The sequence below is a fragment of the Microbulbifer elongatus genome, from assembly GCF_021165935.1.
Lineage (GTDB): Bacteria > Pseudomonadota > Gammaproteobacteria > Pseudomonadales > Cellvibrionaceae > Microbulbifer > Microbulbifer elongatus.
On record NZ_CP088953.1, the window covers coordinates 4089214 to 4146884 of the forward strand.

Genomic DNA, 57671 nt, shown 5'->3' on the forward strand with positions numbered 1-57671 from the left:
GGAACCTTCACCGGAAATGCAGTACACAGACTCCAGGTGGTTCTGGTAATGCAGGTGCAGATCCGCGCCTTCATAGATGGTGGTGATATGGAATGAAAAACCCATATTGTCGTTTTTCAGCAGCAGGCGGGTACTTTCCCAGCCTTCCGACACAATACGACGGTCTGTTTTTTCGGCTTCTTGCAGTTTTCTGACGATCATTACTAACTCTTACTGATTCTTTCTGGATTCGGTCTTAAATTCGAGGTGTGAAAACGGCCTGCGCAAACTGGCGGGCAGGCCGTTATTCAGCGAAGCAGGTGCGGATCAGGCAGCGCCGGCGAGGGTGCTGTCCTGCTCGTCTGCTTCATCGGCAAAGAAATCGTGTTCTACGGGTACGTCTTCGCCTTTCAGAACCTTGGCCACTGCCGCTTCTACAATATCCAACGCCTTGGTCAGGTTCTCGTCGCTGATGGTCAGCGGGCACAGGGTTTTTACCACGTGGTCGTCGGCACCACTGGTCTCGATGACCAGGCCGTTGCGGAAGGCTTCGGTGGTGATCTTGTCGGCCAGCTCACCACTGACGCAGTTCAGACCACGGAACATACCGCGACCGCGGGTGGTCATGTTGCCGTCACCGTATTTGTCGACGATGGTCTGCAGACGCTTCTCGATGTACTCGCCCTTGCGCAGTACTTCCTTGGCAAATTTATCGTCGCTCCAGAAGTGTTTGATGGCCGCAGTCGCGGTCACAAACGCCAGGTTGTTACCACGGAAGGTGCCGTTGTGCTCACCGGGCTTCCACTGGTCCAGCTCCGGCTTCATCAGCACTACCGCGAACGGCAGGCCGTAACCACTCAGAGATTTGGACAGGGTCACGATATCCGGAACGATGCCCGCTTCCTCGAAGCTGAAGTAGCTACCGGTACGGCCACAGCCCGCCTGAATGTCATCGACGATCAGCAGTACGTCGTGCTTTTTACAGACGTCCTGGAGATTGCGCAGCCATTCAACGCTGGCCGCATTGATACCGCCCTCACCCTGTACGGTTTCCACCAGTACCGCAGCCGGATGGTCAATACCACTGGAGGAGTCACTCAGCACCTTGTCCAGATAGGCGGTGGTGTCGATGTCATCACCCAGGTAACCGTCGTACGGCATACGCGCAACACTGCTCATGCTCACACCAGAGGCACCGCGGTGGTGGGAGTTACCGGTGGCGGCCAGGGCGCCCAGGCTGCAGCCGTGGAAACCGTTGGTGAAAGAAATGATGTTTTCGCGACCTTTGTATTTACGTGCGATCTTCAGCGCCGCTTCCACCGCGTTGGTACCGGTAGGGCCGGTGAACTGCATTACGTAGCTCATGTCACGGGGCTTCAGGATGTTCTCGTAAAAGGCTTCCAGGAATTCACGCTTGGCCTTGGTGTGCAGATCCAGACCGTGGGTGATGCCGTCCTGCTGAATGTACTCCAGCAGCGCTTCCTTGAAGATCGGGTTGTTGTGCCCGTAGTTCAGGGTGCCGGCGCCGGCGAGAAAGTCCAGGTACTGATTACCTTCTTCGTCGTACAGGTACTCGCCCTGTGCCTTGTTGAAAACCCGCGGGAAAGCGCGGGCATAGCTCATTACTTCAGATTCAATCTCGTCAAATACTTTCATTGTGCAACCCTTGTTCAGTGGCTGAAAAAATCAAAAACAAAAAATGGAAATTGGGAAACTTCGTTCATTGACCCGTGCGTACAGAGCGGCAACCGCTCAACGGGCCACACCCGCCTGCACCGCTGACACATCAAACGGACCGATACGCAACAGCATTTCGCTGTCGTGCTGGCCTCTGAAGTGGCGGTCGCGATCAAACATCACCGTTTCGGCGAGACCGGCGTCGAGCTTGCGCGCCAGACTGCGGAACAGCGCCCAGGAGGCGTCGTTGTCCGGAGTAATGGTGGTCTCCAGGTGTGTGACCTGGCTGCAGGCGGGGCGCGCAAGAATCTCGCGCAGCATACGGCCGGCCAGGCCCATCCCACGGCCGTTCGCCGCCACCGCAACCTGCCAGATGAACAGGGTCTCGGGACGTTCGGGGATGATGTAGCCGGAGATAAAACCTACCAGCTCGCCATTCAGCTCAGCGGCCACGCTGGTGGCGGCAAAGTGGCTGGCCTGCAGCAGGTTGCAATAGAGGGAATTGGTATCCAGGGGCGGGCAGTTCCCGATCAGCTGATGCACATCGGCACCATCTTCGCTGACCGGGCGGCGCAGCTGAACCTGGGCACTCCGGTCGACTGTAGAGCCAGCTTTCGGAGCGTCCGCCGGCTGCGCCAGCTGTACCTTGTCGTCGATCGAGTCGTCTTCTTTCTGTTCGCTTGTCGCGCTCAAACCAATACCTTTCGCTTAATTCTTTAGTCATCAAATTGTTAGAACAATATCAAATTTCCTTAACGGCACTGACAGATGGATGTCAGAAAGCAGAACGCCGTTTTAACAACCATGTTCCGCTTGAAATTTGACCTTTTTCTCAAAAAGTTATTTACTGCTCTAAACAATTAAATCCATAGTACTCTAAATATTAGCGAGGGCGCAAGGCCAAGCCTTATGCAACTTGATCAGAACTCAGCCAATTCCGGCGCCAGCGGTGAGCACCAGAATCAGGCGAAACCCGCGCAGGCAAAGGGCCCGCGCACCATAGGCGGGCATGAAATTCCCTCTCCGGACCCCCGGGTAAAGGTGTCGCCAGACTCCACGCGAAAACCGACCAATGATTCAAAATCCGATTTCCAGCAGGGTTTCGACGGCGCGACAATTGACAAACCCGCCGCAGAACCCAAAATCGGCCGCGGGCAAATGAGCCGCCACGCCTGCCATCCCGATTTCGAGAGCCTGCTGCTGATGGACAAGATTGAAGAAGTACTGATTACCCTGCGTCGCCTGATTCGCGCCACCGACCTGCACTCCAAGCAACTGGTCAAAACCGCCGGGCTTACCGCCCCGCAATTGCTACTACTGCAGGCGATCCGCGAGCAGGGCCAGGTCACCATTGGCGCTCTCGCCAAAGAGATCAGCCTCAGCCAGGCCACCGTAACCACTATTCTCGACCGCCTGGAAAAGCGCGGCCTGGTCTACCGGGAGCGCTCTTCGGAAGACAAACGCAAGGTCCATGCGTACCTCACCGACAAGGGCGCGGACATCATCCGCGATGCACCGACACCACTGCAGGAACATTTCGTCAAACAATTCCGCGACCTGCGTGAGTGGGAGCAGTCGATGATTATCTCCTCGCTGCAGCGAGTGGCACTGATGATGGATGCGGAGCATATCGACGCTTCGCCGGTACTGGATGTGGGCGACCTGGACCGCAAAGATGGTCGCAATCTACCCACCCAGGACGCCGCCAAAACCGCGAAAAGCCACCACGAAAACTGAACGCCCGGCGCAAAAATCACACGTAGATTTCCGCGCCAGTGCAAGGTTTGTTCTATTTCGTAACAATTCTCATCCAATCATTGCAATCACGCGGCAGTTGGGTATAAATGGGGCAACAACACGCGGTGCCCTCTCGCCGGCTATTCGACACGTATTCTGGTCGGCCAGCGGTAAGTGGACACCAACTCAAGACAGCGGCGCACTGCGCTGTCGCGGCAGACAAAAACGGCTCAGAAAACGCCCGATCCAATGATGGGTGGACGCATGAACCCGGAGCACCTTGCTCACGGGTCGGATGCCTACCCCCACACCCGCGACCGCGCCCCGGCGAAAACGACCGGCAAGAATCCGGTGAGAGTGCTATTCGCCCTCTCTTCCTCCGAGCACATGGCCGTGCTCGGCAAAAAGCGACTCCGGCCGCCCTGTCTTGCAACTTCTGTTTGGAATCCAGCCCCCAACGCCGAGCCCGGCCGGGGCCGTCACCGGATATCCACTCAGCTTTTTGGGGAAAGGACTGAACATGGCCTGCTTGCAACATCCTGACCGCGATCAACCGGTCTACCTGATGGCGCACCACACTGTTGGCCGCCGCCAGGGAGTCGCCGACACGCGCATCACGTTGCCGGAAATTTCTGGCATTCACGCTGCCATCCAGTGGACCGGCAGCCATTGGATTATTCGCTACCTCAGCCGCAACGGTACCTGGGTCAACGGCCAGCAACTGATCCCCGCCAAAAATCAGCAGCTACACCTGAGCGACAAACTCACCTTTGGCCGCGCCAACAATCCGGAGTGGGTGGTGGAAAACCTCGATCCGCCGGAAAACCTGCTGATCGACATGGAGACCGGTGAAGGTATTCCCCTGGAGTCCTACCACCTGTTGCCGGACGAGCACGACCCCATCGCCAGCCTGCACTTCAACCCCGTCAATGGCGTATGGATCTACGACATCCTCGATTGCGCAGAAAATCGCGACAGTGCGCGAGTGGTCACCCACGGCGCCCGCATCGATTGCGCCCGCAGCAGCTGGCAACTGTTCCTCGGGAACAGCCAAAGCACCACCACCGAGCTGTCATTCAAGAATCTGTGCATCTCCGATTTCCGCCTGCGTTACACCGTTAGCCACCACGAAGAACACGTACAGCTTCAGCTCACCAAAGATGAAATGAAGCTGGACCTGGCGGCGCGCTCGCACAATTACCTGCTGCTGTACCTGGCCCGTGCACGCATCCGCGATATTCAGCGCGGTGTCGATGAAGCAGATCAGGGCTGGGTCGCCATCGACCTGGCCACTCGTGAACTGGGCATTACCGTCAATCACCTGAACACCCAGATTTTCCGCGCCCGCAAACAGATTGCCGACAGCCTGCCAGATGCCATCGACACCTCGCGCCTGGTTGAGCGCCGCTCCTATGAAATGCGCCTGGGTTGTACGCAGCTGGATATTTTCAAAGGGTCACAAAAAGAAGAACTGGAAGCATCCACCGGTGAATATCCGGTGAGTGCAGTGAGCGAGACGGAGCCGGCCTGATACCGGCCCCCAGGCAAGGAGCAGGACTGAATCCACGGACGGCGGTTCTCCCGTAGATTTATTTACCGCAGTCATCAACATGCAGTCAGAGCAGTTACCATTTTACATCGGCCGTTATCACGCCACCGCCAGACTGGGTTCCGGCGGTATGGGCGTGGTCTACCTTGCCACCGATGAGCGACTCAATCGCCAGGTCGCGATCAAAAAACTGCTGCGCAATCCCAACAGCGGCAACGCCGACGAACGCATCCGCCGCGAGGCTATGCTGCTCGCGCAACTCAACCACAACAACATCGTGCAACTTTACGATGTGGTGGACGAGGACAGCGGCATTGCACTGGTGATGGAGTACGTGGACGGCTGCAACCTCGACCGCTGGAACAGAGAACGCTCCCCCAACCTGCAGCAGAAACTGCAACTGCTCAAACAGATCTGTACCGGACTCACCCGCGCCCATAGCGCCGGCATCATTCACCGGGACCTGAAAGCGGAAAATATCCTGGTGGACAGTAACGCCACCATCAAGATTACCGATTTCGGCATTGCCAAGAACTGGCAGGAAGACAGCGACCTTACCCGCGAGCAGCATGTGGCAGGCAGCTGGGGCACCATGTCGCCGGAACAGGCCCAGGGCAAACCCCTCGATAACCGCAGCGACCTGTTCTCCCTCGGTGTTCTGGCGTACCGCCTGCTGTGTGGACAAAACCCGTTTGGGGACAACAACAGCCCCTACGTCATCGTCGATCGCATCGTAAAAAGCCCGCACCCGCCAGCCTCCAGATTGGCCCCAGAGCTGCCGGCGGCCCTGAGCGACCTCCTGGACCGGCTACTGGCAAAGCAGCCGGAGCGGCGCCCGCTGAACGCCGCGGAAGTAGCCATGGAGCTGGAGTCCCTGTTGCAGCAATGCCGCGGCAGCGGCAGCTTTACCCGCACGCACAGCATTACCGCCACGGTTACCGCCGAGCGGTACTTTCATCGTCCGCACAAGCCCCGTCATTTACTCGCCCGAGTGGCAATGGGCGCGCTGGCGACCTGTGTCATCGGCGTGACCACCGTGGTGGGCATCTCCCTTTATTCTGCTCCGGCGGAATCCCAGAAAGGGCGCTATATCGCCGTACTCGACCCCGCCGACCAAGGCTCGGAAGCCACCGCACCCAATCAGCGGTTGCTGATCAGCAATGTACATAGCGCGCTCAAACAGGGGCTCTCTGACCGCAACGGCCTGCACCTGATTTCTTTTTCCGAGTCCCGCAAACATGCGGGGCAACCCCTCGCGACCCAGGCAAAGTCGCTCAACGCCGATCTGATGCTGGTACCCGATGTGGAATGTGAGGAGCACAGCTGCGAGCTCTCACTGGAGCTATTGGACAGCGACACCCTCGCCGTCATCGGCAGCGAAAGCACCCGCCTGGTGATTGATGAAGGACTGGAAAGCCGCGCGCGCACCCTGCACCAGCTCGACAAACTGCTTATTGACTACCCGGCCCAGACCGCCGACGCGGCCTCGCAGATCAGCGACGAGGATTACCTCACCTACCTCAGCATCTACGCCCAGCGCAACAACTACCGGGTGCTCGAATCCCTGCTCGACCAACTGGATGCGTTGCAGGAAAGAGCACCGGGATTTACCCCGCTGTATGAACTCTATACGGAAACAGCGCTCGACCACGACTTCAACTCCCGCGCAGCAGAAGCCGGCGACCGCCTGGAGCGGCTGCTGAAGAAGGCACCGACCTGGCTGAGAGAAACACCGGAGTTCACCGTCAGTGCGTTCCGCCTGGCGGTAATGCGCAATGACACCAGCCGCGCCGAAGCGCTTCTGGAAAAACTGAAGCTGAACCTGCCGGACAAAGCCAGCTACTACCAGGTGGTATCCATGTACCACCAGCTGCGCGGTGACTATGACAAGGCGCTGGAAAGTATCAACCGCTCACTGGAACTCCGCACCAGTTACGACTACCTGGACCAGAAAGCGCTGATCCTGACCCTCGCCGGGAATATGCCTGCCGCCAACAAGGTGCTGAAACAGGCGATCGCCCTCAACAGCGAGCTCGTCGATGCCACCTCCCTGCTCGCCAGCAATATGCTCGACCAGGGGCAGCCCCAGGAAACTATCCGCCTGCTCACCGAGGCCGGCCTCGATCGCATCAGCATCACCGATATATACAACCTGTGCCAGGCCTACTATATCGAGCGGCAGTACGATCAGTCCCTGCAGTGTTTCCAGCGGGTCTCCGAGCTTGCCCCCAAAGACTCCGCCCCGCTGCTGTACCGTGCAGAAATTGCCCGGGAGCTCGACAAACCACAAAAGGCCCGGGAATATGCGCAACAGGCCCTCGAGTTGACACAGCACCGGGACGACTGGGAAGGCCTGCTGCTACAGGCTCGCGCCTACGCCGAACTGGGCGAGGCCGAGAAGGCGGTGGAAAATCTGCTCAATATCCGCCGCGAGGCTCCGGACGACCTCTACACCAACTACACCCGCGCCCAGGTATATATCTCCACCGGTGACCTGCTCTCCGCCAAGGCGCATATCCGCAAGACCCTCCAGCAGGGCATCTCGCCGATCTGGTATTGCACCCCGCGGTTTGTCAAAATCTGCAATCTGACCGCCTTCGACGACCTCCGGCTGCAATACCCTGGTCTCTGCGGCGGCGAACACAAGAACAAGCCGGACGGCGATTCCCAGATCGCCGCCAGTGGCGAAGCCAGCACGAAGCTTTGATCGCACAACCGATTCACTCTTCAACGCTCCGGCGCGCCCGTTTTTAGTGTTCGTGTTCCTATGTGGGCCCAGCGGTAACGGGTCCGGGCTCAATCACAACAAGAACACACGCAGATGGACATTGCCGACTCCGAGGTTGCACCGCAATCTCCCGCAACCGATGCACCGCAGCTGAGCGACCGCTACCAGATCCAGAGCACTCTCGGTGCCGGGGGCATGGGCGTGGTCTACCTGGCGGAAGACCTCAAGCTGCAGCGACGGGTGGCGATCAAGCGGCTCAAGGCCGACGCCGCCAGTGACAATGCCCACCAGCGCATCCAGCAGGAAGCGCGCCTGCTCGCCCAGCTCAATCACCCCAATATTGTCGCCTTGCACGATGTGCTGGAAGACACCCTGGACAATGGCGGCCGCAGCGTTGCCCTGGTGATGGAATATATCGAGGGCACAACCCTGCGCGCCTGGATGCGCGAGCGCACACCCAACCTGCAACAGAAACTCAGCCTGCTGATGCAGATCTGCCAGGGCCTGCAGCAGGCCCACGACCTCGGCATCATTCACCGGGACCTGAAGTCCGACAATATCCTGATTGCGGAAAACGCCAAAGGCGAACCGGTGGCCAAGATCACCGACTTCGGCATCGCCAAATCCCAGCAACTGGACGAACAGACCCTGACTGCGGAAAACCAGCTGGCCGGCACCATCACCGCCATGTCGCCGGAACAGATCCTCGGCAAAGCCCTGGATGCCCGCAGCGACCTGTTCAGCCTTGGCACCATCGCCTACGAGCTGCTCACCGGCAGCCGCCCCTTCGGCAAAAACGACACCGGCGCCCTGGCAATGGCCCACCGCGTCACCAACGACCCGCACACCCCACCGCAACAGGCCTGGGCCGGTATCCCCGAGCCCCTGGCAATCCTGCTGGACAAACTCCTCGCCAAAGATCCGTCCCAGCGCCCGCAGAGTGCGCAGATTGTGTATCAGGGCTTTGCCCTGCTGCATAAACAGGGGCTGGAGGCCGAAAGCGAAGACTACACCGCGACCCTCACCGACCTGTTTACCCACCACAAAATCAAATCCCGCCGCCGCTGGCAGCGGGCGCTGGCGATTGTTGCCGCCGCATTGGTTTTGAGTATCGGGGGTTACTGGGGCTGGAAGGAATTCACCCGGCTGGAGCCGCAGTATATTGCGGTGATGCCGGTGGAGATTAATGGGGAGATTCGCGGGGAGCAGAATGCCAAGGCGCTGACGCGGACCATGGTGCGACAGGCGTTGATGAATTCGGTTTCGCAGTTGAAGGCGAGTGCGTTGGTGAGTTTTGAGCCTAAGGTGGGGCAAGACTTTGAAGCCCAGTTGCAAAAATTACGAGATAAAGGTGTAACCGATGCGCTGTTTGCGCGACTAGAATGCGCGGAGGTTCGGTGTGAAATCGAAATTCAACGCTTGGCACCACAAGACAGCCGCATTAAACAACAGGAAAGCTTTACTTTCCTAACGGATAAGGTTCAAGAAGCGCAGTATCGCACCAGTAACAGTACTGCCAATCTGTTCGCGCTGCCGTACCAGCGAGGTGACCTCTCTCTGGCAACAATGTCAGATGGCGACTACAAGCGGTATCTAGATGTCCTGAGTCGAATGGAGGCCAAGGAGCTTAGTGAGAATGATCTCAGTGAACTGTTCACACTGAGCAATCGCTACCCTCGCAATATATATATCTACCAGAGTTTCACCGATGTAGCAGCGCGCCTGTTTGTTCTTGACGGTAATACGACGCACTTGGAGTCCGCACTGCAATCTATCGAAAAAGCAAATAAATTTGGAATCCCCAAATCACTGACAAGCCGACTAAAACTATTCATTTACGGTTTAGGTGACTATTCTGATCAATACGAACAGTTAATCTCAGATCTTGAGACAACGGACGTCCCACTCGCAGAACTACTCAGCGAGCGCGCCCGCTACCACTACCGAGCTGGGAACTACGAATCAGGCCTAAAATATGCAACAGAAGCCGCTGAACTCAATCCATCCGCAGACAACCTTCACCTGACTGCCCTGAACCAGATAGCAAGCGGCAACTACGATGAAGGACGTATAACTCTTAATGAGACGATTAAAGTCTTTCCGGAGCACTGGTCTTCATATTCCGCCCTGGGCGTAATCGAGCTGGAAAACGGAAATCTTGAAACGGCCGAACAGGCAATTACCTCAATCCCAGAAAACCTTCGGGGCTGGCGCACTAAATCCAACCTCGGAGTCATTTATTTCTTACAAAAAAAGTACTCAGAAGCGCTTTTGATTCAACAAGAAATTCTCAACTCCAACCCGGATAGCATTGAAACCATGGAAGAAATTGCTTCAAGCCATTTAATGCTTGGGGAGAACGAAATGGCAATGAATCAATACAGGAAAATATTAGAAATCACTGACGATGAAGAAGATTTCGAAGAGTCTAGGTATAAAGCCATCGCATTGGCAAACCTTGGAGAACTAAATGACGCGATTGCTATTAGCAACCGATTGCTGAAGAAAGCGGCTGATGATACCTATATACAATATAATGCAGGGCAAGTTTACGCTCTAGCAGAAGAGTGGAGTTCTGCCAATTATTATATTGAGCGTCTATTGGAGCAAGGCATGAGCGCAGAATGGTTTAGTCTCCCAGCATTTCAGCGAATCTGCACCCAGCCTCAAGCCTCAAGAAATGTAAAAAACGCTATTTGCAGATAATTAAAGCGGCTCGAGCTTTGCCCTTGGGTCACCAGAGACAAAATGCATACCGCCATCAACGGCTTCACACAACCACAGGAACTTGAAGTTATCCGGCTTATTCTCTTTATCCTTGATAACGATTTTTAGCTCGGTATAGCGCCCATTCACCCGCTTGGCAGTCGTTTTGAACTGGTGTTTGAAGTCCGGACTGAGCGCCAGGATACCATCCAGTTTACGGTTGGTGCTCAGAGCAAACTCCAGATCACGCCCCGGCACGGCGGAGAGATCGAGGGTAAGGTTGATCACCAACTTGCCCCCGCGACCGCCAAATTTAAAGTCCATATTGCCAAACAGTTCGTTCGGATTGCACTTCTCATAAAAAGGCCAGTACTGTGCGGTACCGTTTTCGGGCTCTACCGGGCGCAGCATCATATCGATCTCTATGCCTTCCGCCGGCACATCAACCACCAGCTCCGGCAAGGAGTCGCAATAATTATCCACTTCTGCTTTGTTCATGTTGTCATCCCTATAATTGTAATCAGCGAGCGATTGCTCACCTGCCCTGCAAACCACCCAGGGGATCAATGGTCTTGGAAAATATCTCAATCAGACGCAGACTCAGGACGAGAACTGCGTCACATAGCTTACTGCAACCGGTTGGCGGGTTTCCAGAACACTTTGATTAAAAAAAACCGGCAGTAAGCAAGCTTACTGCCGGTGATAATCAGATGGTCCCAGCCATCTACGGTTACAACAACACTATCAAGAGCGAAATGAGGCATCCGTGCCTCTGTCAGGCCCTTCCACGATCCCGGCTTCCTAGGCTCTGTGGTTACCGGGCCGGCCTGACGGTTCGGCTTGCGCCGAAGTCTTCCTGATCTGGTTACCTGCCGCCTAGGCTCTGCGGAGACAGATAACTACCAATCCTTTGGTGAGGGCTTGCTCACACTAAATTCAACAATCCCGTCCCTGCGGTTACCCCCCACTGGGCGGCTATCGAATTTAGTGTGAGCAAGCCCGGCTGAAGATCGCGTTGCTGCTGCCGGTGTGGAAAGCAAATTCCATCGCTTTCCTTGTTCCACCTTCCGTGATGGGCACCGGTACCAGGGTGTCTGCAATCCACCGCGCCGCGGCTCCTGTGACGGCCGGGCATCGCGTCCCCTTCAACCTTGAGGTGAAATTTACGGATTTCGCCATTACAGGTCGATCACACGCCATTACACGCAATTACACGGGTGGGGGTTTATTCCTCAGTCTGATGTTTTTTCCGCCACCAGGGCATCGTCATCTCGGCACAGGAGCGTCATGCCGGACTTGATCCAGTACCGGATCCAGAGAGCGGAGTGCTTGGTTGGTTCCATGCTGGATGCCGGATCAAGTCCGGCATGACGGGGAAGTGGTTCTGCGCTGGATGCCGAATCAAGTCCGGTATGACCGGGACGTGGTTCTGCGCTGGCTGCTCGATCGAGTCCGCCCTGCCGTTGAAGGCGCAACGCTTTGCGGAGGTTTCACTACACTGTGAAGTCGACACCCTGTGTGCGAGACAGGTTTGTGCCTTTCGGGACGATTGCTTGTTGGTGCGCAGCGGATCCCGTAAGATCGGCGGTCTTTTCGCCCATAAATTAAACAGCGCTGACTTATCCACACGCACGAGTCCACAATGACGAGAATGTTTTCGCGCCAGAATTACCGCGCTATTTTCCACGCTTTTGTGGCTGTTACCGCGCTGCTCCTGTATGCATCCGTCGCCAAGGCCCAGAGTTACGAGCAGCTGTACAGCGACTACCGCGGCAGTCTGTATCAGATTCGCCTGATCGAGCACTCCTCCAACTCCAAGGCGGGGCTGGGTTCCGGCTTCCAGATTTCCAAAGACGGCCTGATCGCCACCAATTACCACGTGGTCTCCGAGGCGGTGCACGATGCCGACAAGTACGTCCTCAAATACCTGTCGGTGGACGGCAAGGAAGGCGAGCTGGAGCTGCTGGATGTGGACGTGGTGAACGATCTGGCAATCCTGCGCCAGAAAGGTACGCCCGGCCCGGATTTCCTGCAGCTGGCCAGCCAGGCGCCGAGTAAGGGTGAGACCATTGTCTCCATGGGTAACCCGCTGGATCTGGGAATGACCATCGTTCCCGGCACCTACAACGGCATCGCCGGTGGCAGCTTTTACGACCGCATTCATTTCTCCGGCTCCATTAATCCCGGTATGAGCGGAGGCCCGGTAATCAATCGCAATGGCCAGGTGGTGGGTATCAACGTGGCCACTGCAGGCAACCAGATCAGCTTCCTGGTGCCGGTGGACAAGCTGGTGGCCCTACTGCAGGACTATAAAAAAGACGCCGGCGAAAACAACGGCGCCCTGGAACTGCAGCCGATCATCAGCCGTCAGTTGCATCAGAACCAGCAGCGCATCATCGACCAGATCCTCGACGCCAAATGGCAGCTGCGTCCCCTGGGCGATGCCATGGTGGTGGGGGAAATCGTGCCCTCGATCCAGTGCTGGGGTAACACCAGCGACGACGAAGACGAATTGATCAAGCAGGTGGCCAAAGGGTGTACCGGGCAGGACGTGGTATTCCTGTCGGAAACCTTTGATACCGGGCGGGTGGAATACGAGTTTTTCTGGCTGGAATCCGAAGACGATTTTCTGTCTTCGCGTTTCTACGCGGCCTATGAGGAAAATATGAGCGGCTTCTTTCCCGGCAACAGCGCCGGTGAGGACGATGTGACCGACTTTAACTGCAAGCAGCAGTTCACCACCCACCCGCGTAACGGCCAGGCGCAGAGTGGTGATAACGCGGAAAAGCGTGAAAATGGTGCAGATGCCACCGACGAAGAGGCGCAAACGCCGCCCAAGGCCAACGGCAGCCGCGAGCCAGTGATTGCACGCACTTCCTATTGCGTGCGCCGCTACAAGGATTACCCGGAGCTGTACGACGTCTTCTATGTGAGCCTCACGGTAGATCACGACAACCGTGCGCTGGTGAGCCACTTCACCCTGTCCGGGTTCACCCAGGAATCCGCCACCGCCTTTACCCAGAAGTTTGCGAGCGAAGTTCAATGGCACTGATTATCGAAGAAATCAATCGTGCCCACCGGGTGTGCAACCGCTTCCGCATGAACGGCGAGCGCGCCACACTGGGCCGCTGCTACAGCAGCGATGTAATGCTGGAAGACCCCCATGTGGACCCACTGCACGCAGAAGTGGTGCAGGACGAAGACGGCTGCTATGTGCTGCGCGATCTGAACAGCCTCAACGGCATGCGCCTGATGCGCAATTTCCGCGATAAGTCGGTCAAACAGGCCGATGTCCGCGAGCGCCAGATACAGTGCGGAGACGAGGTGCAGATCGGCAAAAGCCGGGTGCGCTTTATCAATGCGGAAATGAGCGTGGCACCGGCCATTCCTCTGCACTCGGCGGAGAATATTTTTGACCGGCTGGCAACGCCACTTGTCGCCGTCACCCTGTGCCTGCTGGTGGCGGGACTCAGCCTGTGGCTGGCTTACCTCGGCAGTACCATGGAGTTTGAGTGGACCGGCGCGGTGGAAGTACTCACTGACGCGGTGATCGGCCTGTTGATTTACGCGGCGGCCTGGGCCTTTATCGGCAAAGTGGTCAAGCACGAGGCGCACTTCCTCGCGCACCTTTCCATTGCTGCCACCGCGGCGCTGGTCTATGCCGGCTGGCAGTGGTTTGGCTCCCTGCTCAATTTCAACTTCAATCTGCACTATGCCCTGCCGCTGCTGAATATCCTGGCGCTGGCGGTGATCCTGCCAGTGATGCTGTGGTGCGCGGCCTACCTTGCACTGAATATTGCCCCCCACTGGCGCCTGGTGGCCTCGGTGCTGCTGCCCTGGTGCTTCCTCGGGTTCGCGGCAGCGGTGGAGATCGGCAAGATGGACGAGTTCAGCGATTCCCCGCAAGTCTCCAAAGAGCTGAAGTCCAAGGGTCTGCTGTGGCGCAAGCCGGTACCGCTGGAGGAGTTTCTGGCTGCCACGCCGGCGCTGTTCGATATCCCACTGGACCAGGAGTCTGGCAAGAAAACAACCGCCAGCAAGGCGACGGAATCGGATCTGGACGTGCGCGGCGAGTAAATGCCCACTTAAACTGGCACAACCGTCGAACTCTGTGCCGTGAACGCATAAAATCTCCGCGCGCCGCTGCCTTCTGGCGCGCACAAGGAGTGAATGTCATGACCGAGTCCAACAACGATCACAGCCCATTCTGGAGCCCCGCGGTAGCGAAGCTGCAGCCGTATGTCCCCGGCGAGCAGCCCAAGACCACCGCGCGCCTGATCAAGCTGAACACCAACGAGAGCCCTTACCCGCCCTCTCCCAAAGCGCAGGCGGTGCTGCAGGAAGAAGGCCTGGCGGCCCACCTGCGCCTCTACCCGGACCCGGAATCCACCCAGCTGCGCGAGACCATCGCCGCCCAGTTCAATCTGTCACCGGAGCAGGTGTTTGTGGGCAACGGTTCCGACGAGGTACTGGCGCACGCCTTCTACAGCTTCTTCCAGCGCCCGGAGCCGTTGCTGTACCCAGACATCACTTACAGCTTTTATCCCGTGTACTGCCAGTTTTACGGCATCGAGTCACAAAAGCTGCCCCTGCGGGACGACTTCTCCATCGCGGTAGAAGACTTTGCCATCGATAACGCCGGCGGCGTGATTATCCCCAACCCGAACGCGCCAACCGGACGCTATTTGCCGCTGGCGGAAATCGAGAAGCTGCTGCAGTTGCACCCGGAGCGGGTGGTGGTGATCGACGAGGCCTATATCGATTTTGGGGGCGACAGTGCGGTCGCCCTGATCGACTGCTACCCGAACCTGCTGGTGATTCACACCCTGTCCAAGTCCCACGCCCTCGCCGGTTTGCGCCTGGGTTATGCGATGGGCCAGGCACACCTGATCGAGGGGCTGAACCGGGCGAAGAACTCCTTCAACTCCTACCCTATCGACGGTATTGCCCAGAAGGTGGCAACGGCGGCAATTGCCGACCGGGAGTGGCTGGCGGACAACTGTGCCAAGGTGATCGCGACCCGCGAATGGACCTGCTCTGAGCTTTCGGGCCTGGGCTTCGATATCGTCCCTTCCACCGCAAATTTTATTTTCGCCAAACCCCCAAAGATTTCTGCCGAGTCACTGTTCCTGGCCCTGCGCGAGCGCAATATCATCGTTCGCTATTTCAACAAGCCGCGGATTAGTGAGTACTTGCGTATCAGCATTGGAACCGATGAGGAAATGCAGGCGCTGGTGGCGGCTTGTCGGGAAGTTTTATAGAAGCCTGACGTGAAGGCTCTGATACCGGGAAACCCTTCGCGAGACCGTCTGCGGCCTGGATGGCCGCAGCCGAGCCCCCATGGATGGGTTTACGGCGTGTCTCGCGAAGGGTTTACCGGTAGCAGGGCCGCCCCATAACCTGAAAATAGAATACCCACGAAAGCGGATGCTTCCACAGAACTAGCGGACGGAACCTCTATAATTTCTCGACCACTAAACCCTAAATCGACGTACCCGCAGTAACCATGTCGCCTCAGATCAAGAAAGCCCTTCAAATCCTATCCGCCGCCACACTGGCTGTGCTGGCAAGTACTACTTTCGCCAAAAACCCCTGGGAAGCGGTGAAGAAACCGTCGAACCAGCTGCCCGAAAGCATCGGCAGCTACAGCAACGGCTGTCTGAGCGGCGCGGAGCAGATGCCACTGCGAGGCGAAGGCTTCCAGCTGGTGCGCACCGGGCGCGACCGTCACTACGGCAACCCCTATCTGGTGGAGTTTCTCAAGGATTTTTCCAACGCCGTGGAAGAAAATAACCTCGGTCGGCTGCAGATCGGTGATATGTCCATGGCCCGTGGCGGGCCATTTAGCAGCGGGCACAAGAGCCACCAACAAGGGCTGGATGCGGACATCTGGTTTTCCCAGGATAAGCGGGCCGCCGAGCGCCCGCTGACAGCCTGGGAGCGGGACAATATCTCCGCCATACCCATGGCCGATGAACGCAAGCATGTACTGCTGGAGGAAAACTGGGATCCGCGTATTCCCGATATCCTGCGTATCGCGTCTGAAGACCCTCGCGTCGCGCGAATCTTCGTGCATCCCACCATCAAGCGGAAAATGTGCAATATTGCAGGGAGCGATAACGAATGGCTGCGCAAGGTGCGCCCCTGGTGGGGCCACAATTACCACTTTCATGTTCGCCTGAATTGTCCGCCAGGGGATAAGCACTGCAAGCCGCAATCCAAGGTGCGCGGTAACCCTTGCGGCGGTGGGCTGGACTGGTGGTTTAGCGACGAGTTTTACGCCATTCTTAACGGTACCGCGCCCACCAAACCCAAGCCGGAAAAGCCGCCGAAAAAGCCGGACATGCCGGCCCAGTGTGCCCAGGTACTGACGGCACCGGCAGCGCCGAAGAACTGATGAGAGCCAAATGAATAAACAGGCCCCCAATAGCAACCCATCACAGACCATTCACGTTTTACTGATCTGCGGCGGTGGCGGCAGTGAGCACGATGTTTCCCTGCGCACCGCGGATTTTATCCAGCGGGAACTGGCGAAATCGCCGACGGTCCAGCTAACCCGGGTCACCATGGACGGCGATGGCCGCTTTGTTGATGAGAATGACCAGGTACGGGAGTTACGCTCAGACAAGCTGTTATACAGCGCTTCTGGTGGCAATTCGGGCAGCGCGCAGCCGGTGGATTATGTTATTCCGGCGATTCACGGTTACCCCGGGGAAACCGGCGATCTGCAATCTCAGCTGGAAATTCTCGGACTGCCCTATTTCGGCTGTGGGCCTGAGGCAAGCAAGGTGTGCTTCAACAAGATCACCACCAAGCTGTGGCTGACGGCGCTTGGGATCGACAATACCCCGTATCAGTTTCTGTGTGCGGACAACGCAGACGAGGCGGCGAAGGCGCAGGATGCATTGAAGCAATGGGGTTCGGTGTTTGTGAAGGCGTCGAACCAGGGGTCTTCGGTGGGTTGTTACAAGGTGAGCGATCCGGAGGCTTTGGATGGGGCTTTGCGGGAAGCGTTCAAGCTGTCGCCTTACGTGCTGGTGGAGAAGTGCCTGAAAGTGCGGGAGCTGGAGGTGGCGGCTTACCTCTATGACGGTGAATTGGTTGTGACGCCGCCCGGTGAGGTGTGTGCGCCGGAGGATACTTTTTACAGTTACGAGGAAAAGTACGCGGAGGCCAGCCGGGCGCGGACTCATGTGGTGGCGGAGGGTTTGTCGGATGCGCAGTTGGGATGGATTCGCGAGGCGTCGAAGCGGGCGTTTGTGGGTTTACAGTTGAAGGATCTTTCGCGGATTGATTTCTTTCTGACGGATGATGGGGAGATTTATCTGAATGAGGTAAATACCTTTCCGGGGATGACGTCTATTTCGATGTTCCCGAAAATGCTGCAAAACCAGGGGCATGACTTTTCTTCTTACCTCGGTGCTCTGATCCACGCTGCGGTCGCTTGATTCCAATCCGGTGGCGGTACCGCTACCAGGTGTAGCTTTACGAGACACGCCGTGAACCCATCCATGGGGGCTCTTCTGCGAGGTCCCTCTCGCAGAAGGTCTCGTAAAGCTACACCTGGCATCGGAACCTTATCTTCGACTTCTGTGAATTTTTCGGCTGTACTAACTTACCTGCGGCAGCACTTCTGACAGCCACCCTTCCTGCCTTTTTCTCGAAAACTGCCCCCGTAAAAACTCCATCTGATCTCCACGAATGCGCGCGCTGTTGGTAAGTGCCAGGTATTCCGCCGCATTGGGCACAAATGGCAGCGCCAGTAGTTCCATGTCGATATTTTCCAGTAGCCGGTTGCCCTTGTGCTGGTTGCAGCGCCGGCAGGCGGTGACGACGTTTTCCCAGGTATCGCGGCCGCCTTTGGAGACCGGGTGAATATGGTCGCGGGTGAGCTCGCGGATGGGGAAGCGGTTGCCGCAATACAGGCAGAGGTGCTGGTCGCGGGCGAACAGGGCGCGATTGGTGAGGGGCGGCCGGGTACGGGGGCGCGCCATGCGGTCGCCGCCGCAGGCGATGATGGCGGCGAGGTCGAGGGTGGAGCGTTCGCCGAAGCGGTTGATGCCACCGTGTACGGTCTGCACTACGCCACCGAGTGTCCAGGTGACCAGTTCCCGCACGTACAGGCAGGCGGCCTCTTCCCAGGTCAGCCATTCAAGGGGTTGACCAGCGAGGTTTAACCTCAGGATTTGCGCTTGCACGAGTTCACCTCCCGTATTTGCGAGCTCAACAGACAATAAAGCCCCGCAGGCAGGCCAGCGGGGCTCAGGGATATAGACGAAATATCAGAGAAAGTGTGGGCGGAAGTCTTGGGGAGAAAAGCGGGGAATTCAGGAGAATGCGATACGCGGGAGGACTGCGGCGAATTCTGGAGCCGATGGAGGCTCGACCACCAGTGATGAGCGGGTGGTTGCGATACGAACGGGTACAGCATTTGATTACTGAATTCGTTATCCTCCTCATACCCACCGGTCATAAAAATTCACCGGCTTGCTCTGATTAAAGCGAAGGTTTGTGACGATTTCCAGACAGTGGGGGCAATCTGCTGCAAAAATTTACCGGGTGGTGGTGGCAGCGCCTGTATAGACAAGATACGCGCGGTGAAATAAATAACCTAATGCTGCGCGGTATGGGACAAGAAAGGTAGCAGGAAGAGAATTTGCAGGCCCAGAATGTAAAACACCGCTTGAGCAATCCGGCCCAAGCGGTGCGTCTCACAGGATGGTGCCCAAATCCTTTCGGGCTGGCAGCGCGGTCTCCAATCCTTGGTGACCTGTCCTTGCCGCCGTTGCAATCCGTTCTCCGTCCTTGCAAATACATTATGGTCGAATGGGAAATTTAGGGTAGTGGGAAAGTGCTGAACTTGTTGTAAGAGATGTCTTACAAGCGAGTGACGGTCGTCACATTAAACCTGGTCAGGTCCGAGGGAGGTACGTGGCGCGTATCACAACTGGTACGTTGGTGCGACATTCAGCGGCTTACTATAGTTACTTCTGTTACGAGATCAAGACAACAGTGAGATCTACGTCGAAAAAAGCGCTAGTTTTTTATCTTTTCGTCGCAATTGGCGCCATTGGGGTATTGGCGCTGGTTTTTGCCCTGTCACGGGGGTGGATTCCCGGGGTGAACGTGCCCTGGGGGCAACTTCTGGGAGCCAGCACCAGTGAGGAGACGGTGCAGCACCAGATCAAGGTGGCCGAGGGCTTTCAGGTGACGCTGTTTGATGATCAGGTGCCAAATGCGCGCTTTATGGCTGTCACCCGCAATGGCGACCTGCTGGTGTCACAGCCAAAACTTGGCCAGGTGAGCCTGCTGCTGAAAGACCGCAATGCGGATGGCGGAGCCGACGGCCAGCGAGTGCTGATCGACGGCCTCAAGCGCCCCCACGGCCTGGCGCTGTTCGAGGACTGGCTGTACATCGCAGAAAGCGACGGTGTTGGCCGTGTGCCTTTCGATCACTCCGACGGCCGTATTGCCGGCAGTTACCAGAAGGTGGTGACAGGGCTCGCGGATAGCGGCAACCACTGGACCAAGACCATCGGCATGGGGCCAGATGGCTGGATGTATCTCACCAGCGGCTCGACCTGCAATGTGTGCGAAGAGAAGGACCCACACCGCGCAACCATGATGCGCTTTCGGCCGGACGGCAGCAATTTCCAGATTTATGCGACGGGCCTGCGCAACAGCGTGGGATTCGACTGGTCTCCCAAAGACGGCGCCCTCTACGCCACCGACAATGGGCGCGACTGGCTCGGAAATGACTTCCCCCCCTGCGAACTGAACCGGGTGGAGAAAAATGCATTCTACGGCTGGCCCTACGCCAATGGCGACCGCATTCCAGACCCAGACCTGGGGATTCAAGGCGGAGCACGCATTCAACAGTTGATTAAAACGTCAATTCCACCGGTATTCGAGTTCCGCGCGCACAACGCACCGCTGGGCATACGTTTCCTGCGCAGCTCCGAGCAACCCGATGATTACAGGGAATCCGCACTGGTGGCATTGCACGGCTCCTGGAACCGGGATGAAAAAGACGGCTACAAGGTTGTCGCCCTGCACTGGAACGATGACGGCGAGATTCGCGCGGAAGATTTTCTGTGGGGCTTTTTATCCACCGACCGCGAGACCGTTTACGGCCGGCCGGTGGATATTGCCGAAGATGTGCGCGGCAATATTTATATTTCCGACGATTACGCCGGCGCCATCTACCGGGTACAGGCCGGCTCCGTCAGCCAGAACAACGCGGAGGCGCCGGTGAGCAATCGCCCGCCCATCAGCGCACCGAAAAAACCTCTCGCCATTGATGGCAATGCGGCCCGCCAGGGGGCGCAGATTTTTGAACGCCGCAATTGTATTCGCTGCCACCAGCAGCTGCCCTTAAAAGATCTGAGCCGGCGTTACACCCTGAAGCAGCTCGCAGATTACTTCGACACCCCTACCCCGCCGATGCCGGTCTACGGCTTCAGTAACAGTCAGAAACGGGCGCTGGCGCATTACTTGATGGAGCGGGAGATTCAGGGGACGGGACGGCAGTTGGAAAACTTCTTACCCTAAACCCAGGTCATCCGGGTCACCAGCCCGGTTCTGGATACCGGCTTTCGCCGGTATGACGGAAGCGAAAAATACAGGTTCCTATCGTCATCTAGGCACTCGCCGGTAAGGCGGGAGTTACTGACCTTTGGGGCGCTTCTGTAACTTTCGCTGCAGGGTCCGCCGATGCATCCCCAGCGCACGGGCAGTGGCGGAAATATTGCCGTCATTCTCCGCCAGCACCCGCTGTATATGCTCCCAGGCCAGGCGGTTGACCGAGGGCGGAGCCTTGGCAATCTCCGGCAGCTCGGGATCGCTGCTGGCACTGCCCGGCTCGTCCAGCAGCGCCGCTTCCAGCTGGTCACCGCCGGCCGGCTTGCACAGGTAATCATCCGCCCCCAGTTTGATCGCCGCCACTGCGGTGGGAATACTGGAATAACCGGTGAGCAGAATAATCCGCGCGCGGGGGTTCGCCGAACGCAGTGGCGCGATCAGCTCCAGCCCGCTGTCGTGGTGAATCTTGAGATCCAGCAGCGCACAGTCAAACCTTTCCCGCGCGATCAGCCCCTGGGCCTCATCCACCGATTCAGCCACCCGGGTGTCGAAGCCACGGCGGGACATGGCCCGATCCAGCATGCTGCGGGTGCCGCTCTCATCGTCCACGATCAACAGGCGCTTGCCAGAACTATTCACACAACTTCCTCACGCTCGGTGGCCAGGGGCAATTCTATGGTGGCGACGGTGCCCGGCTCGCCACTTCTCGGGGTCAGGGTCAGGTTGCCCCCCAGCTGCGCCAGCGCGGTCTTACTCAGAATCAGACCGATACCAAAGCCGCCGGACCCGGTGTTACTGGCCTGCATGCCTTTCCCACTATCGGCAATTTCGATCTTCAGATGTGTTTCGCTCCAGATCACCTGGATAAACACCGGTTGCTGACTGCCCACAGCAAGAGAGGCATCCAGTGCATTGTTCAGCACGTTGATCAGAGTCTGCTCGAGGGTCAGCGGAAGGCGGGCCGACAGCCCCTCCGCGCCCTGCTGCTGCAACTCAAAACGTGCTTCCGGTCGCAGCAACTGCCAGCGCTCCAGACTGCGGTCGATAAATTCCGCAATCGACTGAAACTCTTCATTGCCCGCCGGGTCCCGCGCCCGGCTTTTCAGCTGTTCCAGTGCCTGTTTGCACAGATTGACCTGCTGTTGCAGCAGTGCCAGGTCCTCCGCCACCGGCTCGGAAAAGCCCGCTTGCGTCTGCAACTCCTCCACCAGCAAGCCCATGGTCTGCAGCGGTGATGCCAGCTCGTGAGCGGTTCCGGCGGCGAGGGTGCCGAGGGACAGTACCTGGTCCCGTCGCGCCTGCTCCTGCCGCAGTTTATGCAGATGGCGATCGCGGCTGCGCAGGGCTTCCGCCATGCTGTTGACGAAACCGGCGATCAACAGTGCGGAAAAGGTGAAGGTGGCCCACATGCCGATCAGGTGCTGATAAAAATCACTGCTCTCGGCGCCGTGCCTCATATCGTGCCCGGTATGGGCACCGTGCCCTCCATCCACGCCGGGGAAAAACACCATCAGCCCGGTGTAGATGGCGATACTGATGGCCGCCATCAGCCAGGCAAACAGCCGCGGTTGTGTGGCGGCGGCAATGGTGAGGGGTACCAGCAGATAGGTCACAAACGGATTGGCGGCCCCGCCACTGAGGGCCAGTAGCGGTGGCAGCCACAGCCAGTCCATCAACAGGTGCGCAAAGAATTCCTTGCGCCCCACCGGTACGCTGCCGCGGGCGCGCCAGCCGCTGATCAGGGTGGTGACCACTCCCAGCAGGACAAACGCGAGGGCGCCGCCACTGAGGGAATCCGCCAGCCACAGACTGACGCCGATATAGGCGGAAAGGGCAATGGCCCGCAGCGCCGTAAGGCGCCGCAGGTTGGTAATGATGGTTTTGTCTCCACCCATGGGTGGCACGGACGCTGGCACGGGCAATCTACTCGGTAAAACGTGTATCGCCTATTGTATCGGCTATTGTGTCGCGGGGGCGGGCATTGGACCAGTGGCCGCGGTTTGCGGTTTGCGCGCCCGCTTCTTGCGCCGCCCCGCCAGCATCACCCCGCCCACCACACTGCTTGCCAGTAATAGCAACAGGGTGAACACGATCATGCCATCGCGCAGCTGACGGCCGGTCAGCGGGGTCAGGTGGCTCCACTTGTGCAGCAGGGAGAAAGACAGTCGCTCGGCGCGGTCGATACCCCGGGACTGATCCACCAGCACCCCGGTGACCGGATCCACAAACAGCATGGTTTTATCATCATTGGCCACATCGATCTGCCACACCGGCAGGCGTTTGTTGCGGAAGTCATAGCCCGGGCCGTAGCGGGTGACCAGCGACAGACCGGCAATATCCTGGGGCTGAATACCCGCAAGGCGCGCGGCCAGCAGCTGGGCCTGCTCGCGGTCGCCGAACCCGGACAGCACCTGACCACTGCGCGCATCCACGAATAAGGCCCCGGCTTCCGACGGGCGACCGTCAAAGCGCTGGTTGCGGCTGCCCGGAGCGGAATCTTTCGCCGGTGCCAAACCGACGCGGTACAGGGGAGCGCCATCGGCACCACGGATCAGCGACAGGCTGTTGATCGCGCGGCCATTCAGGGCGTTCACCCAGGCGAAATCGGAATTAAGATTTCGGTACTCCCCGGCCTCCCCCAGGCGCAGCCCCTGCACCGGCGCCACCAGGGACGATTGCAGCAGGTGGTAGAAGCCACTGGCGGACCACCCCAGCAGAGGCAGCCACAATACATAGCCAAGCAGGCGGTGGTAACGGCGTTTCCCGTCTTTGATTTTCCGGTGCTTCAGGGCAAATAACAGTGCGAGACCGGTGGCGGCAAATGCAAACAGGGTCAGCATCAACAGGCCGATCAGGATCAGGCGGCCGTACTCCAGATCGTCCAGCCAGGCAAAGGTGTGCAGCTGGCGGAATACACCCTGCAGCAAGGTTTTACCGTTGTCGGTCATGGACGCCAGGGCGGCGGTTTCCGTGTGGACAAACAGGGTCAGGCCATCGTCCCCGGCGAACCGGACCCGGTACACCGGCAGCAGGCGATTGACCGAGGGGTAGGCATTGTCGAAGCCGGTCTGAATCTGGATATCGGCAATCTGGTCCGCGGGGCGACCGCTGTAGTAGGCCGCCAGCCAACGGGCCTGCTGCAGATCGCCGTCAATGACTTCCGTGCCGCTGTCGAGGCGATAATAGCGGCGCGGGTCCGTCTCGGAATGGGTCACCTGTAACAGCGGTGCCCCCTCGCCCGGTACCAGCTTGACCACCCGCGCCCCGCGGACTTTCTCTTCGTCCGCCAGCAGCGCCGGCAGATTGCCCAGCTCCGGGGCTTCGAGGCTTACCGAAGGCGGGAAAAACTTGGCCGCGGAAGGGCCGAACCAGGCCATCATCGGGTGACTGATGCCGGAGACCACCCAGATCAGGATCCCCGCCAGTGCCCACCAGCCGAGTTTGTTATGCCATTCCAACCACTGCTTTTTCAGATTCATGCTCGATGCCCTCAGAAGCGGTAGCGCACGCCGGCAAACAGGGAGCGCGGCAGCCCCGGGCGGTAGCTCAGGTCTGCGTCACCCACCTGGTTGGAGGTGTAGGTGGAGTAGCGCTCGTCGGTGATATTCGACAGGCGCGCGTATACGGAAAGGTCTTCCGCGAAGTGGTGGGTGGCACGCAGGTTGAACAGCTCGTGACCGGCGTATTGCTGAGTGTTGGTCTGGTCGGTGTAGTAGTCCCCCATATGGGACCACTCCAGCTCCATGCGCAGGCCGTTCAGCCATTGCGGGGTGTACGCCAGGGTGACATTGGCGAGGGACTCGGGCGCACGGCTGATCTCATTGCCGGCGAAATTCAGGTTTTCACTGACCATGCAATAACAGCTCGGATCAAACCGGCTGAATACGTAGGAAAAATCCTCGTACTGCTGGCGCATGGCCGCATAGGAAACGCCAAGTTCCCAGGCCTGCCCCACGGGCGCCTGTACCGAGACTTCCACCCCTTTGTGGCTGGTCTCACCGGCGTTGGTGGTCTTGCGGTCGTTGCCTTCGATGTAGCTGACGATGTCGTTCTCGGTGGTCATGTCGTACACCGCCACCTCGTAATTCACCCGCTCGGCGACAATACCGCGCAGGCCGATTTCCTGGCTGACGCTGGTCACCGGTTCCAGCTCGGTGGTGCCCTCGGATGAACCCGGGCGGAACAGTGTGCCTACGGTGGGCGCGCGGAAGGCGTGGCGGTAGCTGGCGTAGAGCTGGTGGTTATCGTTGAGCTTGTACACCGCACCCAGTTTCGGGCTCAGGTTATCGTAGTCGCGGGACTGGGAAGCCGGGCGGAAGTGGGACGGGTCGGTGTTGGGTGTGCCCAGCTGGTCCTCATAGTCCACCTCGAACACGTCGTAGCGCAGACCCGCACTCAAGCGCCAGTTCTCGCTGGGGGCGAATTCTCCGTGTATGTAGGGGGAGACGGAGGTCTGCTCGGCGTCAAAGTGATAGGTCAGCTCGCCGGTGCGCGCGTAATCCACAAAGTACTCGCCGTCCCGAGTGACCGTGATGCGCTCTTCGCGGTATTCGGACGGGGTGTAGTCCGCATCCACCCCGATAATCATCTCACCGCGCTCGAAGTCGCGGCGATATTTCAGCAGCAGGCCATAGGAGCTGAATTCGGTATCGCGGATATTCGGGTCGTAGGTCACCATCCAGCTCGGCATCATCGCCATACTGTTGTGACGGATAAACGGGGTGGCGGTAATCAGGCTGCTAGCGCTCGGCGTGTAGGCCAGCTCGGAAGAAAGGCGCAGGGCTTCCACTTCCCGGTAGCCAATATCCCCGTGGTACAGGTTCTTCTGAACATTATTGCGGTAATCGTCTTCCTCCAGACCGGATACACCGCTCTGGTCGATGGTGGAGTAGGACAATACCGTCTTGCTGTCCCAGCCCTCCGCAAACTGGCTGTCCAGGCGGCCACTCAGGGAGGTGCGGGTATAGTCCGCCTCCTCCCGGAAGCCCTCACTGGCGGTGCGGTTCAGGTCCAGCCGGTAGGCGCTGCTCGCCCCCAGACTGTTGCCGCCGGAAATCAGCGCGCGCTGCCAGCCGTCGGCCCCGACCTCCCCGTTCAGGGAGACTTCCGCAGCCACCGGTGCCGCTTTGGTGACCGCATTGATCACCCCGCCGATGGCATCACTGCCATAGAGCGCCGACGCCGGGCCCTTGGTCACTTCCAGCTGTGCGCTTTGCGGCACGTTGATCTCGTACAGACCGTTGTGGTTGAAAAAGCCGGTGGGACGGGTGGGGATGCCGTCTTCGAGAAACAAATAGACCCCGGCGGTAGAGATGGGCTGGCGGATAGAGGTCATATGCCCCTCCCCGCCCAGATTGTTCACATGTACCCCGGCCACCCGATTGAGGGCATCGGCAGGATGCGCCGGGGCGATATGCTCCAGGGCCTCCTCACTGATCACGCCCACAGATTCCGCCAGTTCCGAGCGGGTTTTGGCCTCGCGGGTGGCGGTGACGATAACCTGTTCGAGGGCGTTGTCCCTGTGGAGGCTCGACCCGGCCGCGTCCGGGGCAGGCAGTGACAGGGCAATGGCCGCAGGAGCGAGGATGAAAATAGCAGCTGGGCGCACAGCATCTTCCTTGTTTGGCAATTATTTTCGATAGGTAAATGCTATCGGAAAAGGCACCCGCGCAAGTGCGCCATATTGTCGCAGGCAGTGCGACATTGACCCCTTTTCCGCTAGCCGCTAAGGTTGCCCGCACTTGCAAGTCCCATCAGAGATTTTCCCCATGGCAGCAAAGAAGAAAGCCGCAACCTTCGAGAGCGCACTGGAAGAACTGGAGCAGCTGGTAGAGCGGCTGGAAAGTGGCGAACTGCCCCTCGATGAAGCCCTCGCGGACTTCGAGCGCGGAGTGAAACTCACCCGCGAATGCCAGCAGAAGCTGGCCAGCGCCGAACAGAAAGTGAAGGTGCTGATGGAGGAAAACGGCCAGGTGCAGGAACTGCCCTTCGACGCCGCCGACGAATTCTCCGGAGACGTGGAATAAGTGAGCAGCTCCTCCCCGACGGCTGCCCCCGTCCCCGCCAAGCTGAAGGCTTTCCTGCAATCTTCCAGCCAGCAGGTGGAACAGACCCTGAAGCGTGCGCTCGACACGCACAGCGACGCCGAAGCCCTGTTCGCCGCCATGCAATACGCCGCCCTCGGCCCCGGTAAGCGCCTGCGCCCCGCGCTGGTCTACGCATGCGCTCTGGCCCTGGCCGGTGACACCGCTGCAACGCAGTGCCATCAAGCCGCCGCCGCGCTGGAGTGCATACACGCATACTCTCTGGTACACGATGACCTACCGGCAATGGACGACGATGATCTCCGCCGCGGGCGACCCACCTGCCATATCCAGTTCGACGAGGCCACTGCGATCCTCGCCGGGGATGCGCTGCAGTGTCAGGCGTTTGAGCTGCTGGTACAGTCGGATCTGGCACCGCCGTTGAAAGTACAGGTGATTGGCGAACTGGCCAACGCGGCCGGAGCGCGCGGAATGGTGGCCGGACAGGCCATCGATCTCGCCGCCGTCGACCACACCCTGACGCTGACTCAGCTGGAAAAAATGCACCGTCTGAAAACCGGAGCACTGATCGTCGCCAGTGCGCGCATTGGTGCCCTGATCGGCGGTGCTGAAGCCGCTCAATTGTCGGCGATTACCCGCTACGCCGAGGCGATCGGCCTGGCTTTTCAGGTGCAGGACGACATTCTGGATGTGACCTCGGATACACAAGTGCTGGGGAAAACCCAGGGGGCGGATGCCGCCCGCAACAAACCCACCTATGTCTCACTGCTGGGGCTGGACGGCGCCCAGGCCAAGGCCGCAGAACTACATCAGCAGGCCAGCCTGGCGCTACAGGACCTGCGCGCTGGCGCAGAAAACATCAGCACCGACGTTCTGCAGCAATTGGCAGATTTCATCGTCAAACGGCGCCATTGATCGGCCTGACCGCCAGCCGGCAGGCGCCGTCTCCAACATCTGCGCAGATGGTCGGACAGACGCCGGTTGAGCGCCGCACTATCCCCGCGCACCGCTCCCCCTGTCACCGCTATATCCCATTCCCCGCGCACTTCTTTCACCGACCGCCGCTGCGCTTGTGCGGCAAGCGTCAGCGTAAGAGTTTCCACGGGAAACTTGTGAAATATTGCGCACCCAATCCGCTTCAACGAATCATATAAACCGAGCTGGCGGTGAAATCCGTAAAAATATGCTGTGATACATGTAAATTTTGGCAGCAGGGGAAATTTGACGAACCGCGAAAACTCTGCAAGATTTACCACAGGCCGCACATCAATAAGGCCGCGCGCACCGCGCCAGATAAGAAAAATACGGAGGATAGCCACCTCCGTGCGGCGGTAAAAAAACATCAATAAAAATAATAGGTGGCGAGTATGAAGCAAAAACTGCACGCAGTGATTGCCCCGGCGGCCGTCGCCGCATTGACAATTGGCCTGACAAACGGTGTACTTGCACAACCTCTCACGGCAACGGAGCTGATTGAGGCCTGTAAGAGCCATCAGGTTGACCGGCAAAGCGCCCATGCAACCAGCTGTCGGGCATTTATCCACGGCTATCTGTCCGCAAGTAACGATATCGTTGCCGCAGACGAACGCCCTTCCGAATTTGTCGCCCGCGCTATTCGCACTCGCGCCAGCCGCCTCTCGGACGAAGCAGTGCAACGGCTGAATAGCCGCTATTGCCTGCCAAACTCCGCCACGCTCGACACTCTGATCAGCCAGGTCTCGGAACTCTCACAACCGTTTGCGGAAGGTGCGCCGGCAGAGTCCGCTATGCTGTCGGTTTTTGAAAATCACTATCGCTGTAAAGATGTATCGAACCCCTGATGTGGTCCTGGCGCACCGGTTTACCGGCGCCCGCCACACCGGTTGTTATTGCTCTTTAATATGGTATCTGTAGTAGATTATTCATGCGTTATACCCTGTGTCTGTTTGCCGTTCTCGCATTTATCTGGCTGAGTAATTCCGGGCATTATTCAGCTTTACTGCTCACGTTTGGTTTTATCTCCATCGTATTGGTGATCCTGATTGCCCGACGCATGAAAGTGGTGGATGGCGAGTCTCTGCCCCTGGAACTCTGGGCCACTCTGCCCGGCTACTACCTCTGGCTATTGCGCAAAATTATTGTCAGCAATCTCGAAGTTGCCGCCTGCGTGTGGGGTGGTCTCTTCTCCCGCCGCGCCACCATATCCCCCTGTAGCGAACGTATTCCCACCCATTTGCAAACCGACCTGGGTCGGGTGCTCTACGCCAACTCCATCACTCTGACCCCCGGCACCGTCGCTGTGGATATCGATCAGGATTCGGTACTGGTACACGCCCTGACCCGCAGCGGCCTGGATGAACTGAAACAGGGGGAGATGGAAAAACGGGTTGCCGCCCTTACACAAACCCGGGATCAATCCGCCACCACCGCAGGTCAGAAATAAGTATGCTGAACGCCACATTGATTGCCCTGCTCGTCGTGATGACACTGGCTCTGATACGCGCGGTGAAAGGCCCAACCATTCACGATCGCATTCTCGCGGTGAATATGTTTGGAACGAAAACCGTGCTGCTGATTGCAGTAATCTGTTTTACCTTTGGGGAGCCCGAATATCTGGATATCGCCATCGTCTACGCGCTCATCAACTTTGTCAGCGTGGTTGGCGTATTGCGATATTTCGAGTTTCGCAAGCGCCATGGCGAAAGTGCCACGGAGGTTACCGGTGATTGAAACCCTTCAATCCTACGCCAGTGGCACCCTGCTGTTACTGGGCTGTTTTTTTATGCTGACCGGTGCCGTGGGTGTGCTGCGGTTCCCCGATTTCTATTCCCGCATGCATGCGGCGGGTATTACTGACACGCTCTCTACGCTTCTGATCATCAGCGGCTTGATGTTGACCGCCGGCTGGAGTCTTGCGCTGTTCAAGCTGGCCCTGATCATGCTGTTTATTTTTTTCACCAGCCCGACCGCCAGCCACGCGCTGGCCCGCTCCGCGCAACTCAGCGCACTGCGCCTACCACAGATTCCGGCTGAACCAGCGGCACCACAGGTGAGCAGCAGTAGCACCCGCGCGGACCGGTCGTCCGATGCGGAGCCAGAGGCCGCAGACAGCACGCGCGTCTGAGCGGCAACAGAGAATACAACGGGGCCCCTCTCGGGCATGAAGATTCCGCGTGGAATAAACGCAATGGACACAACAAAAACAACAATGGCAATCACAACCCGCAGGATAAAAAACTTATGAACCTGCTCCTCGATATCGCGCTCCTGGCCCTGCTGCTGGCAACCGCTGTTTCTATTGCCTGGATCAAGGACCTGTTTGCCGCCGCCATGCTGGCGGGTATTTACGGGCTGCTCTCGGCGGGTTTTTTCATGACCATGGGTGCAGTGGATGTGGCCTTTACCGAGGCCGCAGTGGGTGCCGGTATTTCACCACTGCTGATTTTACTGACGCTCGCACTCTGTGGCCGCTACCAGCGCGCGGATCGCAACCGCGCGCGGCTGGCCATTGCACTCGTGGTCACCGTGGGGGCTCTGCTGGTGACGGCGACCGAAGACATGCCCGCGTTTGGCGATATCCATGCTCCGGCGCAAGTGCATGTGGCACCGCACTATATCCAGGAGTCCATGGATGAAATCGGCATTCCCAATATCGTTACCTCGGTCCTGGCCAGCTATCGCGGTTTCGATACCTTCGGGGAAGTCGTGGTGATCTTTACCGCCGGACTCGGTGTGCTGTCACTACTGATGACACATACCGCCCAGCCGCTGCGGATCATGGAACCCTCTCCGGTACAGCAGGCGTCCCGGGATATCGTATTGCGGGTCGTGGCCAAGGTGCTGATTGCGCCGATCATGCTCTACGCGCTGTATGTCCAATTTCATGGTGAGTATGGTCCCGGTGGTGGCTTTCAGGCCGGGGTGATCTTTGCGGTGGGGTTTATTCTCTACAGTATGGTGTTCGGTCTGGACGCGGTGCGCAAGGTTGCCAGCCACGGCCTGGTGCAACTGCTGTCGGCGGTGGGTGTGCTTGTTTTCGGTGGCACCGGACTGTTGAGCTTTGTCAGCGGCAAAAATTTTCTGGATTACAGCGCGCTGGCCGGAGATTCGGTCACTGGCCAGCACATCGGCATTATCGCTATTGAACTGGGCGTTGGAATTACCGTGGCTTCGGTGATGATCATGATTTCCTATCTGTTCTCGGCGCAATTGCGTGACCGGGAGGCAGCGCTTCCCATTAAAGGCGCACCATTACTGACTGACAACCCACCCGCCGGCGACAGCAGCGGCTTATCCCCACTGCAACCGCTGCAACAGGGGGCCGGATCATGATGTTACAGGCATCGCACTACAACTACTGGGTCGTTATCGCACTGATGATGATCGGCCTGTATATGGTCATCGCTCAGGGAAATCTGGTTAAGAAAATCATTGGCCTGAATATTTTTCAGACCTCGGTGTTTATTTTCTACATCAGCGTGGGCAAGGTTGATGGTGGCAGTGCGCCGATTCTGCACGAGGGCGAAACCCTTTATTCCAACCCGCTCCCCCATGTGTTGATTCTCACCGCCATCGTGGTTGGCATTGCCACCACCGCACTGGCGCTGGCGCTGACCATTCGCATCAAGCACGCGTATGGGTCCATTGAAGAACGGGATATCCAGGCGGCGGAGGCACTGCAGGAACAGGCCTCGCCTCAAAATCGGCCCGCTGTGGAAAAGGAGCCATAAAGCATGCTGGCACACCTTCCAATCCTGCAGGTGATTCTGCCGCTGATGGCGGCCCCTTCCTGCCTGTTGATTCGCAAGGCCAATCTGGTGTGGCTGTTTACCCTCTCGGTCAGCGTGGCGGCTCTGGTAGTCAGTGTACTGCTGTTGCAGCAAGTCTACGCCACGGGCCCGATCACTTACGAGCTGGGGGGCTGGGAAGCGCCCTGGGGGATCGAGTACCGCATCGACCTGCTCAATGCCTGGGTGCTGTTTATTGTTACCGCGCTCAGTAGTGTGGTTCTGCTGGCAGCCAATACCAGCGTACAGAGGGAGCTGGAGGCCAATCGGCAGACCGTGTTCTACACCCTCTATCTGCTGTGTTTTGCCGGGCTGCTGGGCATTGTCGCCACCGGTGACGCATTCAATGTCTTCGTGTTTCTGGAAATATCCTCTCTGTCCACCTATGCCCTGATTGCCCTCGGCAAAGACCGGCGCGCACTGTGGGCGGCCTTTCAATACCTGATCATGGGCACCATCGGTGCCACCTTTATTCTGATCGGTATCGGTTTTCTGTACATGATGACCGGCACCCTGAATATGGCAGACCTGGCCGCACGTATTCCGTCGCTGGCCGAATCGACCACAGTGCTCGCGGCATTCGCATTTATTTTTGTTGGCATCTGTCTGAAGCTGGCGCTTTTCCCACTGCATTTGTGGCTACCGAATGCCTACAGTTGCGCGCCGTCTATTGTCACGGCCTTTCTCGCCGCAACCGCGACCAAGGTCGCGCTGTATCTCCTGCTGCGATTTACCTTTACCGTGTTCGGTGTGGATTTTTCCCTGTCACACCTGCCGCTGGACATTCTGTTGATCACGCTCGGTCTGGTCGGTGTCTTTGCCGCGTCCATCGTCGCGGTCTACCAGGTCAATATCAAACGTATGTTCGCCTTCTCCAGCGTGGCACAGATCGGCTATATGGTGGTGGGCATCGGCATTGGTACGGCAACGGCTCTGCAGGCCACCCTGCTGCACCTGTTCAATCACGCGTTGATGAAAGGCGGTCTATTTCTGGCGCTGGCGGGGCTCGTTTACCAGATGGGGGGCTGCCGTATGGCGCACTTTCGCGGTCTCGGCCACACCATGCCCTGGACCATGGCCGCCGTTGTGGTTGGCGGTATCAGCCTGATCGGTATGCCACTCACCGTGGGCTTTGTCAGCAAATGGTATCTGATTGCCGCCGCCATGGAGCAGCAGCTCTGGTGGGTGGCGGTGCTGGTGGTGCTCGGCTCACTGTTGGCCGTGGCCTATATCTGGAAACTGGTGGAAGCGGCCTACTTCCGGTCACCGGAAAGTGAACATGGGCAGGAGCCGGACAATGACACCAGGCGGGAAGCCCCGCTGGGGATTCTGCTGCCCGCGTGGCTGCTGATTGCTGCAAATATTTATTTCGGAATCGATACCCGTCTGCCGGTGGAAGTGACTGCCGCGGCCTCGCAATTCCTGCTAGGAGGCGCTGCGCAATGAATGAATCCAGCCTGCTGCAACTGACCCTGTTGATTCCTTTACTGGCACTGACCGGCATCCAGCTTACCGCACGCAGAGAAAACCTCCGCGAGGCAGTTTCGCTGATTGCCGCAAGTGCACTCTTTTTCACGGTCACCCGGCTGTATCAGCCCCTGCTGGCGGGAGATGTTATCGCTGCGCACTGGCTGGATATCCTGCCGGGACTGGCATTGTCCTTCCGTGTGGAACCCCTGGGACTGATGTTTGCACTGGTGGCCAGTTTTCTGTGGATCATCACTACCCTCTACGCCATCGGCTACATGCGCGGTCACGGCGAGCAAAACCAGACCCGTTTTTTCAGCCTGTTTGCGCTGTCCATCGGCGCAGTCATGGGGATCGCCTTTGCCGAAAATCTGTTTACCCTGTTTATTTTTTATGAACTGCTGACCCTGTGCACCTACCCGCTGGTAACACACGCGGGCACCGACAAGGCCCGCGCCGGCGGGCGTATCTATCTCGGCATTCTACTGGGCACGTCAGTGGGGTTCTTCCTGCTGGCAATTATCGCCACCTGGCTGTTGGCCGGTACCCTTTCGTTCCGCGCGGGCGGCGTTTTTTCGCCCGGAACCTCCCTGGCTCTGCTGTCTGTGCTGTTGGGCCTGTTCGTCTTCGGTGTGGGCAAGGCGGCCATCATGCCCTTCCACCGCTGGCTGCCCGCCGCCATGGTGGCACCGACACCAGTCAGCGCGCTGCTGCATGCGGTGGCGGTGGTAAAAGCCGGCGTATTTGTGCTGCTGAAAATCTGTCTGCTGATTTTCGGTATCGAGACCCTGCAGGCCATTCCCGCCACCGAGTGGCTGCTGTATCTGGCCGGCGCTTCCATACTGCTCGCGTCCATTATTGCCCTGCGCCAGCAGAACCTGAAAAAGCGCCTGGCCTACTCCACCGTAAGTCAGCTGGGCTATATCACCCTCGGTGCACTGCTGGCCACCAGTGCAGGCATGACCGGTAGTGCGTTGCATATCGTGATGCACGCGTTTGGCAAGATCACCCTGTTTTTCTGCGCGGGTGCCATTCTGGTGGCGGCACATAAAACAGAAGTCAACCAGTTGCGCGGCCTGGGCCGACAGATGCCGGTCACCATGACCGCATTCCTGGTAGCCAGCCTGTGTATTATCGGCATCCCGCCCACCGGCGGCACCTGGAGCAAGTGGTATCTGATGCTGGGCACCCTGGAAGCGGAACAGTGGATATTGATGGGGCTGCTGATGGTCAGCTCGCTGTTGAGTATCGCCTACCTGCTACCGATTCCTCTGTGCGCATTCTTTCGCGGAAACAGTCAGGATTCTGCGGTGACGGCGCCACCGGTGAACGGTGCCAGTGCGATCAGGGAAGCACCGCTGCCATCGCTTATCGCCCTCACGATTACCGCGGCGGGCTGTATCTATCTACTGCTGTTCCCCGATGCTTTTTATGCACTGATCGAGGCTGGGATCTGACATGAGCGGTGAAAAACAGGACTTTTTCGATAACCCCGACAATATCCGCAAGATGCTGCGGGTGTTCTACGGCCTGTGCGCAGCTTTGTTTGCCGCGGACTTTGTGATTCATCGCCATACGGAATTCCGCTGGGAAGGCCTTCCCGGCTTCTACCCGATTTACGGTTTTGTAGGTTGTGTGGTTCTGGTGTTTGCAGCCAAGTGGATGCGCACCTTTCTGATGCGCCCGGAAGATTATTACGACCGACGGGAACTGGCCGACTTCGATGCTGCGGACAGTGGTGAACCCACGGAAGAAGACCCCACCATCTACCTGGACGGAGGGCAGGACCGTGGTTGAAGTTGCACCGTTTATCCCGTTTTTTCTCGCCGCAGGGCTGGGGCTGTTTCTACGCGGCTGGGCGCGCGGGCTGTTGTTTATCGCCGTGCCGGTACTCGGTCTCGCCAATTTATGGCAACTGGGCGCAAGCGTCCCGGGCCTTGAGTTTGGTCACTACACCATTCTCGATTTCAACTTGCTGTTATTCAAGGCGGACCGTCTGAGCCTGCTGTTCGGCTACCTGTTCCATATCGCTGCGCTGCTCTCGGTAATTTACGCCCTGCATGTGCGGGACACCCTGCAGCAGGTGGCAAGCATGCTGTACGCGGGCAGCGCTCTGGGTGCGGTCTTCGCCGGTGACCTGATCACCCTGTTTATCTTCTGGGAGCTGCTGGCCCTGACCTCGGTATTTCTGGTGTGGGCACGGCGGAATGGGCGCGCGTATATGGCGGGGTTGCGCTATTTTACCCTGCACATCCTTTCCGGGTTGCTGCTGCTGGGCGGCGTCATTTTCTACAGCCAGGCCCACGACACACTGGCCATCGGGCAGATCGGCCTCGATGGCAGCCTGTTCGAAAACCCCGCAGGCTGGCTGATCTTCCTTGCCTTCGGCATCAAATGTGCCTTCCCGTTCTTTCACGGCTGGCTCATCGATGCCTATCCGGAGTCCACCCCGACCGGCACCGTATTCCTCAGCGCCTTCACCACCAAAGTGGCGGTATATGGCCTGGCCCGGGCCTTTCCGGGTACCGAGTTACTGGTCTACATCGGCGCCACCATGGCCTGTTTCCCGATCTTCTACGCGGTGATCGAGAACGACCTGCGGCGGGTGCTGGCCTACAGTCTGATCAACCAGCTGGGCTTTATGGTGGTGGGCATCGGTATCGGAACCTCGCTCGCCATCAACGGCGCCGTGGCCCACGCCTTTAATGACGTGATCTTCAAAGGGCTGCTGTTTATGTCCATGGGCGCGGTGCTGCACGTTACCGGCAAGATCAATGGCTCGGAGCTGGGTGGCCTGTACAAGAAAATGCCCAAGACCACGGTGCTGTGCATTATCGGCGCCGCATCGATTTCCGCCTTCCCACTGTTCAGTGGTTTCGTCAGCAAATCCATGGTGATGAGCGCGGCGATCAAGAACGGCTACGACGGGGTCTGGCTGATCCTGCTGTTCGCTTCCGCGGGCGTGTTCCACCACGCGGGGATCAAGATCCCCTATTTCGCCTTCTTCGCCCACGACGCCAAACTGCCGGCCCGCGAGCCGCCGGTCAATATGCTGATCGCCATGACGATCGCAGCGGCCCTGTGCCTGACCATCGGTATCTACCCGCAGGCGCTGTACAGCCTGCTGCCCTATGAAATGTCCTACACCCCCTACGATGTCACTCACGTGCTGACCCAGCTGCAGCTGCTGTTCTTCTCCGCCCTGGCGTTCGTGTGGCTGAACCTGCGCCACCTGTATCCGCCGGAGCTGCCATCGGTAAACCTGGATGTAGACTGGCTCTATCGCCGGCTGGTACCGGATATCATGCGCGCCGGGTTCACCCGCCTGTTTGCCCTGGACAATCGCCTGCGCCAGGCCGCGCTGTCGGGGGTGGAGCGCCTGGTAGAGGGCATCGCCAGCCACCACCGCGCCGAAGGCGTCATGGCCCGCAACTGGCTCACCGGCAGTATGGTGGCTGGTGTGGTCCTGCTGCTGGGGGTCTACCTGATACTGGGTTGGTTCTGACCGGTACCAGGGAAACCTGACCGGTCGGCCGGCACGCCGCGCAGGATGCAATCTCCCCGCGGGGGGCATACAATTCGCTTCTTATATCAGTTGCAAATGATACCTTGGGTCGCCGCCGCCAGTCCCTGTACGGCTGCGGTGCCCCGAGCTGCCCGATTCAGGACCCTTGATGTTCGACGAGATTCCCCGCCAGCGCCCGTCAACGCCGCTTCTCGACCAGATCGATGACCCGGCCCAACTGCGCGCCCTGCCGGAAAAACAGCTGCCGGAACTGGCAACCCAGCTGCGTGAGTACCTGCTCTATTGCGTGGGCCAGACCGGCGGCCACTTCGGTGCCGGCCTGGGCGTGGTGGAGCTCACCATCGCCCTGCACTACATCTACAACACCCCGGAAGATCGCCTGGTGTGGGACGTGGGCCACCAGACCTACCCGCACAAGATCCTTACCGGCCGTCGCGAGCAGATGCTCAGCATGCGCCAGCAGGGCGGCCTGTCCGGCTTCCCCAAACGCAGTGAAAGCCCCTACGACACCTTCGGCGTGGGCCATTCCAGCACCTCCATCAGCGCCGCCCTGGGCATGGCCCTGGGCTCCCCGGATGAACGCAAGGTCGTGGCCGTGATCGGCGATGGCGCCATGACCGCGGGTATGGCCTTCGAGGCCCTGAACCACGCCGCCCACACCGGCAAAGATATGCTGGTGGTGCTGAACGACAACCGTATGTCGATCTCCAAGAACGTGGGTGGCCTCGCCACTTATTTTGCGCGCATTCTGGCCAGTAAAACCTACCTGAACATGCGCGAAGGCAGCCGCAAGATCCTGTCGGCCATCCCCAAGGCCTGGCAGCTGGCGCGGCGCACCGAAGAACACGTAAAAGGCATGATCACCCCCGGCACCCTGTTCGAGGAGTTGGGGTTCAACTATGTCGGCCCGCTGGATGGCCACAATATGCAGGATCTGGTGCACACCCTGCGCAACCTGCGCAATCAGCGCGGCCCCCAGCTGCTGCATATCGTCACCACCAAGGGCAAGGGCTTCGGCCCGGCGGAAGAAGACCCGGTGGGCTACCACGCACTGAATAAACTGGAGCCAAAACCCAAGGTTCAGGTAGCAGCCGCGGAAGTAAAAAAGAAAGGCCCCAAATACCAGGATATTTTCGGCCAGTGGCTGTGCGACACCGCCGAGCAGGATGAAAAGCTGATCGGTATCACCCCGGCCATGTGCGAAGGCTCCGGCATGGTGGAATTCGCCGAGCGCTTCCCGGAGCGCTACCACGATGTCGCCATCGCGGAACAGCACGCGGTCACTCTGGCCGCCGGCCTCGCCTGCGAAGAGCAGAAACCGGTGGTGGCCATCTACTCGACCTTCCTGCAGCGGGGCTACGACCAGCTGGTGCACGATGTGGCCATCCAGAACCTGGATGTCACCTTTGCCATCGACCGCGCCGGCCTCGTCGGCGAAGACGGCCCCACCCACGCGGGCAGCTTCGACCTGACCTTTATGCGCTGCCTGCCCAATATTGTTATCGCCGCACCCAGCGACGAGAACGAGTGTCGCCAGCTGCTTTACACCGCTTACCAGTACCCGGGCCCGTCGGCAGTGCGCTACCCGCGCGGCACTGGCCCGGGTGTGGAAATCGAAAAAGAAATGACCGAGCTGCCGATTGGCAAGGGCCGCGTTATTCAGGAGGGCAAGGATATTGCGATCCTGAGTTTTGGCACACTGCTGGCACCGGCGCGCGAAGCGGCGGAAAGACTCGGTGCGACACTGGTGGACATGCGCTGGGTTAAACCCCTGGATGAAGCGCTGATCGACCGTATTGCGGACAGCCACGAGCTGCTGGTCACTCTGGAAGAAAATACCATTGCCGGCGGCGCCGGTAGTGCGGTTTCCGAATACCTGAACCAGCGTATCGTCCCGGTACCGCTGTTGCAGCTGGGCTTGCCGGACAAAACCATCGAACACGGCAAGCACCCCAAACTGCTCGCAGAAATCGGCCTTGATGCCTCTGGTATCGAAGAACAAATCCGCGAGCGGCAGACACAGATGCATCAGGCACAATCAAAAGGCCAGGCTGCAGCGATATAACGCTTACAACGCACAGCAGCAACAATCGAAGGCCGGGTGCCGGGTACGGGTTTTCAGGAGCGTCGGCGACAGGACGTCGCCGCCGCAGCGCCCAGGGATGGGTTCACAGCGGTCCTGAAAACCCGTACCCGGTATCCGGCCGCCACTGCGCTTCCAGCAGAGCTCCGAACAAATACCAGTGGCGGCGGATCACAGGGTGGTGCATTTGGAAACCGCTGTGAATACATCCCTGTACGCTCCGTCGCAAACGTCCCTGTTTGCGACGGTTTCCAAATGCACCACCCTGCGCTCCGCCTTCACGTCAGCCTTAAGCGCTTCGAACACACAACATATAATTCAGAGACAGGAAGTACGATGTCCTTTACCAATTCCGTTAAGCAAGTCCTGAACGCCAAACGCCTCGGGTTATCCATTACCATTATGGCTACCAGCCTGACCGTTCAGGCCATGGACCATAAAGAGTTCAACAAAGCCATGGACGCACTGCCCAAGAGCGGTGCCAGCGACAAACTGCAGGCATTACAAGATCTGCGTTACCGCTGGATCATGGAAAGTTACCCCGAGACCGCCACCTACCGCGGCTACCCCGGTTTTGAAGAACACTGGACCGATCAATCCATCAAGGGTATCGAGCGGCGCAAAGGGCAGACCCGTAAACTGCTCGCCGCCAGCCGGCACCTGAACGAAGACAAACTCACCGACGCCGAAAAACTCGACTACCAGCTCCTGTATCAAGACCTGCTGCTCGAAGTACGTGGCTACCAGTTTCCAGAACACCTGCTGCCCGTCAATCATATGAGCGGCATCCAGCGCAGTGTGCCCGGCGTGCTGAACGCCATGCCCAAAAAAACCTCGGCCGATTACCAGAATATTCTTGCGCGCCTGGAAAAACTCCCCGGTCTGATCGAACAGACCCGCATCCTCATGGAGAAAGGCCTCGCGCAAAAGCTGACACCGCCTCAGATCACCCTCCGCGACCTGCCCGGGCAGATCCGGGCGCTAATCCCCGCGGATCCCAAGCAGAGCCCCCTGCTGAAAGCATTTTACGATATGCCCTCGAGCATTCCCGCCGCTCAGCAAAAAAGACTGCGCACCCGTGCGGTCAATTTTTACCAGAAAACCCTGGTGCAGAACTGGCAGCGATTTGCCGAGTATGTGGAACGGGATTACATCCCCAACGCCAATACCGAAACCGCGTTTACCAAGAACGAAGATGGCATTCGCTGGTACGCCTATAAAGTGGGCAAACAAACCACCACCGACCTGAGCCCGGAAGAGATCCATCGTATCGGGCTGGCCGAAGTGCGCCGTATTCGCAACCAAATGGACGCGATCATCAAAAAGACCGGCTTCGACGGTGATTTTAAAGCGTTCACGGATTTTCTCCGCAACGATCCCCAGTTTTACTACGAAAATAAAGAAGACTTGCTGAAAAACTATCGGGATATCGCCAAGCGCATCGACGGCGAACTGCCGGCGCTGTTTGGCACTTTGCCGCGCCTGCCCTACGGTATCAAACCGATTCCGGAATACTCGGAAAAATCCCAGACCACCGCCTATTACCAACCGGGTTCTATGGAAGCGGGTCGCGCCGGGGTATTTTTTGCCAATACCTACAACCTGAAAAGCCGCCCGACCTGGGAGATGGAGGCACTGACCGTGCATGAAGCTATGCCGGGGCACCACCTGCAGATCGCTCTGGCGCAGGAACAGAAAGATATCCACCCACTGCGCCGCAACAAGTTTTACACCGGCTTTGTCGAGGGTTGGGGCCTCTACTCCGAGAGCCTGGGATACGACCTCGGCCTGTATAAAGATCCGTACAATGAGTTTGGCGCACTGACCTACGATATGTGGCGCGCGGTGCGGCTGGTAGTGGATACCGGCATGCATCAACTAGGCTGGAGCCGGGACGAGGCGATCCAGTATTTCATGAGCAACAGCGCCAAACCGGAGCACGATATCGTAGTGGAAATTGACCGCTATCTGGTGTGGCCGGGACAGGCGCTGGCCTACAAGGTGGGCCAGTTGAAAATCCAGGAAATCCGCGCCCGCGCAGAAGAGGCACTGGGGAACAACTTTGATATCCGCCAGTTCCACGATGCATTGCTCGGCGCCGGGGCGCTGCCACTGAATGTCCTGGAAAGACGTATGAACCGCTGGATTGAATCCCAGGGTGGTGAGATCAGCAACAGCCAACCGGCCGTGGAAGCGAGCGGTCAGGCTGCACTGAATTAATCACGCGCACAAAAAAAGAACAAAAAAGGGCCGCATTCGCGGCCCTTAGCATTTTTGAAGTCCCTACTGCGACTTCAGTCTGCTCGCTGTGCCCTACTCGTGAGAGACGTAGTAGTCGTACACATAGGTTTCTGCATAGTTTTCGTAGCTTTCCCCCGGTGCCGTGCCATCGTGAGACTGGGTGTAATTGCCCAGCTTGAAGTAACAGCCGGAGATGGCTTCATCGTGCACGTAGGGGACCTTTTCCTCGTTGTAGTAGAAGTGGGTCTGTCCGTCGTAGGACTCCATCTTCACGGTAAATACGGTACCCAACTCGTAGTTGCCATCCACCAGATAACCGTGGCGGTCGTTGCCATTGGTGATCCACAGGTTCGCATGGGTATCCGGGTTGCCCACGGTGCCGCAGTTATCCCAGTCGTCATCGGTGCCCGGAGGACAGGTGCCGTTGTGGCCTTCAATGCGGAATACCACCACATCGTCTCCGGAGTCGTGAATCTGGCCCACCACCACATGAGGCTTCACATGGGTCAGGTTGGTGACCTTCTGTTTGATCCACATGGTGTGCTTTTTGCCATCGGTGTTGGACCAGGCCGCCGCACTCTTCGAGTTCTGGAAGTGGTAGTTCTGGGTCATCTCCCGCAATTCGCTGCGCGGGTTACTGGAACCGCTGGTGGAATCGCCGTGGTGATTGGCCCGGAACTGTACCGCGTACTCCTGCTCCGCTTCGTCGAAGATCAGTTTGAACCATTCGTCACTGGAGAAGGTGTAGAGGTCCGGCGTGTAGTGCTCCTCGGCACCGTTGATCGGCAGGGTCAGCTTCCACCAGGACAGGTCGATGACCTGAGACGCGTAGCGCATGATCGGCGCTGGCGGCGGCACATCGAGGTCGGCCTGGGTGGTGACGTTTTCCGCTTCAAACAGATCGAAGATTGCGTCACCGCTGCCATCGCCGTAGCGGGCATAGGCCAGTGCCGGTGATCCGGTAGAAACATACTCCACGGTAACCTGCTGCCAGCCATCGCCGTGATTGGTGGTGGTCTCGTAGACGTTATCCGAACCCAGGTCCTGAATACCGATGGTGCCGTGATTGTAAACCCAGGCGCTCACCTGATAGCGGTTGCCCGCAGCCGGCTTGTAGATCGCTTGCTCCATACGACCACCATCGCCCTTGATCACCAGCAGGCGGCCACCGTCCACCGGCATTGGGTTGGAGGTACCGTTGGTGGAAACCACGTTGGCGGGGTCTCGCTCCTCCCAGCCCCCGGTGGACGAACTCAGCTCAAAACTGTTGTTGACCAGGGGCCACAGGTCTTCCACTGCCGCGTTATCCACGGTGATGGTTTCGGTCGTAGAGGATTCAAAGCCCTCATCATCGGTAACCGTCAGGGTAACCGTGTAACTGCCCTGCTCACTGTAGGTATGCGAAACATTGGCGCCACTGCCGTTGCTGCCATCGCCAAAGTCCCAGGCGTAGGCAGTAATATCGCCACCGTCCGGATCGTAGGAAGACGAACCACTGAGGTTCAGGCTGGTGTTTACCCGCGTGGTGGTAGAGCCGCTGATGGTGGCCACCGGGTACTCGGAGGGAAGTTCGCTGACAGTCACTTCGGCACTGGTACTATCGGTAATACCACCGGCGTTGGTGACCTGCAGATTCACCGTGTACACACCGGTGCTGTTGTAGGTGTGCACCGGGCTCTCCTCCACTGAGGTAATACCGTCACCGAAATCCCAACTGAAATTCAGCGACCCGCCATTGGAATTGTAGGAACCGCTGCCGTCCAGAGTAAACGGAATACCCACGGTTACATTCGCCGGTACATCGATCACCGCGCTGGGGCTGCCCGGGCCGCCTTCGCCGCGCACCACTTCAATCTCGGTCATACTGTTCCAGCTATTGGACGTGTTGCCGAGGCCCACCACCCGCACGTAGCGACCGGAGAAATCGTCAAAATTGTGCGCCTCCAGTTGCAGGCTGTTACCGGAACTGTTGCCACCGTACACGTAGGTGAGATTGTTTTCGTTGTCGCCCACGTAGACTTCAAATGACGCCATACGGCTATCGCCCTTGTACCAGGCGATATTCAGTGCACTCACCATGCAACTGCTGCCCAGATCGAAGGTGATGTATTCGCCGGCACCATTGGCGGACCAGCGTGAACCGAGATTGCCGTCGTGGGCATTGGCCGGTCCGTTGCCGTCATCGGAACTGGCGCTGGAAGACTGGATTTCACACAGGTCAGTGCCGCCACCCCCGGAGCCGGAACTGGAACCCGATCCGGAACTGGAGCTGGAACTTGAACTGGAGCCACCGCCAGAACTGGAACCGCCGCCATTTACGATGGAGAAGTCGTCAAAGCGACCTTCGCCGCCGTTATAGGTACCGGTGACCGTTACGCTGCTGTGACTGCCGGAGTTGAAGGTCACTCCCAGTTCACCCCAGTCGGTGTAACTGTCGGCATCACTGTAAGTATCGGATCCGACGGTGACCTCAATACCACCGGCGCCTCGCAGCCACGCACTCAGGCTGTAATCCGTATGCGGATCTACCGCCACCTGCTGGGAAAAAGCACCGCCGGAACCGGTAATTTTTGCACTGCCACTGCCCGTGTGCGCAACGCCGGAAATCGCCGAGGGATCAACATCCTCCCAGCCGGACCAACCGGATTCGAAACCCGGGTTCTCGATAGTCGCCGCACCCGCTGTGGATACACCAACCGCCAGGCAGAGCGCAGATTGCGCCAGCTTCTGACTGAAATGATTCAAAGTGAATTTTCTCATCGCATAGAGACCTGATTATTGATTTTTATTTCGGAACATCTACTCGCTATAACACTGCGCACTCGCCGACCAGACAGGAAAACATCCCTCCAAAAAAGAAAAGGTATCTGTCATAAAAACGAAATCGCGAAGCGCGAGGAAGGCTAATGTCCGCCGGAACAGACTGTCAATTTTTAGAAAAATCAGAAGAAACGGAATGTGCGAAGCCAGGATTCAATACCGCAACTGGTTAACCAAAATCGCTAAATCAATGAAAATAAAGGAAAACTTTTTCTCAGCAAGAACACGGCGCAACCCGGCTACAAAATAGCGAAATCGAAATCAACATGAATATTTAAAATTGCGCCAAACAGTGACTTATTGGTCAACCAATCACTGTAGACAAATGAAACTAAAAGAATTTTTTCGCGAAAAAAATTTCGAGCGCGCTTGGAAGGCAAAAAATATTTTGATGCGAGTCGCACTTTTTGCGCAAAGGCCGGTAGAAATTGGTCTGATAGATTATGGAATTTTGGCGCGTCTTTGTTTGAGTTGTCCGCGCCAAAATCAAAAAGTGAGAACTCTACACACTCAGCGCTATGCCGATCGCAAGGGTCGCAGCACCCAGCAGCGTAAATACAATGGAGGTTTTGCGGAACATGGGTACCGCTATGGCGATCACCAGGCCGCTCACCAGACTGAATAGCAGGCTGAGGCCAAACAGAATACCCAGCACCCAGAACACCGGCCCCGCGTGCCCTTTGTGAATCAACAGGAACTGGTGCCAGAGATCGTGTTTTTTGACATGTAATATGGCCTTGCCGGGATCTTCCAGTGGCTCGAAATAGACCTGCCCCTTGTAACCGTACCAGCCGATATAGCTTTCTTTCGGCTCATAGTAGTAGTCCGCGGGCAGTTTCATATCCTGCCCGTGTTGCGCCATCAACGGCAGCAACAGAGCCCGCACCTCGTCTTCCGCCTCGGGAATACCCGCGGGTACAGGCACCTCAAACTGCACCTCACTGCGCACACCGCCATCGATATCCATCATATGCAGCATACCGGTGGAGAGGTACATCACCGCCAGAGGGAGGAAGAAACAGGAAAAATAGGTGTGGAGTTTTATCCACAGCAAGCGGGTTCTGGATTTCATCTTGTTGTTTTCTGATTACGCCAATAACAAAGTTACTTCAATAAAGAAAAGGCGCGGTGCATACACACCGCGCCTTTCTGTCCGATTTCCGAGAAAATCAGAAACGATAATCTACAGACAGGCGGACATCGCGGCCGGCTTCATACAGGCCGGATACAATTTCCCAACCCGGAATATGGCTGTAATCCCCCACACTGGAGTGATCGCGATAGTGCTCGTCAAACAGGTTCTGCACGGCAAAGTTGACCGCAAGGCTGTCATCCTGGAGAGGCTGCCAACGCAGGTAGACATCGTGTACCTGGTAGCCCGGCTTGTCGATAGTCTGCAGTTCGTCAATCCAGCCAAGCTCCAGGGAGCGATGCAGCACCACGACATCGTTCAGATCCTGTACGTGGGTCAGGCTCCAACCCAGATCCAGTTGGTCGGACAGCGCATAGTCCACACCAAGAGTGAAAGTATCACCGCGGGTATTGCCCAGGCCATTGTTTTCGTAGCCATTGACCACATTGCCATTCAACTCGGAATCGTTGTGGCTGTAGGCGGCGGAGACATACCAGCTGTCATAGGAGTATGCCCCACTCAGCTCAAAGCCATCGGATTCCAGCTCGCCGATGTTTTCGTAGTAAACGCCCGCGCCCTGCTGATCGTAAATCACATTGTCGATCGTGCTCTGGTAGACCGCCGCCTTTAACGCCAGGGCCGCGCCGGCGTACTCCAGGGCCAGCTCATTGTTGTCCACAGTTTCCGCGGCCAGGTCCGGCGCGATGGCTGCACCTTCGAGAGTGAAGGAATCGCCGATTTCCTTGCCGCGCACCGCCTGGGCATGGCCGGCACTCAGGGTCCAGGCTTCATTGAACGCGTAGCGGAAGCCGATGTTCGGGCTGACCTCATCACTGCTTGCTTCACCGGTGTAATTCACCTGCTCCAGATCGTAGGCGTCATAACGTACCCCGAGGCTGATCAACAGCGGCTCGGTAACCTGCCAGTGATCCTGAACGTAAACACCCAGCACCTCACCTTTTTCCGACAGTCCGGTTTCCCAGCCCGCGTCGATATATTCCTGAACGGTGGCACCGCGGGGCCCGGCTTTCACTTCGTCATTGCGTTGCTCGACACCGTAGGTCAACTGGTGCTGACCGATCGTACTGGTATTACGGATATCAAAGCCGGTGGACTGGGTGTTGCCACCGTACAGGCCCCAGCGGCCATCCTGCGCCATATCGGAATTGGTGTCGTAGGCGGTGATTTCCAGGTTGAGCGCGTCGCTCAGTTTGGCGCTGTAGTTGGCGACCAGGGTCTCGCGTTCGGCATCCATGGGGTACAGGGGTGCATCTTCCAGCAGAACCCAGTTGGGACGCTGACTCAACTCGCCAGACTCTTCGCGCTGCTCGTAGCTGACGGTCAGCTTCTGGTTTTCCGCGATGTCGCCACTGACTTTGAAGAACGCGAGGTTCTGATCGGTAGCGGTGCCCCGGATTTCGTTGCCGTCCCCGTCCTGCATGTTGTCGCGCTCGACCTGGACGAAGGAGCCAATCACCCCCCAGTTTTCGCCCAGCTTGCCGTACACGGAAGCACTGCCTTTGGTGCCATCGTTACTGAAATAGGCCCCTTTTACCCGCGCGCCCAGCTGTTCACCGCTGGCAAGCAGGTCGTCGGCATCTTTGGTCTTGAAGCGGATGGCACCACCAATAGCGCCGGGGCCGCTGGTGGCCTCGCCAGCACCGGACTGGACTTCCACCCGCTCCAGCAACTCGGGCTCGATGGAAACACGGCCGATATGATGGAACAGGGTGCCGGTCTGGGGCGCGCCATCCACAGTGACGTTCAGCAGGGTGTCTTCCATACCGCGGATATACACCTTCTGGGCAATACCGATCGAGCCGCCCACGGACACGGAGGGAATATGACGGAATACATCACTCAGATCATTGGCCTGCTGCTTTTCCAGCTGCTCCGGCGTAATTTCGCTATCCGTGGCTTGGCCGACCACGACAACCGTCTCCAGGGTGTCCTGTTGTGCTTTTTCCTCCGCCAGCGCGGGTGCGGCAGAGAGCGCACCGGTCGCGAGCAGGGGCAATAGCGCGCAGTGATTGAGTAGAGACTTGTTAGACATTGGGCTTTCCTTTTCAGGTGAATCAGACCAGGAGAATCCGCTGGATTCGCAGTTGACCTACAACAGTAAACGCGAATTATTCCTATTAGCCCTTTTAAAGTACAGCGCTGTTGCATTTGTTACATTGCGCCAGCCTCAGACAGGAAACTAGACTGACGGAAGGAAAATAGTCATAGAAAGTCCACCCTCGGGTCGGTTGGCGGCCGCCACCTGACCACCCACGGCCCTGAGCTGGCGCCGTGCCAGCGCCAGCCCCAGGCCAACGCCACCGGTACTACTACTGCCCGATTCACCGGTATTGCGGGAAGGCTCCGCCTGAAAGAAGGGGCGAAATATGGTTTCCAGCAGTGCTTCTGGCACCCCGGGGCCACGGTCCGCAATAGTGACCTGATACCCCGCTTCCCCGCTCTGCACACGGCAGCTCTCCAGCGCAATCTCTACCGCTTCGCCAGCGGGGGTATAGCGCAGCGCATTGCGCAGGATATTTTCCAGTGCCTGCCCCACGGCCTGATGGCTGCTGTTTTCGAGCACTGCGGACTCCGGCAGCTGGGTGGCAATCTTCCGGTCGGGAAATTCAAACCGGGCATCGTCGACAATCACATCGATCAGGTCCACCAGGTCCAGGGTTTCCCCGCGCAGGTGCGGCTGTTCGTTGTCGAGCCAGGCGAGTGTCAGGGTATCCTCGGTAAGCTTGCGGAAATGCCGGGACTCCCGGTACAGGCGTTGCACATTCGGATCTGCCGGGTAGTGTTTGCCGAGGTTTTCGATGGCGATTTCCAGGCGGGTGAGCGGGGTGCGCAATTCGTGGGAAAAGTCCGCAATCAACTGCCGCTGATTCACCAATTGCTCGCCAATGCGCGCGGCCATCTGGTCGAAGGTGGTGGCGAGTTCGCTGAACTCGTCCCGGCGTCCACCCAGCTGCGGGCGCACCCGCACGGTGAAGTCTCCACGGCTGAATTCCCGGGTGGCCCGCTGCAGGCTGGTCAGCGGCTGCATGATATGGCGGTACAGCAGCACCGACAGGATGGCGAGCACCAGGGCGGGCAGAAAAATCTGCAACAGCAGGCGGGTGGTCTGCCAGTTACTGCCCGGCCGCATACGGTCAGGAAGCAGAACCAGGAAACTGGTCTCAGAATTTTCAAAGGGAATTTCCATCACCGGGTTTTCGGGAAAATACAGGTGGATTTTCCAGTCTACATCCCGCCCCAGTTTATTGCCGCTGTAACGCTCTTCGAGACCGCGGCTGCCCGCCAGGTGCGCAATGGAATAACTGACCACCTCGGCAATGGTCTCTTCGCGCTGCTGCAACTGATCGAGCCAACGCTGCAGGGACGCCCGGTCGCCGGACCGATACAGCGCTTCCGCCTCCCGCCCCCAACCGCGCAGTTCGTCCCGGTGCGCCTGGCTGAGCATGCTCATTTCCTCCTCCGCCCGCAGGGTGACGTAGTTGATGAGGTAGAACATGGCGACAATGCCGGCGGTAATCAGCAGAATCAGTTTCCACAACAGACGGCGATTCATTTCAGGCAGTATCCTTTTCCACGCACCGTCTGCAGGCGCTCACCGCGCCAGCCCGCCTGAGAGAGTTTGCGTCGCACCCGGCTCAGGTGCATATCCAGACTGCGGTCGTAAGCCCCGAGGGGGCGGTTCAATACTTCGCGGGAAAGGTAGGCTTTGCTCAATACCTCTCCACGATTCGTCGCCAGCTCCCACAGCAGGTTGAACTGGATCGCGGTGAGATCCAGCTTCCTCTCCCCTACCGTTGCTTGCAGGTCCGACAGCCGCAGATTCAACTGATCGATTTCCAGAGATTCCCGCTTCGGCGCCAAGGCCGGTTGCGCCCGGCGCAACAGTGCCTCGACGCGCAGCAACAGCTCCACGGGATTGAACGGCTTGGCAATATAGTCATCGGCCCCGTGGCGCAGGCCGGTGATCCGCTCCTCTTCGGCGCCCCGGGCGGTGACCACGATAACCGGGATCTCGCTGGATTTACGCAGCAAACGCAAAACCGAAAGGCCATCCAGCTTGGGTAGCATCAGGTCCAGCAGAATCAGTTGATAGGACTCGCGCGCCACTTCCTCTAGTACCGCTTCGCCGTCCAGACAACTGCCGGTTTGGTAGCCGGCATCGCGGATCAGGGTGACCATCTGCTGATTGAGTTCGGTGTCGTCTTCGGCAATCAGGATACGGCAGGAGGCGGGATTGGGATTCATGGGGTCAGGCGGGTAAGAATCGATGGTTTACGGGGCAGCCTATCAAAACTCCCAGCAAAAAACCCGGCAGCCAAATACCCCGGGGGTGTTCGGCTTCCGGGTTTACCCGTATGCGCGGACGGTCAGATTCAGTCCGTGCGCTTTTTGTGGGCTCGCGCATGGCTCTGCACCGCGCGGTAGAACTGCCCCAGAGCGCGGTCATCCGCGCGGGCTTCCGCCAGTGTCTTGCTGTTGCGCGCCACTTCCCGCTCCAGCTTGCGCCAGTTGCGCAGCCGCCGCTCGTCCAGCTCGCCAGACTCCACCGCCGCCTGCACCGCACAGCCCGGTTCCGACTCGTGGGCGCAATCGGCAAAACGGCATTTTTCGGCCAGCGCACTGATATCCGCGAAGGTTGCCGCCAGCCCTTCGCGCACATCCGCAAGCCCCAGCTCGCGCATGCCCGGGCTGTCCAGCAGCAGACCACCATTGGGGATGGTGTACAGCGCACGGTGTCGGGTGGTGTGCCGGCCCTTGCTGTCGTCTTCGCGGATATCGCTGGTCGCCGCCAGCTCGCTGCCGGCAAGACTGTTCAGCAGTGTGGACTTGCCCACACCGGATGAACCCAGCAGCGCCAGGGTCTCACCACTGCGGCAGTATTCCCGCAGCGGCTCCACGCTCGCGGTATCCAGCGCATTCACCAGCACCACCGGCAGGTCGCGATGCCCCTTGAGCGCCTCATGATACTGGTCATGGTTCGCCGCCGGGTCCGCCTTGGTCAGCACCAGGCAGGCGCGGCAGCCGGCCTCGCGCACCAGCGCCAGATAGCGTTCCACCCGGGACAGGTTGAAGTCGTGATTGCAGGAGGAAACGATCAGCACGTTATCCACATTCGCCGCAATCAGCTGCGCCTGCTTGGCACCGGGCGCCATGCGTTTGAACAGGCTGCTGCGGTCCAGCCGGCGCACCGGCTTGCGGGTTTGCCGCGCCAGCAACAGCCAGTCGCCCACCGTGGGCCGCTCGGCGGCATCATCAAACAGCGGACCGTTTACCAGTACCGCCTCGTCACCGGCATCGCCGGTCACCTCGACCTGACTGCGGTGCACCGCCATCACCTTTACCGGCTCGCACTCCGCCAGCTCCTCCAGGCTCAACTGCTGCTGGAAAAACGGCTTCCAGCCGAGCGCCTGCAGCGGAGAATTGCTGGGCTGATGATTATTGTCCGCACTGGAAAGAGCACCGCGCCGGAACGCCGGGCGGCGTGAAATCAGGGATTTACTCAATGTTCTAAACCCTCAAGAGCACCTGCACACGCTATTTAATGACAGGCAGGCGCAAATCATTCAAGCCTCAGAGCTTTAGTCTGGGCACAGTTTGGAGGGGTTTCCATTTAGGGGGGAAACCCGACAAAAGAGAACTTGCCGGGCTATTTACGACCTTTAGTCGCGGCTGGCCCGGCGGGGGTTGGATACACTCATCAACAAGCCTCCGCTGGTGGAATTTCGTGCAATTTAGCAGGCATCGGATACCACTGCAACATATCGAATCGATATTCGAGGGTGCGACTTAAAGCACAGTGCAGGGATAAAGGTTTTGAAACTGTCGCAAACAGGGACGTTTGCGACAGAGCGTACAGGGATGTATTCACAGCGGTTTCAAAACCTTTAGCCCTGTGCTGTGCTGCCACAGGACTAGCACCCTGGGCACAACGGAAATATGGCGCGCAAACAAAAGCCGGCATAAAGCCGGCCCTTATATCTTAGCGCTGGAGGTACATCACCTTTCTCGACCGCCAACGTTCAGATAACTTTGAGTATAGACACAATTCCTGAACACGCTGTCCCTGAGTGACTGATTGGCTCTTCCTGAGCGTTGCGCGTGCTCTGCATCTTGCTCACGTATAGATTGGCGTTTTCCCGTTGCCTTCCCGTGAAGGTTTTATGAAAGGTTTGTGACAGCGAAAACCGCTCGCAGTCACTGATTTCATCCTCACTCTTTCTCGGTGCCGTTCTCGTCGTCGAACAGGTGACCCAGTTTGCCCTTCTTGGTGGAGAGATAATTCACATTGTGCGGGTTGCGACCGGACTGGTGGGGCAGGCGCTCGCTGACTTCCACACCCAGATCCTGCAGCGCCTTAACCTTGCGCGGGTTATTGGTCATCAGGCGGATGGACTGGATACCCAGGTGGTCGATCATCGGTTTGAGGATCGAGTAATCGCGCATATCTGCGCCAAACCCCAGCTGCTCGTTCGCCTCCACGGTATCGGCCCCCGCATCCTGAAGGTGATAGGCGCGGATCTTATTCAGCAGACCAATACCCCGACCTTCCTGGCGCAGATAGAAAATTACACCCCGTCCCTCGGTGGCGATACGGTGCATCGCATACTGCAGCTGGGCGCCGCAATCGCAGCGCAGAGAGAAGAGTCCGTCACCGGTCAGGCACTCGGAGTGAATACGGGCCAGTACCGGCGTGTCCGTATCCAGGTCGCCCATGCTCAGAACCACATGTTCCTTGCCGGTTTTCACTTCCTCGAAACCGTGCATATCAAACATGCCCCAGGAAGTCGGCAGTTTGCAGGACTCCACGTAACGAATGGTCAAACTGATACCTCGCGATCCATCAAAATCGTCATCAATTGCGCGCACGGAGCAGCAACAGACCTTCCTGTTGCTGCATATCCACGCGGCTCAAAAAACTGTTGCCCAGCAGGGTCACCCGGGGGAAGTCACTGCCCAACACTGTCGCATCCACATTGTGCACGGTAATACCGCCGATGGTGACGCTGGCGAGATTCAGGCGATAGGCCTTTTCCACGCCACTGGCGGTGGAGACGGTCATCGGCCGCGCGCGGGCAAGATCCAGCCCCAGGCTTTTGGCGGTGGGGTAGTTAAACGCGATACTGGTCGCGCCGGTATCCACCATCACATTCACCCGCCGGCCATTGATCCAGGCGGTGGTACTGTAATGGCCGCGGCTGTCCGCATTCAGGCGCACTTCTGCCCGCTCTGCCTGCTGGTAATTCGCCGCCACCGGGGCGGCCAGGGTGAGCTTCTGCTCGCGCCCGTCGATCGACACCAGCGCGTATTCACTGGTGACTAAAACCAGTCTGACGCCTTCCGGTGAAGTCTTGCCGGACTTCAGCAACCGCCGCTTGCCGTCAATTTCGAACATGGCACTGGTGCCAAAAATCGCCTGCAGGCGCACGTCCTGTGCACCGCTCAGTAACGGCGTCATTAATAAAGCAATCGATACCACCAGATTACGCATTTTCATCGGCGTCCTGCCTCAGAGTGTGTGGATCAGATAAGCCGTGCCCTGCAATACCAGCGCGGCGTAGATACCCGCCAGTATATCGTCGAGCATAATTCCCAGACCACCATGTACCCGGCGGTCCACCCAGCCAATGGGCTGTGGCTTGGCAATATCAAAGATGCGGAACAGCACAAAGCCGTACAGCGCCCACAGCCAACCGGCGGGGGCCATAAACATGGTCAGCCAGTAGCCGACAAATTCATCCCACACGATCCCGCCGTGGTCGTGCACACCGAGCTTCTTCGAGGCGGCGCCACACAGGTAGCAACCGAGAATAAAAGTGACCACAAGCACGCCCATATAGGCGACCGGCGACAGAAACTGCAGGCCATACCAGAACGGAATTGCAGCCACAGTACCGAAAGTGCCCGGGGCCTTTTTCGCAAGGCCGGAGCCAAAACCGAATGCCAGCAGCATGACCGGGCTGCGGAGTAACTCGGCAAACGTGGGCGTGGGTAGGGGGGTCTTTTTCTCGCTCATGATGATGCTTTTTCTGCCCGTTAAAAGTGCCGGTAACCGGTGGCGCCGGGCTGCCATGGCTTGCCGTCAAGGGTGCACTGGATTCCTGCGGCTGCGCGCATCCTGCCAACGGCGGTGATCGGCAACTGTAACTTCTGTACTGTCTGGAGATGCTTTTCCGGCAGGGTAAAACACAGCTGGTAGTCGTCGCCGCCGGTCAGTGCGGTTTCCAGTGCGGTGGCTCCTTTCATGGTGCGCGCCAGCTCTGCAACAGGAAAGTCGTCCAGATTCAGATCCGCGCCGAGCCCACTCGCCTCGCAGATATGCCCGAGATCTCCGAGAAAACCATCGGAAATATCCAGCGCGGCGCTGGCGTAGGGACCAATCGCCCGGGCCACGGCAAACTGTGGCTCGGGGAAGTGGTAGGCGGCAAAGGCCTGCTTCATCTGTGTCACGCTGCCATCCACTTCCCGCAGTATCAACGGCAGCGCCGCCGCAGCTGCACCTAGCTGATTGGAGACGAACACCCTATCACCGGCGCCGGCGCCGTCCCGGCGCAGTGGCTTTTCACAGGCGCCGGTCACTTGAATGGTGATAGACAGTGGGCCTTTGGTGGTATCGCCCCCCACCAGCGTAATCCCGTACTGATTCGCGGTTTGCGCCAGTCCGCGGGCGAATGGCTCCAGCCACTCGGGATCACTGTCGCGCAGGGTAAGTGCGAGGGTGAACCACAGGGGTTCAGCATTCATGGCGGCGAGATCGGACAGGTTCACCCGCAGGGCGCGGCAGGCAATCCGGAATGGGTCTTCAGCTGCAGGGAAGTGCACGCCCGCCACCAGGGTATCGACACTGGTGGCGAGGGTTTTGCCAGCGGGTGGATTCAGCAGTGCGCAGTCGTCGCCAATCCCCAGTGCAACAGTATACGCGTCACTGCCCTGCCGAGCGCCGGTGTTAAAACGGGAACCAAAGTACTCCCGAATCAGTTCAAATTCACCGGGGCCGGGCATGGCGGTTCAGCCTTTGTCGGCCTTGACTTCGACACTGCGCTCTTTGGCTGCAACTTTGTCGAGGATGCCGTTGATAAATTTAAACGCGTCGGTGGGACCGAATTTTTTCGCCAGGGCAACGGCTTCGTTGATGACGACTTTGTAGGGTACGTCGACGCGGTTTTTCATTTCATAGGTGGACATGCGCAGCAGGGCACGGGATACCGGGTCCAGCTCTTCGACGTCGCGATCCAGGTACTGGCTGTAGGCACCCTCCACTTCGTCGAGGTTTTTCGCTACGCCGTGGAAGAGCTCGCGAAAGTAGGCGACGTCGGTTTTGCTCATGTCGTTGTCGGCATGAAACTCGGCTTCAATAGTGTTCAGGCTGGAGCCTGCCATTTGCCACTGGTACAGGGCCTGCATGGCGTAGTGACGGGCCTTGCGGCGGGCGGATGCGGTTACGGTCATTTCAGTGATTTCTCAATCAGATTTTGCTGATCAGGGAGACCATTTCGAGGGCGGTCTCGGCGGCTTCGCAGCCTTTGTTCCCGGCTTTGGTGCCGGAGCGTTCGATGGCCTGTTCGATGGAGTCTACGGTGAGGACGCCGAAGGTCACAGGGATGCCGGTGTTCATGGAGACCTGGGCGAGGCCTTTGGTGCATTCGCCGGCGACGTATTCGAAGTGCGGGGTGCCGCCGCGGATGACGGCGCCCAGTGCGATTACGGCGTCGAACTTTTTGGTTTCGGCAATTTTCTGCGCGGCGAGCGGGAATTCGAAGGCGCCCGGGGCGTAGTAGATGGTGATGTCTTCTTCTTTGATGCCTTTGCGACGCAGGGTGTCCAGCGCGCCGTCTTTCAGGCTTTCCACTACAAAGCTGTTCCAGCGGCTCACCAGCAGCGCGTATTTACCGGTACTGCCTACGAAATCACCTTCGATTACTTTGATATTGCTCATTTCTTTTTTCCGTTTTCTGCTAGTTCCCTGCCGGTCCCTTTTATTGCTTCGGGTCCTGGTGCAGTGGCGGTGGAGCACCGGGTATCAGTTTTCAGGACCGCTGTGAACCCATCCCTGGGCGCTGCGGCGCAAACATCCTGTTTGCGACGCTCCTGAAAACTGATACCCGGCACTCCACCTTCAAGTTGTACATTGGTGGTATTACCCATCAGTGTAATTTGTCTTAGATTTCTTCCGCGTTCAGATACTCTTCCACTTCCAGATCAAATCCGGAAATGGCACTGAATCTAAACGGCGCGCTCATCAAGCGCATTTTGCGCACTTTCAGATCGCGCAGAATCTGCGAGCCGGTGCCCACCTGTTTGTACACCAGATCCTGGCTCGGGCGCTGTTGCTTGCCGCTGATCAGCCAGTCGATGCTTTCCTCGATTTCCTCGGTGGTTTCGTTGTGGCAGATCACCACGACGACACCGCTGCCCTCTTCCGCGACTTTTTTCAGGGCGTTGCGGAAGGTCCAGGGTTCGTATTTTTCATCGCCGCGGCGCAGGGAGAATACGTCGCGCAGGGTGCTGGCGACGTGGACGCGTACCAGGGTGGGTTCTTCCGGTTGGAAGTCGCCGAGGCTGAACGCGAAGTGGCGTTCGCGACGGGCTTTGTCGAGGTAGGTGCGCAGTCTGAATTCGCCGAATTCGGTGTGCACGTTGCGCTGGTTGACGCACTCGACGGTTTTTTCGTTCAGGGCACGGTAGTTGATGAGGTCGGCGATGGTGCCGATCTTGAGGTTGTGCTGCTGGGCGAATTTTTCCAGGTCCGGGCGGCGGGCCATGGTGCCGTCTTCGTTCATGATTTCGACGATGGCGGCGGCGGGTTCGAAACCGGCGAGGCGCGCGAGGTCGCAACCGGCTTCGGTGTGGCCGGCGCGGCTCAGTACGCCACCGGGCTGGGCTTTGATCGGGAAGATATGGCCGGGCTGGACAATGTCAGAGGGCTTGGCATTGCGGGCGACGGCCGCGCGAATCGTGCGGGCGCGGTCGGCGGCGGAGATGCCGGTGGTGACGCCTTCGGCGGCTTCGATGGAGACGGTGAAGTTGGTGCTGAACTGGGCGCCGTTGTCGCGGGACATGAGCGGCAGGTCGAGTTGTTCGCAGCGGTCGCCGGTCAGGGTCAGGCAGATCAGGCCGCGGGCGTGGGTGGCCATGAAGTTGATGTCTTCCGGGCGCACCTGTTCGGCGGCGATGACGAGGTCACCTTCGTTCTCGCGATCTTCGTCGTCCATCAGGATGACCATTTTGCCCTGACGGATATCGTCGATCAGTTCTTCAACGCTATTCAGTTCCATAAAACCTCTAGTTCTTTCGATCTGCGTAAAAAGCAAATCTCAAATTTCGCAAACCGTACCGTGAATTCGTCGTAAGCCCGTGGCGCGGCTGCTACCGGGTAAAGCTTTGCGAGACACGAGCTAGGCGCCCCCCCGATAACCCATCCATGGGGGCTCTTCTGCGAGGTCCCTCTCGCAGAAGGTCTCGCAAAGCTTTACCCGGCATCATCCGCTTCAATTCCAACTACATCGCCTTGATCAGGCCTTATAAAACCCGTGCTGCGCCAGAAATTCCATGGTCAGCCCTTCGCTCCGGGGCTCGGCGGCGGCATCTCCCAAGAGTAGCCGCTCCAGGTAGCGCGCGATCAGGTCTACTTCCAGGTTCACTCTGGTGCCCGCCTGGTAACCACCGATCACTGTTTCGGCGATGGTGTGGGGCACGATGGTGAGCTCGAATTCGGCGCCGTCCACCGCATTCACCGTGAGGCTGGTGCCGTCGACGGTGATGGAGCCCTTGTGGGCAATGTACTTGGCCAGCTCGGCCGGGGCACGCAGGCGGAACTGTTCGGCGCGGGCGGTCTGTTTGCGCCATACCACTTCGCCGATGCCATCCACGTGACCACTGACCATATGGCCGCCGAGGCGGGTCTGTGGGGTCAGGGCTTTTTCCAGGTTGACCCTGTCGCCCAATTTCCAGTCCTTCAAGGTCGCCACCGCCAGGGTCTCGGCAGAGACGTCGGCCCAGTAGCCGTCACCGGGCAGGTCCACCACGGTGAGGCAGACGCCGTTGGTGGCGATGCTGTCGCCGAGTTTGACGTCGGACAGGTCCAGCTTGCCGGTTTTTACCCGCAGGCGCAGGTCGCCGCCTTTGGGTTGCAGGGCGGTGATTTCGCCGACTGCTTCAACGATTCCGGTAAACATAATGGATGGCTTTTAACGCTCAATATCTGTAGTGGCTGTGATACGCCAGTCGTGGCCGACTGCGCGCATATCGGTAATGGTGATGGGCAGCATGGATCCCATGCGCTCAATCGGCAGCTCGAACAGCGGTCTGGCGCTGGAGCCGAGAATCTTGGGCGCCACGTAAACGATGATCTCATCCACATGGCCCTGGTACATAAAGGCGCCGGACAGGGTCGCGCCGCTCTCCACCAGCACTTCGTTGCACTCGCGGCGGGCGAGCTCTTTCAGCAGTTCGCCCAGATGCACGCGGCCGTCTTTGTCCGCAGGCAGTACCAGCACTTCGGCGCCGGTCTTTTCCAGTCGTGCACGGCGTTCGCTATCTGCCGCTTCGGTGGTGACCACCAATGTGGGGGCGTCCCCCTGCAAAATAAAGGCCTTGGCCGGGGTGCGCAGTTTGCT

48 protein-coding genes (2 of these 48 only partly in view) are annotated in these 57671 nt (G+C 58.5%); 24 read left to right on the top strand and 24 right to left on the bottom strand.

Annotated features, from left to right (window positions below; translation table 11 throughout):
- From LRR79_RS16830 to ectA, 3 genes are all read right to left on the bottom strand, one after another.
- On the bottom strand, positions 1 to 201 hold the 5' portion of the coding sequence (locus tag LRR79_RS16830; RefSeq protein WP_231758312.1) for an ectoine synthase. It extends 204 nt beyond the left edge of the window; 201 of the gene's 405 nt are visible here — the first part of the coding sequence; its start codon is at positions 199 to 201; the stop codon falls past the left edge of the window.
- Positions 202 to 306: 105 nt separating this feature from the next.
- Positions 307 to 1635: a diaminobutyrate--2-oxoglutarate transaminase gene (ectB, locus tag LRR79_RS16835; protein WP_231758313.1), complete on the bottom strand. Its 1329-nt coding sequence runs from the start codon at positions 1633 to 1635 to the stop codon at positions 307 to 309.
- A gap of 96 nt (positions 1636 to 1731) precedes the next feature.
- Positions 1732 to 2349 carry a diaminobutyrate acetyltransferase gene (gene ectA, locus LRR79_RS16840; protein WP_231758314.1) on the bottom strand — a complete coding sequence of 206 codons (618 nt, stop codon included), beginning with the start codon at positions 2347 to 2349 and terminating at the stop codon, positions 1732 to 1734.
- A gap of 510 nt (positions 2350 to 2859) precedes the next feature.
- On the opposite strand from ectA, the gene LRR79_RS16845 reads away from it, so the two are divergent.
- From LRR79_RS16845 to LRR79_RS16860, 4 genes are all read left to right on the top strand, one after another.
- Positions 2860 to 3393 (top strand): MarR family winged helix-turn-helix transcriptional regulator, encoded by a 534-nt coding sequence (locus tag LRR79_RS16845; protein ID WP_231760053.1) that lies wholly within the window; start codon positions 2860 to 2862, stop codon positions 3391 to 3393.
- A 520-nt stretch (positions 3394 to 3913) separates the two neighbouring features.
- The gene (locus LRR79_RS16850; RefSeq protein ID WP_231758315.1) at positions 3914 to 4924 is read left to right on the top strand and encodes an FHA domain-containing protein; all 1011 of its coding nucleotides are present in this window, start codon (positions 3914 to 3916) and stop codon (positions 4922 to 4924) included.
- A 79-nt stretch (positions 4925 to 5003) separates the two neighbouring features.
- Complete coding sequence (locus LRR79_RS16855) at positions 5004 to 7649, top strand: serine/threonine-protein kinase (RefSeq protein WP_231758316.1); 2646 nt, start codon at positions 5004 to 5006, stop codon at positions 7647 to 7649.
- Positions 7650 to 7763: 114 nt separating this feature from the next.
- Complete coding sequence (locus tag LRR79_RS16860) at positions 7764 to 10376, top strand: serine/threonine-protein kinase (RefSeq protein WP_231758317.1); 2613 nt, start codon at positions 7764 to 7766, stop codon at positions 10374 to 10376.
- Here the strand turns inward: LRR79_RS16860 and LRR79_RS16865 are convergent, their stop codons facing one another.
- Positions 10377 to 10874: a hypothetical protein gene (locus LRR79_RS16865; protein ID WP_231758318.1), complete on the bottom strand. Its 498-nt coding sequence runs from the start codon at positions 10872 to 10874 to the stop codon at positions 10377 to 10379.
- A 1144-nt stretch (positions 10875 to 12018) separates the two neighbouring features.
- Between LRR79_RS16865 and LRR79_RS16870 the strand changes: the two genes are divergently transcribed.
- The 5 genes from LRR79_RS16870 to LRR79_RS16890 all read left to right on the top strand — a co-directional run bounded on the left by LRR79_RS16870 (position 12019) and on the right by LRR79_RS16890 (position 17824).
- Positions 12019 to 13428 (top strand): S1C family serine protease, encoded by a 1410-nt coding sequence (locus tag LRR79_RS16870; RefSeq protein WP_231758319.1) that lies wholly within the window; start codon positions 12019 to 12021, stop codon positions 13426 to 13428.
- Entirely contained in the window at positions 13419 to 14453 is a 1035-nt protein-coding gene (locus LRR79_RS16875) for an FHA domain-containing protein (RefSeq protein WP_231758320.1), read from the top strand. The genes LRR79_RS16870 and LRR79_RS16875 overlap by 10 nt, the downstream gene beginning before the upstream one ends.
- A gap of 98 nt (positions 14454 to 14551) precedes the next feature.
- Positions 14552 to 15637, top strand: a complete 1086-nt coding sequence (hisC, locus tag LRR79_RS16880) for a histidinol-phosphate transaminase (protein WP_231758321.1) — start codon at positions 14552 to 14554, stop codon at positions 15635 to 15637.
- Between the two features lie 245 nt (positions 15638 to 15882).
- Entirely contained in the window at positions 15883 to 16773 is an 891-nt protein-coding gene (gene mepA, locus LRR79_RS16885; protein ID WP_231758322.1) for a penicillin-insensitive murein endopeptidase, read from the top strand.
- A gap of 10 nt (positions 16774 to 16783) precedes the next feature.
- Positions 16784 to 17824: a D-alanine--D-alanine ligase gene (locus LRR79_RS16890; RefSeq protein WP_231758323.1), complete on the top strand. Its 1041-nt coding sequence runs from the start codon at positions 16784 to 16786 to the stop codon at positions 17822 to 17824.
- Positions 17825 to 17986: 162 nt separating this feature from the next.
- Here the strand turns inward: LRR79_RS16890 and LRR79_RS16895 are convergent, their stop codons facing one another.
- A complete protein-coding gene (locus LRR79_RS16895) occupies positions 17987 to 18574 on the bottom strand; it encodes an HNH endonuclease (protein WP_231758324.1) in 588 nt (195 codons plus the stop codon).
- A 922-nt stretch (positions 18575 to 19496) separates the two neighbouring features.
- Here LRR79_RS16895 and LRR79_RS16900 point away from each other — a divergent pair.
- On the top strand, positions 19497 to 20927 hold the full coding sequence (locus LRR79_RS16900; protein ID WP_231758325.1) for a PQQ-dependent sugar dehydrogenase: 1431 nt from the start codon (positions 19497 to 19499) through the stop codon (positions 20925 to 20927).
- Between the two features lie 114 nt (positions 20928 to 21041).
- On the opposite strand, the gene LRR79_RS16905 is transcribed toward LRR79_RS16900, so the two are convergent.
- The 4 genes from LRR79_RS16905 to LRR79_RS16920 are packed head-to-tail and all read right to left on the bottom strand — an operon-like array spanning position 21042 to position 26565.
- On the bottom strand, positions 21042 to 21596 hold the full coding sequence (locus LRR79_RS16905) for a response regulator transcription factor (protein WP_231758326.1): 555 nt from the start codon (positions 21594 to 21596) through the stop codon (positions 21042 to 21044).
- Positions 21593 to 22873, bottom strand: coding sequence for a sensor histidine kinase (locus LRR79_RS16910; protein ID WP_231758327.1), 1281 nt, complete (start codon positions 22871 to 22873; stop codon positions 21593 to 21595). The genes LRR79_RS16905 and LRR79_RS16910 overlap by 4 nt, the downstream gene beginning before the upstream one ends.
- Before the next feature lie 42 nt (positions 22874 to 22915).
- On the bottom strand, positions 22916 to 24436 hold the full coding sequence (locus LRR79_RS16915; RefSeq protein ID WP_231758328.1) for a PepSY domain-containing protein: 1521 nt from the start codon (positions 24434 to 24436) through the stop codon (positions 22916 to 22918).
- A gap of 11 nt (positions 24437 to 24447) precedes the next feature.
- On the bottom strand, positions 24448 to 26565 hold the full coding sequence (locus tag LRR79_RS16920; protein WP_231758329.1) for a TonB-dependent receptor: 2118 nt from the start codon (positions 26563 to 26565) through the stop codon (positions 24448 to 24450).
- 160 nt (positions 26566 to 26725) lie between these two features.
- On the opposite strand from LRR79_RS16920, the gene xseB reads away from it, so the two are divergent.
- From xseB to LRR79_RS16990, 14 genes are all read left to right on the top strand, one after another.
- Positions 26726 to 26983, top strand: a complete 258-nt coding sequence (gene xseB, locus LRR79_RS16925) for an exodeoxyribonuclease VII small subunit (RefSeq protein WP_231758330.1) — start codon at positions 26726 to 26728, stop codon at positions 26981 to 26983.
- Positions 26984 to 27916, top strand: a complete 933-nt coding sequence (locus LRR79_RS16930; RefSeq protein ID WP_231758331.1) for a polyprenyl synthetase family protein — start codon at positions 26984 to 26986, stop codon at positions 27914 to 27916.
- 452 nt (positions 27917 to 28368) lie between these two features.
- Positions 28369 to 28821 carry a Rap1a/Tai family immunity protein gene (locus LRR79_RS16935; protein WP_231758332.1) on the top strand — a complete coding sequence of 151 codons (453 nt, stop codon included), beginning with the start codon at positions 28369 to 28371 and terminating at the stop codon, positions 28819 to 28821.
- A gap of 83 nt (positions 28822 to 28904) precedes the next feature.
- A complete protein-coding gene (locus LRR79_RS16940) occupies positions 28905 to 29423 on the top strand; it encodes a Na+/H+ antiporter subunit E (protein WP_231758333.1) in 519 nt (172 codons plus the stop codon).
- Positions 29424 to 29425: 2 nt separating this feature from the next.
- Positions 29426 to 29710, top strand: coding sequence for a monovalent cation/H+ antiporter complex subunit F (locus LRR79_RS16945; RefSeq protein ID WP_231758334.1), 285 nt, complete (start codon positions 29426 to 29428; stop codon positions 29708 to 29710).
- Complete coding sequence (gene mnhG / locus LRR79_RS16950) at positions 29703 to 30104, top strand: monovalent cation/H(+) antiporter subunit G (protein WP_231758335.1); 402 nt, start codon at positions 29703 to 29705, stop codon at positions 30102 to 30104. The genes LRR79_RS16945 and mnhG overlap by 8 nt, the downstream gene beginning before the upstream one ends.
- Positions 30105 to 30220: 116 nt before the next feature.
- Positions 30221 to 31312, top strand: coding sequence for a DUF4040 domain-containing protein (locus LRR79_RS16955; RefSeq protein WP_231758336.1), 1092 nt, complete (start codon positions 30221 to 30223; stop codon positions 31310 to 31312).
- Positions 31309 to 31710, top strand: coding sequence for a cation:proton antiporter subunit C (locus tag LRR79_RS16960; RefSeq protein WP_231758337.1), 402 nt, complete (start codon positions 31309 to 31311; stop codon positions 31708 to 31710). Before LRR79_RS16955 ends, LRR79_RS16960 begins: the two co-directional genes overlap by 4 nt.
- 3 nt (positions 31711 to 31713) lie before the next feature.
- The gene (locus LRR79_RS16965) at positions 31714 to 33213 is read left to right on the top strand and encodes a monovalent cation/H+ antiporter subunit D family protein (protein WP_231758338.1); all 1500 of its coding nucleotides are present in this window, start codon (positions 31714 to 31716) and stop codon (positions 33211 to 33213) included.
- Positions 33210 to 34691 (top strand): proton-conducting transporter transmembrane domain-containing protein, encoded by a 1482-nt coding sequence (locus LRR79_RS16970; RefSeq protein ID WP_231758339.1) that lies wholly within the window; start codon positions 33210 to 33212, stop codon positions 34689 to 34691. Before LRR79_RS16965 ends, LRR79_RS16970 begins: the two co-directional genes overlap by 4 nt.
- A 1-nt stretch (position 34692) precedes the next feature.
- Positions 34693 to 35031: a hypothetical protein gene (locus tag LRR79_RS16975; protein WP_231758340.1), complete on the top strand. Its 339-nt coding sequence runs from the start codon at positions 34693 to 34695 to the stop codon at positions 35029 to 35031.
- Positions 35024 to 36739 (top strand): Na(+)/H(+) antiporter subunit D, encoded by a 1716-nt coding sequence (locus LRR79_RS16980; protein ID WP_231758341.1) that lies wholly within the window; start codon positions 35024 to 35026, stop codon positions 36737 to 36739. The genes LRR79_RS16975 and LRR79_RS16980 overlap by 8 nt, the downstream gene beginning before the upstream one ends.
- A 169-nt stretch (positions 36740 to 36908) precedes the next feature.
- Positions 36909 to 38825, top strand: coding sequence for a 1-deoxy-D-xylulose-5-phosphate synthase (dxs, locus tag LRR79_RS16985; protein WP_231758342.1), 1917 nt, complete (start codon positions 36909 to 36911; stop codon positions 38823 to 38825).
- A gap of 354 nt (positions 38826 to 39179) precedes the next feature.
- Positions 39180 to 41063, top strand: coding sequence for a DUF885 domain-containing protein (locus LRR79_RS16990; protein ID WP_231758343.1), 1884 nt, complete (start codon positions 39180 to 39182; stop codon positions 41061 to 41063).
- A 93-nt stretch (positions 41064 to 41156) separates the two neighbouring features.
- On the opposite strand, the gene LRR79_RS16995 is transcribed toward LRR79_RS16990, so the two are convergent.
- From LRR79_RS16995 to ribD, 15 genes are all read right to left on the bottom strand, one after another.
- Positions 41157 to 43844 carry a PKD domain-containing protein gene (locus LRR79_RS16995; protein WP_231758344.1) on the bottom strand — a complete coding sequence of 896 codons (2688 nt, stop codon included), beginning with the start codon at positions 43842 to 43844 and terminating at the stop codon, positions 41157 to 41159.
- 562 nt (positions 43845 to 44406) lie between these two features.
- Positions 44407 to 44976, bottom strand: a complete 570-nt coding sequence (locus LRR79_RS17000) for a hypothetical protein (protein ID WP_231758345.1) — start codon at positions 44974 to 44976, stop codon at positions 44407 to 44409.
- Between the two features lie 97 nt (positions 44977 to 45073).
- Positions 45074 to 47089 (bottom strand): TonB-dependent receptor, encoded by a 2016-nt coding sequence (locus LRR79_RS17005; protein ID WP_231758346.1) that lies wholly within the window; start codon positions 47087 to 47089, stop codon positions 45074 to 45076.
- Positions 47090 to 47236: 147 nt separating this feature from the next.
- Complete coding sequence (locus tag LRR79_RS17010; protein WP_231758347.1) at positions 47237 to 48610, bottom strand: sensor histidine kinase; 1374 nt, start codon at positions 48608 to 48610, stop codon at positions 47237 to 47239.
- On the bottom strand, positions 48607 to 49302 hold the full coding sequence (locus LRR79_RS17015) for a response regulator transcription factor (protein ID WP_231758348.1): 696 nt from the start codon (positions 49300 to 49302) through the stop codon (positions 48607 to 48609). The genes LRR79_RS17010 and LRR79_RS17015 overlap by 4 nt, the downstream gene beginning before the upstream one ends.
- A 128-nt stretch (positions 49303 to 49430) precedes the next feature.
- The gene (rsgA, locus tag LRR79_RS17020; protein ID WP_231758349.1) at positions 49431 to 50561 is read right to left on the bottom strand and encodes a ribosome small subunit-dependent GTPase A; all 1131 of its coding nucleotides are present in this window, start codon (positions 50559 to 50561) and stop codon (positions 49431 to 49433) included.
- 706 nt (positions 50562 to 51267) lie between these two features.
- Entirely contained in the window at positions 51268 to 51879 is a 612-nt protein-coding gene (gene ribA, locus LRR79_RS17025) for a GTP cyclohydrolase II (protein WP_231758350.1), read from the bottom strand.
- A gap of 31 nt (positions 51880 to 51910) precedes the next feature.
- Positions 51911 to 52552 carry a retropepsin-like aspartic protease family protein gene (locus LRR79_RS17030; protein WP_231758351.1) on the bottom strand — a complete coding sequence of 214 codons (642 nt, stop codon included), beginning with the start codon at positions 52550 to 52552 and terminating at the stop codon, positions 51911 to 51913.
- Positions 52553 to 52564: 12 nt separating this feature from the next.
- A complete protein-coding gene (locus LRR79_RS17035) occupies positions 52565 to 53071 on the bottom strand; it encodes a phosphatidylglycerophosphatase A family protein (RefSeq protein WP_231758352.1) in 507 nt (168 codons plus the stop codon).
- 20 nt (positions 53072 to 53091) lie between these two features.
- The gene (gene thiL, locus LRR79_RS17040; protein ID WP_231758353.1) at positions 53092 to 54057 is read right to left on the bottom strand and encodes a thiamine-phosphate kinase; all 966 of its coding nucleotides are present in this window, start codon (positions 54055 to 54057) and stop codon (positions 53092 to 53094) included.
- Positions 54058 to 54063: 6 nt separating this feature from the next.
- Positions 54064 to 54504 carry a transcription antitermination factor NusB gene (nusB, locus tag LRR79_RS17045; RefSeq protein WP_043319262.1) on the bottom strand — a complete coding sequence of 147 codons (441 nt, stop codon included), beginning with the start codon at positions 54502 to 54504 and terminating at the stop codon, positions 54064 to 54066.
- Between the two features lie 16 nt (positions 54505 to 54520).
- Entirely contained in the window at positions 54521 to 54991 is a 471-nt protein-coding gene (ribH, locus tag LRR79_RS17050; RefSeq protein WP_043319264.1) for a 6,7-dimethyl-8-ribityllumazine synthase, read from the bottom strand.
- Between the two features lie 223 nt (positions 54992 to 55214).
- On the bottom strand, positions 55215 to 56330 hold the full coding sequence (ribBA, locus tag LRR79_RS17055) for a bifunctional 3,4-dihydroxy-2-butanone-4-phosphate synthase/GTP cyclohydrolase II (protein WP_231758354.1): 1116 nt from the start codon (positions 56328 to 56330) through the stop codon (positions 55215 to 55217).
- A gap of 237 nt (positions 56331 to 56567) precedes the next feature.
- Positions 56568 to 57230 (bottom strand): riboflavin synthase, encoded by a 663-nt coding sequence (locus LRR79_RS17060; protein ID WP_231758355.1) that lies wholly within the window; start codon positions 57228 to 57230, stop codon positions 56568 to 56570.
- A 12-nt stretch (positions 57231 to 57242) separates the two neighbouring features.
- Positions 57243 to 57671, bottom strand: the end of a protein-coding gene (gene ribD / locus LRR79_RS17065) for a bifunctional diaminohydroxyphosphoribosylaminopyrimidine deaminase/5-amino-6-(5-phosphoribosylamino)uracil reductase RibD (protein ID WP_231760054.1). It continues 681 nt past the right edge of the window; only the last 429 of its 1110 coding nucleotides appear in the window; its start codon lies off the right edge, out of view; its stop codon occupies positions 57243 to 57245.

What these genes read in the sequence shown, in the direction of transcription:
- ectB (WP_231758313.1), bottom strand. Translation starts at nt 1,635, where the DNA reads ATGAAAGTATTTGACGAGATTGAATCTGAAGTAATGAGCTATGCCCGC.
- LRR79_RS16845 (WP_231760053.1), top strand. Translation starts at nt 2,860, where the DNA reads ATGGACAAGATTGAAGAAGTACTGATTACCCTGCGTCGCCTGATTCGC.
- LRR79_RS16850 (WP_231758315.1), top strand. Translation starts at nt 3,914, where the DNA reads ATGGCCTGCTTGCAACATCCTGACCGCGATCAACCGGTCTACCTGATG.
- LRR79_RS16855 (WP_231758316.1), top strand. Translation starts at nt 5,004, where the DNA reads ATGCAGTCAGAGCAGTTACCATTTTACATCGGCCGTTATCACGCCACC.
- LRR79_RS16860 (WP_231758317.1), top strand. Translation starts at nt 7,764, where the DNA reads ATGGACATTGCCGACTCCGAGGTTGCACCGCAATCTCCCGCAACCGAT.
- LRR79_RS16865 (WP_231758318.1), bottom strand. Translation starts at nt 10,874, where the DNA reads ATGAACAAAGCAGAAGTGGATAATTATTGCGACTCCTTGCCGGAGCTG.
- LRR79_RS16870 (WP_231758319.1), top strand. Translation starts at nt 12,019, where the DNA reads ATGACGAGAATGTTTTCGCGCCAGAATTACCGCGCTATTTTCCACGCT.
- LRR79_RS16875 (WP_231758320.1), top strand. Translation starts at nt 13,419, where the DNA reads ATGGCACTGATTATCGAAGAAATCAATCGTGCCCACCGGGTGTGCAAC.
- hisC (WP_231758321.1), top strand. Translation starts at nt 14,552, where the DNA reads ATGACCGAGTCCAACAACGATCACAGCCCATTCTGGAGCCCCGCGGTA.
- mepA (WP_231758322.1), top strand. Translation starts at nt 15,883, where the DNA reads ATGTCGCCTCAGATCAAGAAAGCCCTTCAAATCCTATCCGCCGCCACA.
- LRR79_RS16890 (WP_231758323.1), top strand. Translation starts at nt 16,784, where the DNA reads ATGAATAAACAGGCCCCCAATAGCAACCCATCACAGACCATTCACGTT.
- LRR79_RS16915 (WP_231758328.1), bottom strand. Translation starts at nt 24,436, where the DNA reads ATGAATCTGAAAAAGCAGTGGTTGGAATGGCATAACAAACTCGGCTGG.
- xseB (WP_231758330.1), top strand. Translation starts at nt 26,726, where the DNA reads ATGGCAGCAAAGAAGAAAGCCGCAACCTTCGAGAGCGCACTGGAAGAA.
- LRR79_RS16935 (WP_231758332.1), top strand. Translation starts at nt 28,369, where the DNA reads ATGAAGCAAAAACTGCACGCAGTGATTGCCCCGGCGGCCGTCGCCGCA.
- LRR79_RS16940 (WP_231758333.1), top strand. Translation starts at nt 28,905, where the DNA reads ATGCGTTATACCCTGTGTCTGTTTGCCGTTCTCGCATTTATCTGGCTG.
- LRR79_RS16945 (WP_231758334.1), top strand. Translation starts at nt 29,426, where the DNA reads ATGCTGAACGCCACATTGATTGCCCTGCTCGTCGTGATGACACTGGCT.
- LRR79_RS16955 (WP_231758336.1), top strand. Translation starts at nt 30,221, where the DNA reads ATGAACCTGCTCCTCGATATCGCGCTCCTGGCCCTGCTGCTGGCAACC.
- LRR79_RS16960 (WP_231758337.1), top strand. Translation starts at nt 31,309, where the DNA reads ATGATGTTACAGGCATCGCACTACAACTACTGGGTCGTTATCGCACTG.
- LRR79_RS16965 (WP_231758338.1), top strand. Translation starts at nt 31,714, where the DNA reads ATGCTGGCACACCTTCCAATCCTGCAGGTGATTCTGCCGCTGATGGCG.
- LRR79_RS16970 (WP_231758339.1), top strand. Translation starts at nt 33,210, where the DNA reads ATGAATGAATCCAGCCTGCTGCAACTGACCCTGTTGATTCCTTTACTG.
- LRR79_RS16975 (WP_231758340.1), top strand. Translation starts at nt 34,693, where the DNA reads ATGAGCGGTGAAAAACAGGACTTTTTCGATAACCCCGACAATATCCGC.
- dxs (WP_231758342.1), top strand. Translation starts at nt 36,909, where the DNA reads ATGTTCGACGAGATTCCCCGCCAGCGCCCGTCAACGCCGCTTCTCGAC.
- LRR79_RS16990 (WP_231758343.1), top strand. Translation starts at nt 39,180, where the DNA reads ATGTCCTTTACCAATTCCGTTAAGCAAGTCCTGAACGCCAAACGCCTC.
- LRR79_RS16995 (WP_231758344.1), bottom strand. Translation starts at nt 43,844, where the DNA reads ATGAGAAAATTCACTTTGAATCATTTCAGTCAGAAGCTGGCGCAATCT.
- LRR79_RS17000 (WP_231758345.1), bottom strand. Translation starts at nt 44,976, where the DNA reads ATGAAATCCAGAACCCGCTTGCTGTGGATAAAACTCCACACCTATTTT.
- LRR79_RS17005 (WP_231758346.1), bottom strand. Translation starts at nt 47,089, where the DNA reads ATGTCTAACAAGTCTCTACTCAATCACTGCGCGCTATTGCCCCTGCTC.
- LRR79_RS17010 (WP_231758347.1), bottom strand. Translation starts at nt 48,610, where the DNA reads ATGAATCGCCGTCTGTTGTGGAAACTGATTCTGCTGATTACCGCCGGC.
- LRR79_RS17015 (WP_231758348.1), bottom strand. Translation starts at nt 49,302, where the DNA reads ATGAATCCCAATCCCGCCTCCTGCCGTATCCTGATTGCCGAAGACGAC.
- LRR79_RS17030 (WP_231758351.1), bottom strand. Translation starts at nt 52,552, where the DNA reads ATGAAAATGCGTAATCTGGTGGTATCGATTGCTTTATTAATGACGCCG.
- LRR79_RS17035 (WP_231758352.1), bottom strand. Translation starts at nt 53,071, where the DNA reads ATGAGCGAGAAAAAGACCCCCCTACCCACGCCCACGTTTGCCGAGTTA.
- thiL (WP_231758353.1), bottom strand. Translation starts at nt 54,057, where the DNA reads ATGCCCGGCCCCGGTGAATTTGAACTGATTCGGGAGTACTTTGGTTCC.
- nusB (WP_043319262.1), bottom strand. Translation starts at nt 54,504, where the DNA reads ATGACCGTAACCGCATCCGCCCGCCGCAAGGCCCGTCACTACGCCATG.
- ribH (WP_043319264.1), bottom strand. Translation starts at nt 54,991, where the DNA reads ATGAGCAATATCAAAGTAATCGAAGGTGATTTCGTAGGCAGTACCGGT.
- ribBA (WP_231758354.1), bottom strand. Translation starts at nt 56,330, where the DNA reads ATGGAACTGAATAGCGTTGAAGAACTGATCGACGATATCCGTCAGGGC.
- LRR79_RS17060 (WP_231758355.1), bottom strand. Translation starts at nt 57,230, where the DNA reads ATGTTTACCGGAATCGTTGAAGCAGTCGGCGAAATCACCGCCCTGCAA.